The organism is Euzebya sp. (assembly GCF_964222135.1).
Taxonomy (GTDB): Bacteria; Actinomycetota; Nitriliruptoria; order Euzebyales; family Euzebyaceae; genus Euzebya.
In genome coordinates this window covers 1-56,681 of record NZ_CAXQBR010000013.1, presented here as the reverse complement: position 1 = coordinate 56,681, position 56,681 = coordinate 1, and the positions used below count along the sequence as shown (strand labels likewise).

51 protein-coding genes (1 of these 51 running past the window's edge) are annotated in these 56,681 nt (G+C 73.1%); 22 read left to right on the top strand and 29 right to left on the bottom strand.

Features of this window, described 5'->3' with window-relative positions:
• The 4 genes from ACEQ2X_RS03825 to ACEQ2X_RS03810 form a co-directional block, all read left to right on the top strand.
• A protein-coding gene (locus tag ACEQ2X_RS03825) for a glycosyltransferase family 2 protein (protein WP_372530538.1) crosses the window boundary here: on the top strand, window positions 1-473 show its 3' portion. It extends 286 nt beyond the left edge of the window; 473 of the gene's 759 nt are visible here — the last part of the coding sequence; the start codon falls outside the window, past its left edge; it ends in the stop codon at window positions 471-473.
• Window positions 470-826, top strand: coding sequence for a DUF2304 domain-containing protein (locus tag ACEQ2X_RS03820; RefSeq protein WP_370324448.1), 357 nt, complete (start codon window positions 470-472; stop codon window positions 824-826). The genes ACEQ2X_RS03825 and ACEQ2X_RS03820 overlap by 4 nt, the downstream gene beginning before the upstream one ends.
• Before the next feature lie 105 nt (window positions 827-931).
• Complete coding sequence (locus tag ACEQ2X_RS03815; RefSeq protein ID WP_370324447.1) at window positions 932-1,915, top strand: ATP-binding cassette domain-containing protein; 984 nt, start codon at window positions 932-934, stop codon at window positions 1,913-1,915.
• Window positions 1,912-2,715, top strand: a complete 804-nt coding sequence (locus ACEQ2X_RS03810) for an ABC transporter permease (RefSeq protein WP_370324446.1) — start codon at window positions 1,912-1,914, stop codon at window positions 2,713-2,715. Before ACEQ2X_RS03815 ends, ACEQ2X_RS03810 begins: the two co-directional genes overlap by 4 nt.
• Before the next feature lie 21 nt (window positions 2,716-2,736).
• Here ACEQ2X_RS03810 and ACEQ2X_RS03805 read toward each other — a convergent pair whose 3' ends face one another.
• Window positions 2,737-4,731, bottom strand: coding sequence for a M13 family metallopeptidase (locus ACEQ2X_RS03805; protein ID WP_370324445.1), 1,995 nt, complete (start codon window positions 4,729-4,731; stop codon window positions 2,737-2,739).
• A 116-nt stretch (window positions 4,732-4,847) separates the two neighbouring features.
• On the opposite strand from ACEQ2X_RS03805, the gene pfkA reads away from it, so the two are divergent.
• The gene (gene pfkA, locus ACEQ2X_RS03800; protein ID WP_370324444.1) at window positions 4,848-5,843 is read left to right on the top strand and encodes a 6-phosphofructokinase; all 996 of its coding nucleotides are present in this window, start codon (window positions 4,848-4,850) and stop codon (window positions 5,841-5,843) included.
• 16 nt (window positions 5,844-5,859) lie between these two features.
• Here the strand turns inward: pfkA and ACEQ2X_RS03795 are convergent, their stop codons facing one another.
• From ACEQ2X_RS03795 to ACEQ2X_RS03780, 4 genes are all read right to left on the bottom strand, one after another.
• Complete coding sequence (locus tag ACEQ2X_RS03795; protein WP_370324443.1) at window positions 5,860-7,011, bottom strand: NAD(P)/FAD-dependent oxidoreductase; 1,152 nt, start codon at window positions 7,009-7,011, stop codon at window positions 5,860-5,862.
• Window positions 7,012-7,037: 26 nt separating this feature from the next.
• Window positions 7,038-9,641 (bottom strand): leucine--tRNA ligase, encoded by a 2,604-nt coding sequence (gene leuS, locus ACEQ2X_RS03790; protein ID WP_370324442.1) that lies wholly within the window; start codon window positions 9,639-9,641, stop codon window positions 7,038-7,040.
• A 374-nt stretch (window positions 9,642-10,015) separates the two neighbouring features.
• On the bottom strand, window positions 10,016-10,669 hold the full coding sequence (locus ACEQ2X_RS03785) for a DUF6882 domain-containing protein (protein ID WP_370324441.1): 654 nt from the start codon (window positions 10,667-10,669) through the stop codon (window positions 10,016-10,018).
• Between the two features lie 2 nt (window positions 10,670-10,671).
• On the bottom strand, window positions 10,672-12,138 hold the full coding sequence (locus ACEQ2X_RS03780) for a GuaB1 family IMP dehydrogenase-related protein (RefSeq protein ID WP_370324440.1): 1,467 nt from the start codon (window positions 12,136-12,138) through the stop codon (window positions 10,672-10,674).
• Window positions 12,139-12,291: 153 nt separating this feature from the next.
• Between ACEQ2X_RS03780 and ACEQ2X_RS03775 the strand changes: the two genes are divergently transcribed.
• The 5 genes from ACEQ2X_RS03775 to ACEQ2X_RS03755 all read left to right on the top strand — a co-directional run bounded on the left by ACEQ2X_RS03775 (window position 12,292) and on the right by ACEQ2X_RS03755 (window position 17,243).
• Window positions 12,292-12,639: a carboxymuconolactone decarboxylase family protein gene (locus tag ACEQ2X_RS03775; protein ID WP_370324464.1), complete on the top strand. Its 348-nt coding sequence runs from the start codon at window positions 12,292-12,294 to the stop codon at window positions 12,637-12,639.
• A gap of 64 nt (window positions 12,640-12,703) precedes the next feature.
• A complete protein-coding gene (locus tag ACEQ2X_RS03770; protein ID WP_370324439.1) occupies window positions 12,704-13,348 on the top strand; it encodes a hypothetical protein in 645 nt (214 codons plus the stop codon).
• A 40-nt stretch (window positions 13,349-13,388) separates the two neighbouring features.
• Complete coding sequence (locus tag ACEQ2X_RS03765) at window positions 13,389-15,389, top strand: prolyl oligopeptidase family serine peptidase (RefSeq protein ID WP_370324438.1); 2,001 nt, start codon at window positions 13,389-13,391, stop codon at window positions 15,387-15,389.
• A gap of 31 nt (window positions 15,390-15,420) precedes the next feature.
• On the top strand, window positions 15,421-16,410 hold the full coding sequence (locus ACEQ2X_RS03760; RefSeq protein ID WP_370324437.1) for an ATP-binding cassette domain-containing protein: 990 nt from the start codon (window positions 15,421-15,423) through the stop codon (window positions 16,408-16,410).
• On the top strand, window positions 16,407-17,243 hold the full coding sequence (locus ACEQ2X_RS03755; protein WP_370324436.1) for an ABC transporter permease: 837 nt from the start codon (window positions 16,407-16,409) through the stop codon (window positions 17,241-17,243). Before ACEQ2X_RS03760 ends, ACEQ2X_RS03755 begins: the two co-directional genes overlap by 4 nt.
• A 23-nt stretch (window positions 17,244-17,266) precedes the next feature.
• Here ACEQ2X_RS03755 and ACEQ2X_RS03750 read toward each other — a convergent pair whose 3' ends face one another.
• Together ACEQ2X_RS03750 and ACEQ2X_RS03745 are read right to left on the bottom strand one after the other, a co-directional pair.
• Window positions 17,267-17,677, bottom strand: coding sequence for a nuclear transport factor 2 family protein (locus ACEQ2X_RS03750; protein ID WP_370324435.1), 411 nt, complete (start codon window positions 17,675-17,677; stop codon window positions 17,267-17,269).
• 45 nt (window positions 17,678-17,722) lie between these two features.
• The gene (locus tag ACEQ2X_RS03745; RefSeq protein ID WP_370324434.1) at window positions 17,723-18,358 is read right to left on the bottom strand and encodes a hypothetical protein; all 636 of its coding nucleotides are present in this window, start codon (window positions 18,356-18,358) and stop codon (window positions 17,723-17,725) included.
• A 39-nt stretch (window positions 18,359-18,397) separates the two neighbouring features.
• Here ACEQ2X_RS03745 and ACEQ2X_RS03740 point away from each other — a divergent pair, with 39 nt between their 5' ends.
• Together ACEQ2X_RS03740 and ACEQ2X_RS03735 are read left to right on the top strand one after the other, a co-directional pair.
• Entirely contained in the window at window positions 18,398-19,993 is a 1,596-nt protein-coding gene (locus tag ACEQ2X_RS03740) for an acyl-CoA carboxylase subunit beta (RefSeq protein ID WP_370324433.1), read from the top strand.
• A gap of 19 nt (window positions 19,994-20,012) precedes the next feature.
• A complete protein-coding gene (locus tag ACEQ2X_RS03735) occupies window positions 20,013-22,019 on the top strand; it encodes a biotin carboxylase N-terminal domain-containing protein (RefSeq protein WP_370324432.1) in 2,007 nt (668 codons plus the stop codon).
• A 4-nt stretch (window positions 22,020-22,023) separates the two neighbouring features.
• On the opposite strand, the gene ACEQ2X_RS03730 is transcribed toward ACEQ2X_RS03735, so the two are convergent.
• Genes ACEQ2X_RS03730 through ACEQ2X_RS03715 form a run of 4 tightly spaced genes read right to left on the bottom strand, consistent with a single transcriptional unit; the run spans window position 22,024 to window position 25,560 of the window.
• Window positions 22,024-23,175 carry a glycosyltransferase family 4 protein gene (locus ACEQ2X_RS03730; protein WP_370324431.1) on the bottom strand — a complete coding sequence of 384 codons (1,152 nt, stop codon included), beginning with the start codon at window positions 23,173-23,175 and terminating at the stop codon, window positions 22,024-22,026.
• Complete coding sequence (locus tag ACEQ2X_RS03725; protein WP_370324430.1) at window positions 23,172-24,392, bottom strand: M48 family metalloprotease; 1,221 nt, start codon at window positions 24,390-24,392, stop codon at window positions 23,172-23,174. The genes ACEQ2X_RS03730 and ACEQ2X_RS03725 overlap by 4 nt, the downstream gene beginning before the upstream one ends.
• Window positions 24,389-25,258, bottom strand: coding sequence for a septation protein SepH (gene sepH / locus ACEQ2X_RS03720; RefSeq protein ID WP_370324429.1), 870 nt, complete (start codon window positions 25,256-25,258; stop codon window positions 24,389-24,391). The genes ACEQ2X_RS03725 and sepH overlap by 4 nt, the downstream gene beginning before the upstream one ends.
• Before the next feature lie 47 nt (window positions 25,259-25,305).
• On the bottom strand, window positions 25,306-25,560 hold the full coding sequence (locus ACEQ2X_RS03715; protein WP_370324428.1) for a hypothetical protein: 255 nt from the start codon (window positions 25,558-25,560) through the stop codon (window positions 25,306-25,308).
• Window positions 25,561-25,632: 72 nt separating this feature from the next.
• Here ACEQ2X_RS03715 and ACEQ2X_RS03710 point away from each other — a divergent pair, with 72 nt between their 5' ends.
• Window positions 25,633-27,030: a deoxyribodipyrimidine photo-lyase gene (locus ACEQ2X_RS03710; RefSeq protein ID WP_370324427.1), complete on the top strand. Its 1,398-nt coding sequence runs from the start codon at window positions 25,633-25,635 to the stop codon at window positions 27,028-27,030.
• 13 nt (window positions 27,031-27,043) lie between these two features.
• Here ACEQ2X_RS03710 and ACEQ2X_RS03705 read toward each other — a convergent pair whose 3' ends face one another.
• The 3 genes from ACEQ2X_RS03705 to ACEQ2X_RS03695 are packed head-to-tail and all read right to left on the bottom strand — an operon-like array spanning window position 27,044 to window position 29,539.
• On the bottom strand, window positions 27,044-27,913 hold the full coding sequence (locus ACEQ2X_RS03705) for a diguanylate cyclase domain-containing protein (protein ID WP_370324426.1): 870 nt from the start codon (window positions 27,911-27,913) through the stop codon (window positions 27,044-27,046).
• A complete protein-coding gene (locus tag ACEQ2X_RS03700) occupies window positions 27,910-29,004 on the bottom strand; it encodes a response regulator (protein WP_370324425.1) in 1,095 nt (364 codons plus the stop codon). The genes ACEQ2X_RS03705 and ACEQ2X_RS03700 overlap by 4 nt, the downstream gene beginning before the upstream one ends.
• Window positions 29,005-29,014: 10 nt before the next feature.
• Window positions 29,015-29,539 (bottom strand): DUF309 domain-containing protein, encoded by a 525-nt coding sequence (locus ACEQ2X_RS03695; protein WP_370324424.1) that lies wholly within the window; start codon window positions 29,537-29,539, stop codon window positions 29,015-29,017.
• A 78-nt stretch (window positions 29,540-29,617) separates the two neighbouring features.
• Here ACEQ2X_RS03695 and ACEQ2X_RS03690 point away from each other — a divergent pair, with 78 nt between their 5' ends.
• The gene (locus ACEQ2X_RS03690) at window positions 29,618-31,327 is read left to right on the top strand and encodes a DEDD exonuclease domain-containing protein (RefSeq protein WP_370324423.1); all 1,710 of its coding nucleotides are present in this window, start codon (window positions 29,618-29,620) and stop codon (window positions 31,325-31,327) included.
• A 79-nt stretch (window positions 31,328-31,406) separates the two neighbouring features.
• Here ACEQ2X_RS03690 and ACEQ2X_RS03685 read toward each other — a convergent pair whose 3' ends face one another.
• From ACEQ2X_RS03685 to ACEQ2X_RS03665, 5 genes are all read right to left on the bottom strand, one after another.
• Window positions 31,407-32,474 carry an ABC transporter ATP-binding protein gene (locus tag ACEQ2X_RS03685; RefSeq protein WP_370324463.1) on the bottom strand — a complete coding sequence of 356 codons (1,068 nt, stop codon included), beginning with the start codon at window positions 32,472-32,474 and terminating at the stop codon, window positions 31,407-31,409.
• A gap of 11 nt (window positions 32,475-32,485) precedes the next feature.
• Window positions 32,486-33,550: an ABC transporter ATP-binding protein gene (locus ACEQ2X_RS03680; RefSeq protein WP_370324422.1), complete on the bottom strand. Its 1,065-nt coding sequence runs from the start codon at window positions 33,548-33,550 to the stop codon at window positions 32,486-32,488.
• A 3-nt stretch (window positions 33,551-33,553) separates the two neighbouring features.
• Entirely contained in the window at window positions 33,554-34,609 is a 1,056-nt protein-coding gene (locus ACEQ2X_RS03675; RefSeq protein WP_370324421.1) for an ABC transporter permease, read from the bottom strand.
• Complete coding sequence (locus ACEQ2X_RS03670) at window positions 34,602-35,561, bottom strand: ABC transporter permease (protein WP_370324420.1); 960 nt, start codon at window positions 35,559-35,561, stop codon at window positions 34,602-34,604. The genes ACEQ2X_RS03675 and ACEQ2X_RS03670 overlap by 8 nt, the downstream gene beginning before the upstream one ends.
• An 83-nt stretch (window positions 35,562-35,644) precedes the next feature.
• On the bottom strand, window positions 35,645-37,411 hold the full coding sequence (locus ACEQ2X_RS03665; protein WP_370324419.1) for an ABC transporter substrate-binding protein: 1,767 nt from the start codon (window positions 37,409-37,411) through the stop codon (window positions 35,645-35,647).
• Between the two features lie 206 nt (window positions 37,412-37,617).
• Between ACEQ2X_RS03665 and ACEQ2X_RS03660 the strand changes: the two genes are divergently transcribed.
• Together ACEQ2X_RS03660 and ACEQ2X_RS03655 are read left to right on the top strand one after the other, a co-directional pair.
• The gene (locus tag ACEQ2X_RS03660) at window positions 37,618-37,911 is read left to right on the top strand and encodes an Lrp/AsnC family transcriptional regulator (protein WP_370324418.1); all 294 of its coding nucleotides are present in this window, start codon (window positions 37,618-37,620) and stop codon (window positions 37,909-37,911) included.
• Window positions 37,912-38,183: 272 nt separating this feature from the next.
• A complete protein-coding gene (locus ACEQ2X_RS03655) occupies window positions 38,184-39,074 on the top strand; it encodes an endonuclease domain-containing protein (protein WP_370324417.1) in 891 nt (296 codons plus the stop codon).
• Between the two features lie 207 nt (window positions 39,075-39,281).
• On the opposite strand, the gene trpD is transcribed toward ACEQ2X_RS03655, so the two are convergent.
• From trpD to ACEQ2X_RS03635, 4 genes are read right to left on the bottom strand one after another with little or no spacing between them, the layout of a single operon-like run.
• A complete protein-coding gene (gene trpD / locus ACEQ2X_RS03650) occupies window positions 39,282-40,304 on the bottom strand; it encodes an anthranilate phosphoribosyltransferase (RefSeq protein WP_370324416.1) in 1,023 nt (340 codons plus the stop codon).
• A 3-nt stretch (window positions 40,305-40,307) separates the two neighbouring features.
• Window positions 40,308-40,868 (bottom strand): response regulator, encoded by a 561-nt coding sequence (locus ACEQ2X_RS03645; RefSeq protein ID WP_370324415.1) that lies wholly within the window; start codon window positions 40,866-40,868, stop codon window positions 40,308-40,310.
• Window positions 40,869-40,914: 46 nt separating this feature from the next.
• Window positions 40,915-41,931 (bottom strand): 2-oxoacid:ferredoxin oxidoreductase subunit beta, encoded by a 1,017-nt coding sequence (locus tag ACEQ2X_RS03640; RefSeq protein ID WP_370324414.1) that lies wholly within the window; start codon window positions 41,929-41,931, stop codon window positions 40,915-40,917.
• Window positions 41,928-43,823: a 2-oxoacid:acceptor oxidoreductase subunit alpha gene (locus tag ACEQ2X_RS03635; protein WP_370324413.1), complete on the bottom strand. Its 1,896-nt coding sequence runs from the start codon at window positions 43,821-43,823 to the stop codon at window positions 41,928-41,930. Before ACEQ2X_RS03635 ends, ACEQ2X_RS03640 begins: the two co-directional genes overlap by 4 nt.
• A gap of 125 nt (window positions 43,824-43,948) precedes the next feature.
• Here ACEQ2X_RS03635 and ACEQ2X_RS03630 point away from each other — a divergent pair, with 125 nt between their 5' ends.
• Window positions 43,949-45,103, top strand: a complete 1,155-nt coding sequence (locus tag ACEQ2X_RS03630; RefSeq protein ID WP_370324412.1) for a cysteine desulfurase family protein — start codon at window positions 43,949-43,951, stop codon at window positions 45,101-45,103.
• A gap of 15 nt (window positions 45,104-45,118) precedes the next feature.
• Here the strand turns inward: ACEQ2X_RS03630 and ACEQ2X_RS03625 are convergent, their stop codons facing one another.
• Window positions 45,119-45,916, bottom strand: a complete 798-nt coding sequence (locus ACEQ2X_RS03625; RefSeq protein WP_370324411.1) for an endonuclease/exonuclease/phosphatase family protein — start codon at window positions 45,914-45,916, stop codon at window positions 45,119-45,121.
• Window positions 45,917-46,075: 159 nt separating this feature from the next.
• On the opposite strand from ACEQ2X_RS03625, the gene ACEQ2X_RS03620 reads away from it, so the two are divergent.
• On the top strand, window positions 46,076-46,306 hold the full coding sequence (locus tag ACEQ2X_RS03620) for a sulfurtransferase TusA family protein (protein WP_370324410.1): 231 nt from the start codon (window positions 46,076-46,078) through the stop codon (window positions 46,304-46,306).
• A gap of 24 nt (window positions 46,307-46,330) precedes the next feature.
• Here the strand turns inward: ACEQ2X_RS03620 and ACEQ2X_RS03615 are convergent, their stop codons facing one another.
• From ACEQ2X_RS03615 to ACEQ2X_RS03605, 3 genes are read right to left on the bottom strand one after another with little or no spacing between them, the layout of a single operon-like run.
• A complete protein-coding gene (locus ACEQ2X_RS03615; RefSeq protein WP_370324409.1) occupies window positions 46,331-46,705 on the bottom strand; it encodes a HesB/IscA family protein in 375 nt (124 codons plus the stop codon).
• A 38-nt stretch (window positions 46,706-46,743) separates the two neighbouring features.
• Window positions 46,744-47,220, bottom strand: a complete 477-nt coding sequence (locus tag ACEQ2X_RS03610) for a YbaK/EbsC family protein (protein WP_370324408.1) — start codon at window positions 47,218-47,220, stop codon at window positions 46,744-46,746.
• Between the two features lie 20 nt (window positions 47,221-47,240).
• Entirely contained in the window at window positions 47,241-48,329 is a 1,089-nt protein-coding gene (locus ACEQ2X_RS03605; protein WP_370324407.1) for a glycerate kinase, read from the bottom strand.
• A gap of 129 nt (window positions 48,330-48,458) precedes the next feature.
• Here ACEQ2X_RS03605 and nadA point away from each other — a divergent pair, with 129 nt between their 5' ends.
• Window positions 48,459-49,640 (top strand): quinolinate synthase NadA, encoded by a 1,182-nt coding sequence (gene nadA, locus ACEQ2X_RS03600; RefSeq protein WP_370324406.1) that lies wholly within the window; start codon window positions 48,459-48,461, stop codon window positions 49,638-49,640.
• 211 nt (window positions 49,641-49,851) lie between these two features.
• Here nadA and ACEQ2X_RS03595 read toward each other — a convergent pair whose 3' ends face one another.
• On the bottom strand, window positions 49,852-50,877 hold the full coding sequence (locus tag ACEQ2X_RS03595; protein ID WP_370324405.1) for a succinylglutamate desuccinylase/aspartoacylase family protein: 1,026 nt from the start codon (window positions 50,875-50,877) through the stop codon (window positions 49,852-49,854).
• A gap of 15 nt (window positions 50,878-50,892) precedes the next feature.
• On the bottom strand, window positions 50,893-51,999 hold the full coding sequence (gene gcvT, locus ACEQ2X_RS03590) for a glycine cleavage system aminomethyltransferase GcvT (RefSeq protein ID WP_370324404.1): 1,107 nt from the start codon (window positions 51,997-51,999) through the stop codon (window positions 50,893-50,895).
• Window positions 52,000-52,126: 127 nt separating this feature from the next.
• On the opposite strand from gcvT, the gene lpdA reads away from it, so the two are divergent.
• The 3 genes from lpdA to ACEQ2X_RS03575 form a co-directional block, all read left to right on the top strand.
• Window positions 52,127-53,527, top strand: a complete 1,401-nt coding sequence (gene lpdA, locus ACEQ2X_RS03585; protein WP_370324403.1) for a dihydrolipoyl dehydrogenase — start codon at window positions 52,127-52,129, stop codon at window positions 53,525-53,527.
• 88 nt (window positions 53,528-53,615) lie between these two features.
• On the top strand, window positions 53,616-55,454 hold the full coding sequence (sucB, locus tag ACEQ2X_RS03580; protein WP_370324402.1) for a 2-oxoglutarate dehydrogenase, E2 component, dihydrolipoamide succinyltransferase: 1,839 nt from the start codon (window positions 53,616-53,618) through the stop codon (window positions 55,452-55,454).
• Between the two features lie 31 nt (window positions 55,455-55,485).
• Window positions 55,486-56,681: diguanylate cyclase (locus ACEQ2X_RS03575; RefSeq protein WP_370324401.1), on the top strand; the 1,196-nt coding region annotated here is incomplete at its 3' end.

The following is a 56,681-nucleotide window of genomic DNA, read 5'->3' as shown; positions in this document are numbered from 1 at the left end:
TGCTCGCGGGCCTCGACCACGCCGACCTCGTCATCGGCGCGCGGTTCGCCGGTCGCGGCGCCTACGCCGTGCGCGGCCCGCGCCGCTGGGCGATGGCCGTCCTGGCCCGAGCCGCCGGGCGCATCGTCGGTGCCCCCCTGACCGACGTCACCTCCGGCTTCCGGGCCTTCGGCCCGCGCGCGGTGGCGCTGCTCGCCGACGCGATGCCGGCGGAGTACCTGGGTGACACCGTCGACGCGCTGGTGCTCGCCGGCCGCGCCGGCCTGGTCGTGGCCCAGGAGCCGGTCGCGATGCGGCCGCGCCAGGGCGGCACGCCGTCGCAGTCGCCGTTGCGCGCCGCGGTGTACCTCGGCCGGGCGGTCATGGCCCTGCTCGTCGAGGTGCTCCGGACCGACGTCCCGGCGCCTCCCCGCCCGGTGGTCGAGGGCGGGTCAGGAGTCGAGCGGGAACCGGTGGGGGCGTCCCCGCGGTGACCCTCCGCCTCGTCACCTCGGTGGTGGGGGTGGTGATCCTGCTGGCCGCCGTCGAGCTGCTGCGCCGGCGCCGCCTGCGGGAGAAGTACGCCGTCCTGTGGCTGCTCGTCGCCGTCGGCCAGCTCGCCCTCGCGATCTTCCCGCCGCTGCTCGACCTGGTCGCCGGCTGGCTCGGCGTCGCCGACCCGCCGAACCTCCTCGCGTTCGGCGGCATCGTGTTCCTGCTCGGCGTGTGCGCGCACCTGTCGTGGGAGTCGAGCCAGCTCGAGGAGGAGACCCGCACCCTCGCCGAGGAGATCGCCATCCTCCGCGAGGAGGTCGAGTCGCTGCGGCGCGACCGCACCTCCGGCTGAGCGATGAGTTGACCGGCACCGTCTCGTCGGTCGACGGACGCCGGCGTGTCACACCGGCGCAGTACTGTCGCTCGCGTTGCGGTCCGATGAGAAGGGACACCCCCCATGACGGAGATGATCCAGGCCGAGGGCCTGGTCAAGCGCTACGGCGAGGTCGAGGCGTTGAAGGGCCTCGACCTGGTCGTCCCCGCGGGCAGCGTCCTCGGGGTGCTCGGGCCGAACGGCGCCGGCAAGACCACTGCCGTGCGGATCCTGTCGACCCTGCTGACCCCGGACGCCGGCCGTGCGACGGTCGCCGGCGTCGACGTCTTCGCCGACCCCGCCGGGGTGCGCGAGAAGATCGGCTTGTCCGGGCAGTCGGCCGCGGTCGACGAGTACCTGACCGGCTTCGAGAACCTCGAGATGGTCGGCCAGCTGTACGGCATGCCGCGATCCGAGGCGCGCAGCCGCGCGACGGAGCTCCTCGACCAGTTCACGCTGTCCGACGCCGGCGGCCGGCCGATCAAGACCTACTCCGGGGGGATGCGCCGACGCCTCGACCTGGCCTGCGCGCTGGTGGCGCGCCCCCCGGTGCTGTTCCTCGACGAGCCGACCACCGGGCTCGACCCGCGCAGCCGCACCGACCTGTGGGACGTCATCCGCGACCTCGTCGGCAGCGGGGCGACGCTGCTCCTCACCACCCAGTACCTGGAGGAGGCCGACCGGCTGGCCGACGACATCGTGGTCATGGACCACGGCCGCATCATCGCCCAGGGCGACGCGGACCAGTTGAAGGCGCAGGTCGGCGGTGAGCGGGTCGAGGTCGTCCTCTCCCACGCCCGCGACATCGACGCCGCCCGCGACCTGCTGGGCCGCCTGTCGGTGGGCGAGGTCACCGTGGAGGCGCAGACCCGCCGGCTCACCGCCCCGGTCGCCGGGGGCACCGCCGCGCTCCGCGACGCGCTGACCCGCTTCGACGAGGCCGGCATCGAGGTCCTCGACTTCGGCCTGCGGCGCCCGACCCTCGACGACGTGTTCCTGACCCTCACCGGCCGCCCGGCCGAGGAGGACCCCCGCCCCGACGCCACGACCGAGGAGGTCCCCGCGTGAGCACCCTCAGCCGCGCCGTGCGGGACTCGACCGTCGTCGCCCGCCGCAACCTCATCAAGATCAAGCGGGTGCCGGACCTGCTGGTCTTCACCCTCCTCAGCCCGATCATGTTCGTGCTGCTGTTCGTCTACGTGTTCGGGTCGGCGATCCCGATCGAGGGCGTCGACTACGCGCAGTTCCTGATGGCCGGGATCTTCGCCCAGACGGTCGTGTTCGGCGCGACGATCACCGGCGCAGGGCTGGCCGAGGACATGCAGAAGGGCATCATCGACCGGTTCCGCTCGCTGCCGATGTCCCGGCAGGCGGTCCTGGCCGGCCGCACCGCGAGCGACGTGGTCAACAACGTCCTCGTGCTGATCGTCATGTCGATCACCGGCCTGGCCGTCGGCTGGCGCATCACCTCGTCACCCCTCGACGCGATCGTCGCCTACGCGCTGCTGCTGCTGTTCGCGTACGCGATCAGCTGGATGATGGCCTACATCGGCCTGCTGGTCCCCTCCCCCGAGGTCGTCAACAACGCGTCGTTCCTCGCCATCTTCCCGCTCACGTTCATCGCCGAGACGTTCGTCCCCACCGACGGGTTCCCCGTCGCGCTGCGGACCTTCGCCCGGTGGAACCCCGTGTCGGCGGTCACCCAGGCCGCGCGCGAGGGGTTCGGCAACACCGGCGGGGTGCCCGCACCGGACACCTGGTCGATGCAGAACCCCGAGATCTACACCCTCATCTGGGTCGTGATCATCATCGTGGTGTTCGCGCCGCTCGCGTCCCGGCAGTACCAGCGCACGACCGAGCGGGGCTGATCCCGCCCGGCCGTCGTCCCCTCACCAGATCCGCACCCGCTCGTCGGGGTCCAGCCACAGGCCGTCGCCCGGACCGGTCCCGAAGGCCTCGTGGAAGCCGTCGACGTTCCGGACGACGTTGGCCCGGAACTCCGGCGGCGAGTGCGGGTCGATGGTGAGGCGCCGGATCGCCTCCTCGGTCCGCGCCAGCACCCGCCACACCTGCGCCCAGCCGACGAAGAACCGCTGGTCGCCGGTCAACCCGTCGACCTGCGGGGAGGACCCGCCGAGCTCGTCGGCGACGTACAGCTGCCAGGCGTGGAAGGCGACGGCCACGCCGCCGAGGTCGCCGATGTTCTCCCCCACCGTCAGGCCGCCGTCGACGGTGTGGGCGTCGTCGAGGTCCCGTGGGCTGAACACGTCGTACTGCTCGGTGAGCGCCTGCACCTTCGCGTCGAAGGCCTGGCGGTCGACGTCGGTCCACCAGTTGACCAGCGCGCCGGTCCCGTCGTACCTCGACCCCTGGTCGTCGAAGCCGTGGCCGATCTCGTGGCCGATGACCGCGCCGATGGCGCCGTAGTTGTAGGCGGGGTCGCGGTCGGGGTCGAAGAACGGCGGCTGCAGCAACGCGGCGGGGAACACGATCTCGTTCATCGCCGGGTTGTAGTAGGCGTTGACCGTCTGCGGGGTCATGAACCACTCGTCGCGGTCCACCGGCCCGGCGAGCTTGGCGAGTTCCCGGTCGCTCTCGACGGCGTGGGCGCGGCGGATGTTGCCGAGCAGGTCGTCCGGCCGGATCTCGAGGGCCGAGTAGTCCTTCCACCGGACCGGCTTTCCGATCTTCGGGGTGAACGCCGCCAGCTTCTCGAGCGCCCGGGAGCGGGTGTCGGCCGCCATCCAGTCGAGGTCGGTGATGCGCTGGCGGTACGCCTCGACCAGGTGGTCGATCAGCACCGCCATCTGCTCCTGCGCCCGCGGCGGGTAGTGGCGCTCGACGTACAGCTGGCCGACCAGCTCGCCGAGCAGCCCCTCCACCAGCGCGACCCCGCGCTTCCACCGGGGCCGCAGCTGCGGGGCGCCGGTCAGGGTCCGGCCGTAGAAGTCGAAGGAGGCGTCGACCAGGTCGCTCGACAGGTAGCCGGCCATCGACCGGATGACCCGCCAGGTCAGCCACTCCTTCCACACCTCGAGCGGCTCGTCGACGAGCAGGCCGGCGACGGCCTCGACCACGTCGGGCTGGCCGACGACGACCTCGTCCCAGTGGTGTGGGTCGGCGCCCATCCCCTCCAGCCAGGTCGTGGCGGTCGGCAGCGCGGCGCGCAGCTGCGCGGCGGTCGTGAGGTTGTAGGTGGCGACTGCGTCGCGGGTGGCCGTGCGGTCCCAGTGGGCGGCCGCCAGCCGGGTCTCGAAGGCCATGATCCGCTGGGCGACCGCGTCGGCGTGGGCGGTGGTCGGCACCGCCTCGGCGAGCTCCAGCATCCGGGCGACGTGGGGGACGTAGGCCTCGCGGATCGCGGCGTGCTCGTCGGCGCGGTAGTAGGACTCGTCCGGCAGCCCCAGCCCGCTCTGGGCGATGTGGATCAGGTAGCGGTTCGGGTCGGTCTTGTCGATCCAGACGCCGGCCCCGAGCACCCCGCCGATGCCCTCGCGCGCCAGCTCGCCCTGCAGGCGCATCAGGCCCTCGACGTCGGCGACGGCGTCGATGCGGGCGAGGACCGGCGCGAGGGGTGCCACGCCCGCGGCCTCGACGGCGGCCTCGTCCATGAAGCTTGTGTACAGGTCGCCGATCTTCTGCGCGGCGCTGGCCGCGTCCGACCCCTCGGGCGCGTCGCTCGCGGCGGCCTCGGCGATGATCGCCCGGACGTCCTCCTCGGACTTGTCCCGGAGGATCTCGAAGGAGCCGTACGTCGCCTTGTCCTCCGGGATCGCCGCGGCGGCGATCCAGCGCCCGTTGACGTACCCGAACAGGTCGTCCTGGGGGCGGACGGCCGGATCGAGGTCCTCTGCGATCGGGCGGGGCTGGTCGACGGTGGTCACCGGTGCGGTCCTCCTGGGGGTGGTCTGGCGCCCCACTCTGACATGCGCGCCTGGACATGTGCCCGCGCTAGCCTGCCGGGCTCGTCACGTCCGACCTCCCGCCACGGAGACCTGCGATGCCCGACCTGAAGCGCCCTGCTGCCCTGAACCGCCTGGCCGTCCTGACCAGCGGCGGCGACAGCCCCGGCATGAACGCCGCGCTGCGCGCCGTCGTCCGCGCGGCCGACGCCGCGCAGATGAGCTGCGTGGGGATCGCAGACGGGTACAAGGGCATGATCGACGGCAGGCTGAAGCCCCTCGACGCCCGTGACGTCTCCGGCATCCTGCAGCTCGGCGGCACCGTCCTGGGGACGGCCCGCTCGACGCGGTTCCGCACCCCGGAGGGGCGGGAGATCGCGGCGAAGAACCTCCGCAACGCCGGCGTCGACGCGGTCGTGGTCATCGGGGGGGACGGGTCGATGCAGGGCGCGAAGCTCCTCAGCGAGGAGCACGGCTTCGCGGTGGTGGGCATCCCCGGCACGATCGACAACGACCTGTCCGGGACCGACTTCACCCTGGGGTTCGACACCGCGGTCAACACCGCCGTCGACGCGATGGACAAGATCCGCGACACCGCGGCCAGCCACAACCGGCTGTTCTTCATCGAGGTGATGGGCCGCCACGCCGGATGGATCGCCCTGTACTCGGGACTCGCCGGCGGCGCGACCGCCGTGCTGGTGCCCGAGAGCAGCTGGGAGGAGGACTCGATCCGCGCGAAGGTCCTCGAGTCCTTCGCGCTCGGCAAGCGCTTCTGCATCGTCGTGGTGGCCGAGGGCGGCGAGGAGGGCGGCGCCTTCGGGGTGGCCCGCCGGGTGACCCACGAGACCGACCTCGACTACCGGGTCTCGACGCTCGGGCACATGCAGCGCGGCGGCGCGCCCACGATGCGCGACCGGGTGCTCGGGGCGCGCCTCGGGGACGCAGCCGTGGCGGCCCTGCTGGACGGCGAGGACCAGATCATGGTCGGCGAGCGCCGCCTCGAGATCGTCCGCACGCCCTTCGAGGAGACCTGGACCACCGACGACCGCGACTTCGCCGGGCTGCTCGGCCTGATGGACCGCCTGGCGCGGTAGCGGGGCCGGTCGCGGGTCAGGGCCGGTCGCGGGTGGACGCCGCGCCGATCGACCGGGTCAGCGCCCACACCAGCCGCGGGGTCAGCACCCCCTCCCCCAGGCCGATCTCGGCGATGTCGTCGTAGACGGCCGGGTCCTGGGCCGCCGCCATCGCGACCGACATGGCGGCGGGCAGGTCGAGCAGCCGTGCCAGCGCGGCGGTGGTCGCGAAGTGCCGCCCGAACCGGCGGCGGATCATCCGGCGGTACAGCGGGCCGGGGGCGTCGGGGGCCAGGGCCAGCGCGGTCGCCGCCATCCGCCCCGACGCGACCGCGTAGAAGATCCCCTCCCCCGTCAAGGGGTTGATCAGCCCGGCGGCGTCGCCGACGAGCAGCACGCGGCCGTGGTCGGGCCGCGGACGGCCGGTCGACAGGGGCAGTGGGTGGACGGCCAGGCTGCCGGGTTCGAGCGGTCCGGCGGCGGCCGCGCGGGTCCCCTCCTCGAGGGTTCGTCGCACCCTGCCGTCGAGGCGGTCCCGGGCGGCGTCGACCCGCATCCCGAAGCCGACGTTGGCCCGTCCGTCCCCGAGGGGGAAGGACCAGGCGTAGGCCGGCCAGCCGGTGCCGGCCACGTCGATGCGCTGGTGGCTCTGCCCGGGCTCGGCGGGGGCGTACGCCCGCGCGGCGACGGCGCGGTGGCGGTCGGCCGCCGGGGGGACGCCGAGGCGGCGGCGGACCACCGACGTCGCGCCGTCCGCGGCGATCAGGTGCGGGGCGGCGAACCGGCCGTCGACGACAACCCGGTCGACGTCGACGGTCAGGTCGCGGACGCGGTGGTGGACCAGCTCGACGCCTGCCGCGACGGCGTGGTCGACCAGCCGGGCGTCGAAGGTCGTGCGGGGGATCACCCGGTTCGCCCGCCGACCCGTCCCCCTGGCCCGCTCCCCGGTGGGGGTCGTGAGCTCGAGGGTGTCCACCGGCGGGGCGTCGCCCTCGACTCCGGTCACGCCGATGCGGGCCAGCTCGGCGAAGGCGTGCCAGGCGATCGCGTCGCCGCACGCCTTGTCCCGCGGGAACGCCGCCCGGTCGATCATCACCACCCGCCACCCGGGCCGGAGCCGCCGGGCGGTGATCGCGGCGGTGGCGCCGGCAGGCCCCGCGCCCACGACCACCAGGTCAGCCCGCTCCACCCGCTCCTCCGGGCGCGAAGTCGCCGTCAGCCGACGACGAAGTTGACCAGGCGGCCGGGGACCACGATCTCCTTGCGGATCGCCTTGCCCTCGAGGTGGTCGGCGACGGCCGCCTTCGCGGCGGCCTTGACGTCGTCGTCCGAGGCGCCGGTCGGCACGTCGACGGTCCCGCGCAGCTTGCCCTGGACCTGCACGGCGATGGTGGTGGTGTCCTCGACCAGGGCGTCGGCGTCCCACTTGGGCCACGGCTCGTAGGCGAGGGTCTGGGAGTGCCCCAGGCGGGACCACAGCTCCTCGGCGAGGTGCGGGGCGTACGGGGAGAGGATCAGCAGGAACGCCTCGGCGTCCTCGCGCGCGGGAGGCTGGCCGCCGCAGGCGTTGACCAGCTCCATCATCTTCGCGATCGGGGTGTTGACCTTGAGGGTCTCGATGCCCTCCGTCGTCTCCTTGATCGCGGTGTGCAGCGCCCGGCGGACCTCGCGAGGCGTCTCGTCAGGGAGGTCGCGGAGCGCGCCGGTGTCGGTGTCGACGAACAGCCGCCACGTGCGTGACAGGAAGCGGTGGATGCCCTCGCACCCCGAGGTGTTCCACACCTTGGTCTGCTCGAGGGGACCCATGAACATCTCGTAGAGCCGCAGGGTGTCGGCGCCGAAGCGCTCGATGATGTCGATCGGGTCGACGGAGTTGTTGAGGCTCTTGCCCATCTTCCCCGAGCGCTGCTCGACCGGGACCCCGTCGCGGGTGAAGTACTCGGTCACCACCTCGGTCTGGGAGTGGGCCGACGTCATCGTGACCGCCGCCTCGGGTCGGTGCTCGACGGTGTCGGGGTGGTGGTAGCGGCCGCCGCTCTCCCGGTAGGAGTTGGCCAGGATCATCCCCTGGTTCGCCAGGCGCATGAACGGCTCGGCGGTCGGGACCATCCCGATGTCGTAGAGCACCTTGTGCCAGAAGCGGGCGTACAGCAGGTGCAGGACGGCGTGCTCCACCCCGCCGATGTACAGGTCGACCGCCCCCCAGTAGTCGATGCGCTCCTGGCTGAAGGGCACCTCGGTGTTGTCCGGGTCGACGTAGCGCAGGTAGTACCAGCACGAACCGGCCCACTGCGGCATCGTGTTCGTCTCGCGGATCGCGGGGCGGCCGTCGGGCGCCGTCGTGTGCAGCCAGTCCGTCGCCCGGGCGAGGGGCGGCTCACCGGTCGCGGTCGGCTTGTACTCGTCGACGTGGGGCAGCTCGACGGGCAGGTCGTCGGGCGGCACCGGCACGATCTCGCCGGTCGGGTTCCCCTCGTCGTCGACGATGTGGAGGATCGGGAACGGCTCGCCCCAGTACCGCTGCCGGCTGAACAGCCAGTCGCGCAGCTTGAAGTTGACCTTCCGCTCGCCGTGGCCCTCCGCCTCCAGCCAGTCGATGATCGCGGTCTTGAACGCCGCGACCGACAGGCCGTCGAACTGCCCGGAGTTGATCGCGGTCCCCTCCCCCGCGTACGCCTGCTCCTGGACGTCGATGCCCTCGGGGGTCGTGTAGGTGGGGACGATCGGCAGGTCGAAGGCCCGCGCGAACGCGTGGTCGCGCTCGTCGTGGGCGGGCACGGCCATGATCGCGCCGGTGCCGTAGCTGGCCAGCACGTAGTCCGCGACCCACACCGGGATCGCCTCGCCGTTGACGGGGTTGATCGCGTGCCCACCGGTGAAGACGCCCGTCTTGTCCCGCTCGGCGCCCAGCTGGCGGTCGAGCTCGGACTTCGACGCGGCCTTCTCGACGTACGCCTCGACCTCCGCGCGGCGGTCGTCGGTGGTGACCTCGGCGACCAGGGGGTGCTCGGGCGCCAGGACGCAGTAGGTCGCGCCGAACAACGTGTCGGGCCGGGTGGTGTAGACGACGAAGCTGCCGTCCCCTTCCGCCAGCCGGAAGGTGACCTCGGCCCCTTCGGAGCGGCCGATCCACTGGCGCTGCATCTCGAGCACCCCGTCGGGCCAGTCGAGCGGGCCGCCGTCGGGCCCGCCGGTGTCGAGGTCGTCGAGCAGCCGCTGGGCGTACGCGGTGATCTTCAGCATCCACTGCCGCATGTTCCGGCGCTCGACGGGGTCGCCGGTCTCGACGTACCGGCCGTCGACGACCTCCTCGTTGCTCAGGACCGTGCCCTGGGCCTCGCACCACCAGACCGGGACCTCCTCGAGGTAGGCCAGGCCCTGCTCGTAGAGCTTCAGGAAGATCCACTGGGTCCAGCGGTAGTAGTCGGCGTGGCTGGTGACGACCTCGCGGGACCAGTCGTAGCTGAAGCCCAGGCGGTGCAGCTGGGTCCGGAAGTACTCGATCCGCTCGTCGGTGATCACGCCCGGGTGGGTGCCGTCGCGCTGCGCGGCGCGCTCTGCGGGCAGGCCGAAGCTGTCGAACCCGATCGGGCTGAGGACGCTGTACCCGGTCATCCGCTTGTACCGGGCGACGATGTCGAGCGCGGTGTAGCTCTCCGGGTGCCCGACGTGGAGTCCGCTGCCGGAGGGGTAGGGGAACATCACGAGCCCGTAGTACGGCGGCTTCTCGGGGTCCTCGACCGCCGTGAACGTCTCGTGCTCCGCCCAGTAGGCCTGCCACCGCGGCTCGATGGCCGTGGGGTCGTACTGGTGGCTCATCGTCCTCGCTGCTCCTGTCGCGCCGGTCCTGCGAGCGCCCACGGTAGACGCTCGCGCTCGTGGGGCCGGCCGGGGGTCGGTGCGATCCGGAGGGTCGATGCCCCGAGGTGGCCGGGTCCCCCGAGGTGGCCGGTCCCCCCGAGGTGGCCGGTCCCCCCGGAGGGGCCTGTCATGTTCGTTGCGCAGAACGAGACGAAGGCGACAGACCTCGCCCCCGGAGCAGGACCACCCCCGGAGGCCTGTCATGTTCGTTGCGGCCCACGAGACAAAGGCGACAGACCCACCGCGACCGCGGGACCCTGCCGCCGCGGGACACCCCACGCGACCGCGGGCCCCACGCCGGAGCGGGACCCACGCCGGTGCGGGACCCCCTCCTACAGGTGGCTGACGCTGACGTCGTCGATGCGCCCGTCACGGGTGAAGGTGACGTTGACCAGGGAGGTCCCGATGGTGGCGACGACCATCTCGTCGAGGCCCGTCACGGCCACCTGGGCATCGGCGAACAGCGCCATCGCCGCCGCCCGGTGGTCCATCGGCGCCATCGCGATGCCGGTGGTCAGGGCCTGGACGACCTGGTGGGCGTCCGGCGGCGGCAGCTCGACGTCGCCGAGCAGCAGGTAGACCGCCCCCCCGGGCACCGGCGCGCGGTACAGCGCGTCCGCCCGGCACCACCCGCGCGCGATCGCCGCGAGCAGGAACGGCTCCACCTCGTCGGTGTGCCAGACCGGCTCGGACAGCTCCATGACGTCGTGCTCGGCGCCGTAGGCCCTCAGCGCCTCCGCGCAGCGCGTGACCGCCTCCGGCGCGATCCCGCTGGTCGCCCACGCCCAGGTGAAGGTGTGCGCGGCGTCGTCGACCGTCCCGACGACCTGCAGGTCGAACGTGCGGTCCCCGAAGGTGGCCGTGTGCGCGTCGAGGTCGACGTCAGGCACCTCCCCCTCGAGCAGCTTGGCGAGGAGCTGCTGGCGCAGCAGGGTCGCCGGCACGTGCTCGGCGGCGAGGTCGAGGACGAGGGGGAGCTCGGCCACGCCTACCCCCAGCTCCGCTCGAGGGGCTTGCCCTCGGTGAACCCCGCCACCGACTGCAGGCCCAGGACCGCACGGTCGGCGAAGGCCGTGAGATCCGCGGCGCCGGCGTAGGTGCAGGCGCTGCGGATGCCGGCGACGATCTGGTCGACGAGGTCCTCGATGCCCGGCCGGTCGGGGTCGAGGTACATGTGCCCCGAGCTGATCCCCTCCTCGAAGAGCGCCTTGCGGGCCCGGGTGAACGGGTCGTCGTCCCGGGTGCGGCGCTGCACCGCCCGGGAGGAGGCCATCCCGAAGCTGACCTTGTACGCCCGGCCGTCGGCGTCGAGCTGCAGGTCGCCGGGCGACTCGTGGGTGCCGGCGAACCAGGACCCGACCATCACCTGGCTGGCGCCGGCCGCGAGGGCGAGGGCGACGTCCCGCGGGTGGCGGACCCCCCCGTCGGCCCAGACGTGCCCGCCGACGGCGCGCGCCGCGTCGGCGCAGGCGATGACGGCGGACAGCTGGGGGCGCCCGACCCCGGTCATCATTCGCGTGGTGCACATCGCGCCTGGCCCCACGCCGACCTTGACGATGTCGGCGCCGGCGTCGAGCAGCTCCCGGGTCCCCACCGCCGTGACGACGTTGCCGGCGACGACCGGGACGGCGGGGTCGAGCGCCCGGACGGCCCGGAGGGCAGCGAGCATCCGCTCCTGGTGCCCGTGGGCGGTGTCGACGACCAGCACGTCGACGCCTGCCCCGAGGATCTGCGCCGCCGTCGCGGCCACACCGCCCCGCGAACCTCCCGGTCCGACGTCCCCGTTGATGCCGATGGCCGCGCCCACGACCAGGCGCCCGTCGGCGTCGACGGCGGGCTGGTACAGCGTCGAGCGCAGCGCACCCATCCGGGTCACCAGGCCGACCAGCCGGTCGTCGTCGTCGACCACCGGCGCGAGGCGGCGGCGCGCCTCGTGGAGGTGCATGAACGCCGTGCGGGGTGACTCGCCGGCGCGGAGGACGAGCAGCTCGGTGCTCATCACCTCCCCGACCTGGGTGAACCGGTCGACGTTCTCGAGGTCGGCGGGCGTGACCACCCCGATCGGGTGGTCGTCGGCCACGACCACCGCGGCGCCGTGCGCCCGCTTGTGGATCAGCTGCTCGGCGTCCCCGACCGTGTCGCCGGCCGTCAGCGTGATCGGCGTCTCGTACACCGGGTCGGCGGCCTTCACCGAGGCGACCGCGCTGGCGACGATTTCCGGCGGGATGTCCTGGGGGATGATCGCGATCCCGCCCCGCCGGGCGAGGGTCTCCGCCATCCGCCGGCCCGACACGGCGGTCATGTTGGAGGCGACCAGGGGGAGGGTCGTCGGGCAGCCGTCGACAGGGGTCAGTTCGACGTCGAGGCGGGACTCGACCGCGGACCTGGCCGGCACCAGGAAGGCGTCGTCGTAGGTCAGGTCGCGATCGGGTCGGTGGCCGTCGAGGAATCGCACGTCAGCACAGGCTAGTCGTGCGCGCAGCGGGTCGGAGGTCCCGGCCGGCGCGGGTCGATCGGCACCGCAGGCCCTGCGACCCGGCGCCTACCGTCGGCAGGTCCGAACCCTCCCGAACCCCAGAGGTGGCCCGCCAGGGAGTACCGCGAGTACCTGCACGACCTGCGCCAGCCCACCCGTGCGCTGCGCGAGGCCATCCCGGAGGTGTGGCAGGGATTCGCCGACCTGCACCGCGCCGCGGTCGCCGACGGCGCGCTCAGCGCGGCGGTCAAGGAGCTGATGGCGCTCGCGATCAGCGTCGCGACGGGCTGCGACGGCTGCATCGGCTACCACACCCAGGGCGCGGTCCGGGCGGGCGCGACCAGGGAGCAGGCGGCCGAGGCCATCGGGGTGGCGCTGCTGATGACCGGCGGGCCGGCCTCGACCCACGGCCCCCACGCCCTCGAGGCCTTCGACGAGTTCGCGGCAGCCGCGGAGGCCCGCGCCGCCGGCGGCAGCTGACACGGGGGTCAAGGCCGGCGCGGACCTGCCGATCCTCCTCCCGAGACCCGTCCGAGGAGGGGATGTGAACCGCTGCCCGCAGTGCGACGTGCCGGTCGGCAACCAGTCGAACCGCTGCGCGATGGGCCACGTCCAGCCACCGCCGGCGCGACCGGCCTACCTCGAGCGGCCGGCCCCGAGCGCCCCGCTGCACGTGGCCCTGGTCCCCACCTCCGCCCCGCCGACCGGGGCGGCCCGGAGGGGCGCGCTGGGCCTGATCGCCGCCCTCGCCGCCGTCCTGATGATGTTCTGGATCGCCCGTCCCGCCGGCCCGGTGTCCGTGCACACCCAGGGACCCGGCACATCCGTCGTCACCGCGGACGCGAACCCGGTCGCCGGTGACGGCCGCGACGCCCTGCGGGACGTCGGCGCTCCGCCGTCCGGACCGCCCGGGCAGCTCGAGCTGTCCGCCGGCCTGCCCGATGGCGCCGCCGACGCGGTCCTCGAGCTGTCCGAAGAGGTGGTCGCCGCCCTCGCCGAGGGGGCGACCCGCACGCGGGTGGCCACGCTGGTGGAGTCCTGGGTCGCCACCGCCCCGACCGACGTCGCGTCCGTCGACGCCGAGGGCCTGTGCCTCGCCGTCGAGGTCGCCGACGGTGAGATCTGGCACATCCCCGACCTGTCGGCCGACCCCGGCCTGGTCGAGGGACCCTGCCCCCTCGAGGGCTGACGCGCGCAGGTCCCGCGCGGGGCGATAGCGTGCGATGCCGATGCGCCGCACCACCCCCACGACCGCGCCATACGGCACCTGGCCCTCCCCGCTGTCAGCCGACGCCCTCGCCGGATCCGCGATCGCCTTCGCCGACCTCGTCGTCGACGGCGACGACGTCCTGTGGATCCAGCAGGAGGCCCGCCTGCAGGGCCGCGGCGCGGTCATGCGACACTCCCCCGGCGGCGGCGTCACCCAGCTCACCCCCGACGACTTCAACGCCCGCACCCGGGTGCACGAGTACGGCGGCGGGGCGCTCGCCGCGGGGCACGGCGTCGTCCTGGCCTGCAGCTGGGCCGACCAGCGGGTCCACCGGATCGTCCACGGCCGGACCGAGCCGGTCACGCCGGCCCCCGCCACCCCCGCCGGGATCCGCTGGCAGGCCATGCGCATCCTCCCCGGCGGTGGCGCGTTCGTGGCGGTCCGCGAGACCCACGGGCCGGACCGGCCGCGGTCGAACCCGAACGTCCACGGGGCGGAGGAGGCCGTGAACGAGCTGGTCCGCGTCGACCTCGCCACGGGCAGCGTGACCGTCCTCGACACCGGGTCGGACTTCGTCGGCGGACCCTGGCTCAGCCCGTCGGGTCGGCGCATCGCCTGGCTCCGGTGGGACCACCCGCACATGCCCTGGGACACCGCCGCCCTCTGGGTGGCGGACCTGGCCGACGACGGGCTGCGCGACGCCACCCACGTCGCCGGCGGCGACAGCGCGGTCTCCGAGGCGCGGTGGCTGGACGACCAGCGGCTCGCGTTCACCGACGACGCGTCCGGCTGGTGGAACGTCCACCTGTGGGACGGCGAGCGGGTGACCCGCCTCCACGACGAGCCCGTCGACGCCGGCACACCCCGCTGGCAGCCCGGCACCGACCGGATCGCCCCGCTCGGCGGGCGGCTGTACGTCGCGGTCATCGATGCCGGCCTGATGCACGTGCGCGACCTCGGCGAGCCGCCCGAGACCTCGCCCACCGCCACCCCGGCCAGCAGCACGCCGATCGACCTCGACGGCATCGCCAGCATCCAGTGCCTCGACGTCGCCGGCGACCGGCTCGTCGCCATCGCGGGCGGGCCGGCCACGCCGAACGCCGTGATCGCGATCGACCCGACGGCGCGGACCACCGCACCCCTCAGCACCGTCCAGGACGACCCCGCCGCCGCGATCGGGGCGACCCCCCGGCCGATCAGCTTCCCGACCCCCGACGGGGCGACCGCGCACGCCCTGCACTACCCGCCGACGAGCCGCACCCACGTCGGTCCACCCGACGAGGCCCCGCCGCTGGTGGTGCTCAGCCACGGCGGCCCGACCGGCGGGGCGCGGGCGGCGCTCAACCCGACAGCCCAGTACTGGGCGTCGCGGGGGTTCGCCGTCGTCGACGTCAACTACCGCGGGTCGGCGGGCTACGGCCGCGCGTTCCGCGATGCGCTGAAGGGGAGCTGGGGCATCCACGACGTCACCGACTGCGTGGCCGCGGCCACCCACCTGGTCGCCGAGGGGCACGCCGACGGCGACCGGCTCATCATCGAGGGCGGCTCGGCCGGCGGGTACACGACGCTCATGGCGCTGTGCACGACCGACGTCTTCGCCGCCGGCGGCAACTCCTTCGGCGTGTCGGACCTGCGGGCGCTGGCGACCGACACCCACAAGTTCGAGTCCCGCTACCTCGACTCCCTCATCGGGCCGTGGCCCGAGGAGGAGGCACGCTACGTCGAGCGCTCCCCCATCACCCACGTCGACCGTCTGACCACGCCCACGATCGTGCTGCAGGGGGACGAGGACGCCGTCGTTCCCCCGTCGCAGTCCGAGGTGATCGTCGACGCGCTGCGCCGGCGCGGCCTGCCGCACGCGTACCTGCTGTTCGCCGGTGAGCAGCACGGCTTCCGGCAGGCGGCCAACATCGCCCGGGCGTTCGAGGCGCGCCTGGCCTTCTACGGGCGGGTGCTCGGCTTCGACCCGGCCGACGACATCGACCTCCCGGAGTTCGTGCCGGGGACGGCGTCCGGCTGACGAACCGACCGGCGTGGGTAGTGTCCTCCGGGTGCGAGAGGACACCGCGGCCGGCGGCTCCGGCGACGCGCCCGCCATCGCGGTGGAGGGGGTCAGCAAGGTCTTCGGCTCGACCCGGGCCCTCGACGACATCGACCTGACCGTCCGGGCCGGCGGTGTCGTCGGCCTCCTCGGCCCGAACGGAGCCGGCAAGACGACGCTGGTCCGGGTCCTCGCGACGCTGCTCCGGCCCTCGAGCGGCCGCGCCAGGATCTTTGGCACCGACGTGGTCGACGACCCGCAGCGGGTCCGCCAGCAGATCTCCCTCACCGGCCAGTACGCCGCGGTGGACGAGCTGCTCACCGGCCGGGAGAACCTGCTGATGTTCGCCGAGCTGCTGCAGCTGACCGGCCCCTCGGCCCGGGCCAGGGCCGACGAGCTGCTGGAGCGGTTCAGCCTGTCCGACGCCGCGGACCGACGGGCGTCCACGTACTCCGGCGGCATGCGACGTCGGCTCGACCTGGCCTCGAGCGTCATCCTGCCCCCGCGGCTCCTGTTCCTCGACGAGCCCACCACCGGGCTCGACCCGCGGACCCGGAACGAGATGTGGGACGTCATCCGGGAGCTGGTCGCCGAGGGCACGACGCTGCTGTTGACGACGCAGTACCTCGAGGAGGCCGACCAGCTGGCTGACCGCATCGTGGTGATCGACCACGGGCGCATCATCGCCGACGGCACCGGGGACGAGCTGAAGGCGGCGGCCGGCGGCATCACCGTCGAGATCCTCCTGCGCGACCGCACCGACCTCGACCCGGCCTGCACCGCGCTGAAGGACGTCGGCCTGGACCCCGAGCCGGTGCTGGCCGCCACCGTCGACCTCGAGGTGCCGACGGACTCCGACAGCGGCCTCGCGACCGTCCAGATCGTCGCGAAGGCGCTCGAGGCCGCCGGGATCGCGGTCAGCGACCTCGGACTGCGCCGCGCCTCCCTCGACGAGGTGTTCCTCCAGCTCACCGACCGCCGACCCGAGGAGGGGGCGTGACCACGACCGACCAGGGGGTCCTGTCGACCGCGTCGATCGAGCAGCGCCACCGCACCGGCGTGCTCGCCGCGCTGGCCGACGGGTGGACCATCGGCAAGCGGAACCTGAAGCACTTCACGCGGCTCCCGCGGCTGCTGGTCTTCTCGACGATCCAGCCGGTCATGTTCGTGCTGCTGTTCGGCTACGTCTTCGACGGCATCGCCCAGGGCGACCTGCCGGAGGGCTACCCGAACTACCTGGCGTTCGTCCTCCCGGGCATCTTCATCCAGTCGACGGTGTTCCGGATGACCCAGACGGCGGTCGGGCTGGCCGAGGACCTCGAGAGAGGGGTGATCGACCGCTTCCGGTCCCTGCCGATGTCCCGCTCCGGGGTGCTCGTCGGCCGGACGATCGCCGACCTCGTCCGCAGCATGGCCGTGATCCTGCTCATGGTGGTCTTCGGGGTGGTCGTCGGGTTCAGGTTCCAGAACGGGCCGCTGGCCGCGCTCGGCTCCATCGCAGTCGTCGCGCTGATCGGCTACGCCCTCAGCTGGGTGTTCGTCTTCGTCGCGCTCAACGTGCCGGGGGCGGAGTCCGCCCAGTCCGCCGCGTTCGTGGCGGCGTTCCCGCTGTCGTTCGTGTCGAGCGTGTTCGTCCCCACCGAGTCCATCTCACTCGGGTGGCTGGCCGCGATCGCGCGCAACTCCCCGATCACCGCGGCAGCCGACGCCGCTCGCGGCCTGGCGGTCGCCGGACCGATCCTGCAGCCGACCCTCCAGGTGCTGGCGTGGACCGCCGGGCTGCTGGCGCTGTTCATCCCGCTCAGCGTGGCGAGGTTCCGCCGGGTCGAGTGACCGGCGATCGGGTCGGACGTGCGTCAGGCCCGGACGGCGGTCAGGTCCGGGATCCGGGCGCCGGCGAACTCCTCGACGGTGATGCGGCTGATCCGACCGCCGGTGAGGGTGAGGGTGTCCCGGCCGTGGACCTCCACCCCGCCGCTCGAGCGGACCCAGTGGCCCACGGCGGTGCCCTCGTCGACGACGGCGTGGCGGATCACCTGCATCGTCGCACCGGGGGCGATCCCGCCCCACAGCCGCCGGAACACCTCGGCGATGTGGACCGCGCCGGTGACCGACAGCGCCTTGCCGTCGATGATCTCGACGTACTCGGCGTCCTCGGTCAGCAGCTGGGTGATCTCGGACGGATCGAGCGGACCACGCCGCCGGCACTGCATGAAGCGGCGGACGACCGGTTCGGTGGCGGAGTCGGTGGCGGCGGGAGCTCCCATGCGCGTGACACTACCTCACGCTGAGTGAGTGATCCATCACCGGCTTCAGACATCACCACCAGTGATCGGTACGTTTCGCTCCGCATCCGAAGGCACCCCGACGACCGCCCGGAGGCCGACGGCCACGCGCCGTCGGACCGCGCCCTGCGGGTCGGTGCGCAGGGCCGGGTGGTTGAGGCCCTCGACGAGGACGACGACCGCCACGGCCGTGGCCCCGCCGTCCTCGACGGCCACCATCCCCGCGCGGTCGACACGCCGGAGGAACGTGGCGAGGACCGTGGTGGCCCGGGAGTGGCGGCTGCGGTAGACCCCGCGGATCGGTTCGGATGCCCGCAGGCGGGCCAGGGCCGCAGCGATGACCGGCCCCGACTCGGCGTAGCCGTCGGCCACCCGGTCCACCACCTCGTCCAGCACGGCGGCGACACCGACGTCCAGCACGCGCGCGGGGTCGAGGGCGGCCTCGACCCCGTCGATCAGGTCGTCGAGGCGGCGGGCGAACGCGGCCGCCAGCGCGTCGTCGCGATCGCTGAAGTAGCGGTAGAAGGTGCCCGTGGCCACCCGGGCCTCCGCCGCTACGGCCGCCGAGCCCGGATCGGCGCCCGCACCCAGCAGCCGCTCGACCGCGTCGAGGAGCGCCGCGCGGGTCCGGCCGGCCTTCGCTGACAGATCCGTCACTTCCATGTGGTCATAAGTGAACCATGCTGCGCTATCGTGCGCTGCATGGACGTGCTCGGCACCCGCATCGATCCCCGCAGCGACGCGTACCGCGAGAACGCCGACGGGATGGCGGCCCTCCTGGCCACCCTCGACGAGCTCACCGCGGAGGCCAACGCGGGCGGGGGCGATCGGTACGTCGAGCGCCACCGCCGCCGCGGTCGCCTCCTCCCCCGGGAGCGCATCGAGCTCCTCGTCGACCGCGACTCCGCCCTGCTCGAGCTGTCGGTCCTCACCGCCAACGGCACCGAGTACGCCGTCGGCGGGTCCGGCGTGTCCGCCATCGGCGTCGTCAACGGGGTCGAGTGCGCGATCAGCGCATCAGACCCCACCGTCAAGGGCGGCGCGGTCAACCCCTACGGGCTCCGCAAGTCCCTCCGACTCATGGAGATCGCTCGGGAGAACCGCCTGCCCCTGATCAACCTGACCGAGTCCGCCGGCGCGGACCTGCCCCGCCAGGCGGAGATCTTCGTGCCGGGCGGCGAGTCGTTCAAGAACCTCACCCAGCTGTCGAAGGCCGGGATCCCCACGATCGCGCTGGTCTTCGGCCCCTCGACCGCCGGCGGGGCGTACGTGCCCGGCATGAGCGACTACTCGGTCATGGTCGAGGGCCAGGCCCGGGTGTACCTCGGCGGTCCGCCGCTCGTGAAGATGGCCACCGGGGAGGACGCCGAGGAGGAGCCCCTCGGCGGTGCCGCGATGCACTCGACGACCAGCGGCGTCAGCGACTACCTGGCGGCCGACGAGCTGGACGCGATCCGCATCGGCCGTCAGATCGTGGGGCACCTCAACTGGCGCAAGCGGGGGCCCGAGCCGCGAGGCCCCGGCGACCCGCCGGTGCACGACCCCGAGGAGCTGATCGGCATCGGCTCGACCGACGTCAAGGTCCCCTTCGACGTCACCGAGGTCATCGCCCGGGTGGTCGACGGGTCGCGGTTCGAGGCGTTCAAGCCCCGCTACGGCCCGCAACTGATCTGCGGCTGGGCGGAGATCCACGGCTACCCCGTCGGGATCCTCGGCAACAACGGGATCCTCTTCGGCCCGGAGGCGCAGAAGGGGTCGCAGTTCATCCAGCTGTGCAACCAGACCGACACCCCGCTCGTCTTCCTGCAGAACATCACCGGGTTCATGGTCGGGACCGCCTACGAGCAGGGCGGGATCATCAAGGACGGCGCCAAGCTCATCAACGCGGTCGCGAACTCCGAGGTCCCCCACCTCACGGTCATGATCGGCGCGTCCTACGGGGCGGGGAACTACGGCATGTGCGGGCGGGCGTACGATCCCCGGTTCCTCTTCACCTGGCCGAACCACCGCATCGCGGTCATGGGCCCCGCGCAGCTGGCGGGGGTGATGCGGATCGTCATGGAGCAGCGCATGGCCGCCCAGGGCCAGGAGGTCGATCCCGCGGTCGCCGACCAGATGACCCAGGCGTTCCAGGACGAGATCGAGTCGCAGTCCACCGCCCTGTACGCGACCGCGCGGCTGTGGGACGACGGGATCATCGATCCGCGCGAGACCCGCACGGTGTTGGGGATCGCGCTGTCCGCCGCCCACTCCGCCCCCGTCGCCGGCGCCCGCGGCTACGGCGTGTTCCGCCACTGACGGCCACCAGGAGCCCCCGATGATCACCCGCCTGCTGATCGCCAACCGCGGCGAGATCGCCTGCCGCATCGCCCGGACCGCACGGGCGATGGGCATCGAGGTCGTCGCCGTCCACGGCCGCCCCGACGCCGACGCCGCCCACGTCGCCGCCGCCGACGTCGCGGTGCCCCTCGACGGCACCACCGCCGCGGAGACCTACCTCGACATCGACGCGCTGCTGGCCGCCGCCCGCACCGCGGGCGCCGACGCGGTCCACCCCGGCTACGGGTTCCTCGCCGAGAACGCCGCCTTCGCCCGAGCGGTCATCGACGCCGGCCTGACCTGGGTCGGTCCCTCCCCCGAGGCGATCGCCGCGATGGGCGACAAGCTGGCCGCCAAGCGGATCATGGCCGACGCGGGGGTCCCCACCCTCCCCTCCACCACCGACCCGGCCGACGCCGCGGACATCGGCTTCCCGGTGATCGTCAAGGCCGCCGCCGGCGGGGGCGGCAAGGGCATGCGGGTGGTCACCGACCCCGCCGACCTGGACGAGGCCGTGGCCGCCGCCAGGCGGGAGGCCGCCGGGGCGTTCGGCGACGACACGGTCTTCGTCGAGCGCTACCTGGAGCGGCCGCGCCACATCGAGGTGCAGGTCCTCGCCGACACCCACGGGCGGGTCGTGCACCTCGGCGAGCGGGAGTGCTCGATCCAGCGCCGCCACCAGAAGGTCATCGAGGAGGCGCCCTCCCCCGTCGTGGACGCCGCCGCCCGCGAGCGGTTGGGCCGTGCGGCCGTGGCCGCCGCGGAGGCCATCGGCTACGTCGGCGCCGGGACGGTGGAGTTCGTGGCCGTCGAGGCCGCCGACGGGCTCGAGTTCTCGTTCCTCGAGGTCAACACCCGCCTGCAGGTCGAGCACCCGGTCACCGAGGCGGTGTGGCGCGTCGGCGACGACCCCGCGCCGCTCGACCTGGTCCGGCTGCAGCTCCTCGTGGCCGACGGCGCGCCGCTGCCGTTCGACCAGGCCGACCTGCACCTCGACGGGTGGGCGGTCGAGGCGCGGCTGTACGCCGAGGACCCGGCGGCGGGGTTCCTGCCGGCGACCGGCACCGTCGAGCTGCTCGCACCGGCGAACCTGCCGAGCACCCGCTGGGACAGCGGCGTCCGCACCGGCGACGTCATCAGCCCGCACTTCGACCCGATGATCGCGAAGGTCATCGCGCACGGGCCCACCCGGACCGAGGCGGTGCGGCTGGCCGCCACCGAGCTGGCGCGCACCCGCCTGCACGGGGTCACGACCAACCGCGACGCGCTGGTCGCGGTGCTGCGCCACCCCGCCTTCGTCGCCGGCGACCTGCACACGGGCTTCCTCGACGCCCACCTGACCCCGGAGGCGCTGGCACCCGCCCCCTCCCCCGAGGCCGTGACCGCGCACGTCGCCGCGGCGGCGCTGGCGGGCCTGCACCGCCGCCGCCGCGCCGCCCGCGTCCCGCGCCACGTCCCCGCGGGGGGGCGCCACAACCCGGCCGACCCCCAGCGCACCGCGTGCCGCCACCGCGGATCCGAGATCGCCGCCACCCACCGCCCGACGGGTGGGGAGGGGTGGGCGGTCGCCGTCGACGACGTCACCCACCCCGTGGTCCTGCACGGCATCGCCGGGGACGACGCCGTGGTGGTCGAGCTGACCGTCGACGGCCGTCGGCTGCGCTGCGCCGTCGACCGGGTGGACGGCGGTCCGGGCGAGGAGGCGATCTGGCTGGTCGACTCACCCCTCGGCGCGACGCGGCTGGTCGAGGTGCCCCGCTTCCCCACCGCCGTCGCCGCGGCCGTCGAGGGCGGCCTGGTCGCGCCCATGCCCGGCGCGGTGATCGCCGTGCACGTCGGGGAGGGCGACGAGGTCGTCGAGGGCCAGCCGCTCGTGGTGCTCGAGGCGATGAAGATGGAGCACCGCATCACCGCACCCGAGCCTGGGACGGTCGCCGAGGTCGGCGTGGCGGTCGGCGACCAGGTCGAGGCCGGCGCGGTCCTGGTCGTGATCGAGGCCGGCTAGCCGGTCAGCGGACGCGCTGGCCGGCGGCGGCGTCGAGCGCGGCCCGCAGGCGCTCGCCGATGACCGCCCAGTCCCAGGTCGCCTCGACGTGCGCGCGGGCGTCCCGGCCCATGTGGCGTGCGCGCTCCCGATCGCCGAGGATGGCCACGACCGCCTCGAGGACGTCACGGTCGTCGGTGCCGTCCACCACCGCACCGGTCCTGCCGTCGAGGACGGTCTCCGGCGCCCCGCCGCTGTCACCGACGACGACCGGCACGCCGCACGCCTGCGCCTCGAGGAACACGAGGCCGAGCCCCTCGACGTCCATGCCGCCGAGGCGGGTGCGGCACGGCATCGCGAACACGTCGCCGGTCCGGTAGTGGGCGGGCAGCTCGTCCCAGGCCACCTCGCCGGCCAGCGTCACGGCGTCACCCAGGTCGCGCTCGCGGACCGCGGCGGCCAGCTCGTCGCCCAGCGGGCCTGTGCCGACGACCAGCAGGTGCGCGTCGGGCACCCGCCGGCGGACCTCCGGCCAGATCCGGACCAGCACGTCCTGGCCCTTGCGCCGCACCAGCCGGCTGATGCAGACGACGACCGGCGTGTCGGCGTCCAGTCCGTAGCGCGCCCGGGCATCGGGTCCGTCGGGGGTGAACACCGCGGTGTCGACCCCGCCCGGCAGCCGGTGGACGTCCGTGAGCCGGTCGACGACGGGGGCGAGCTGGGCGGCGGTGTAGTCGCTGAGCAGCGTCATCGCCGTGCACCCGCGCGCCAGCCGCCGGATCAGCGGCGCGAACCCGTAGCGGACCATGCCGGCTTCGCGGCCGTGGCTGATGCCGAGGGTGGGCACGTCCAGGCGAGCCGCGAGCTCCGCCAGGGGCCAGGCCGACCCGAAGACCACCACGTCGGCGCGGTGCGCGGTGACCGCCCGGCGGACGGTCCGCAGCAGGCCGGGGGTGGGCAGGAGCGGCCGGCGGTGGACGCGGTCGATCCCGTGCGCCGCCCGGGCGTCGTGGGCCGCGTCCCCCTCCCACGGCGAGGCCAGCACGTGGACGGTCTCGGGCGGCAGCGTCCCGACGAGGTGGGACACCATCTGCTCGATCCCGCCCGAGCGCGGCGGGAAGTCGTTGGTGACCCACAGCGTCCGGGGGACGGGCTGGTCGAGGTCGTCGGAGGTCATGGCGCCTGTCCGCTCGCGGCCCGGGCGATCCGCGAGGCGATCGGGGGGTGGGAGTGGAACAGCCCCACGGCCCAGGGGGGCGGGGCCGGGTCCGAGAGGTTACGGCGCGCCAGACCGCGCAGCATGGACCCGTAGTCGCCGGGGTCCTCGAGCAGCGCCAGGGCCGCAGCGTCCGCGGCGGCCTCCGCGCGGCGCGACGACCACCGCTCGACGGGCCCGAACACGACGGCCAGGACCACGACGAGCCCGATCGCGGTGACCGCCCCGCGGGTGCTGACCCGGCCGTCGGCGCCGGTCAGGCGCCCGGCCACCACCCGGTCCACCGCCCACGCCGTCAGCACCGCCACGGCGACGAGGGAGACCGCTGCCCGCTCCACGTCGTGGTGCAGGTCGTGACCCAGTTCGTGGGCGACGATGGCGAGGACCTCACCCTCCGGCGCTTCGTCGATCAGCGTGTCGTACAGGACGATCCGCCGGGTCGCGGCGATCCCGGAGACGTAGGCGTTCGACGCGGTCGTGCGGCGGCTCGCGTCGGCGACCAGCACGTCCGCGTCCCCTCCCCCACCGGTGCGCTCGACCAGCTCGTCGATGCCGTCGCGCAGCCCTCCCGGCTCGAGGGGTCGGAGGTCGAACAGGAGCGGCTCGAACAGCAGCGGGCTGAGCACCACGAGCACCGCCCCGACGACGCCGCCCGCCACACCGGCGATCGGCACCCAGGCGGTCGGCCACCGCTCCCGCACCCAGGCGGCTCCGGCGACCGCGAGCGCGACGCCGATCCAGTAGGGCACCGACTCGACCAGCCAGTCACGCGCCCAGCCGGCGAGCTCCTGGGTGGAGAGGCCGACGTCGACGGCCCGTCGCCAGGCCCACAGCCGCAGCGGCACCCGGACGAGGTCCGTGGCGGCCCACAGCGCCGCGGCAGCCAGGCCGACGCGGAGCAGTCGCAGCCGTCCCGCGACGACCCCGGCACCGCGACGGCGGGCCACCCACCACACGACCGCGATGGCCGTGCCGGCGCGGAGCAGGGCGGCGGCCACGGCGACCCACCGCAGCGGCGTCCGGTGGTCGAGCGCCGCCTGCAGCGCTGCCGGGTCGAGGAACGTCGACGGGTCGACCGGGGCGACCGGGGGTGCGGTCGCGCGGGTCACCTCCACCGCGACCAGCACGGCCAGGGCCACACCCGCGGCGACCGCGGCGACCGGCGGAGGCCGCGTCACGCCCGTCGGCTGGCCGGCGGGGTCGGTGGCTCCCACCTGAGGGGCGGGCGCGCGGGCGGTGGCGTCGGGGCTGCCCGCGGCGGCGGGGGTGGGTCATCCTCGGGTTGGCCGTGGTGCAGCCGGCCCGGCGAGGGGTGGGTGACCGGCGTCGTCCAGCCGAGCTCGAGCGCGAGGTCGTCCCGCGGCGTCACCCGTCCGGTCCCGATGTCGTAGCGCCACGTGGCCCGACGGGTGCCGTCCCCGTCGGCGTAGCGCAGCGTGACCGTCCAGTACGGCCGCCCCTCGGGTCGGGCGGCGGTCCACTGCACCGACTCGTCGTCGGCGTCGACGTCGCGCTCGAGGAGGTTCGTCCGCACGGCGTCGCCGATCAGGTCGTCGGACATGCCGAACCCGGGCCGCTCCTGGCGGCCGCCCCGGACCGACGTGATCACCTTGCGCTGCTCCGCGGCGATCGGCTGGTTCCAGCGGAGCACCCAGTCGAGGGACACGCCGGCCTGGTCGGCGACGGTCTCCGGCGGTTTGCCGGCGCGGAGCATCCGCTGGATCTCCGACGGCGTCAGGCGGGAGCGCTCGGAGTCGGCGACCGGCGGAGGCGCCGGCGGGGGGGCCGCCGCCACCCGGCCGAGCGCGACCAGCGCCGCCGCGACCGAGGGCGCGTCAGGTGCCGGTCCCCGCCCGTCACCGCCGTCCAGCACGCCGTCGAGCAGCGCGCGCCGGTCGTCGTCGCCGGTCGTCTCGAGCAGCTCGACGAGCGTGGCGACCAGCCCGCTCGACACCGGCACCCTGAAGCGCTCCCCGGTGTCGGGTCGGGCCAGCACCAGCGCAGAGAGGTCCGCGGTGTAGCCGACGAGCTCCAGTGGCTGCATCTCCGGCACAGGCTACCGGCGTCGCTCCGCAGCCGGTGTCGGCGGGGTCAGCGTCCGTCGTCCACGCCGGCGAGCGGCGACGGCTCGGTGGTGATCCGGTCGCTCGAGCCGCACCACCGGCATGTGATCGACTCCACGTCCTGGCGGAGCACGTCGGACTCCTCGACCTGCCCGACGCCGGACACCGAGACGTGCCAGTAGCGGTGGACCCGCTCGGTGACGACGACGTCGAACCGGGTGAGGTTGCCGCACCCCTCGCACTTCAGGCGGGTGCCGGGGGTCAAGCCGACGGGATCGGTCATGGGTTCAGCTGCTCCTGGCGATGGGTATGCACGGCGTCCCGCCCGCTCACGAGACCCATCGAAGGTAGCCGCGTGCGCACCGACGTCATGTGGTTCCGGCGCGACCTGCGCCTGGCCGACAACCCGGCGCTCACCGCCGCCGCGACCGCCGAGCACCTGGTCTGCGCGTTCGTCCTCGACGAGCGGATCCTCCGGTCGCCGCGGATGTCGGCGGCCCGGGTGACCTACCTGCGCCAGGCCCTCGTCGACCTCGACGACCGGCTGGCCGCCGCCGGGAACCGGCTCGTCGTGCTCGAGGGGGACCCCGCGACGACCCTGGTGGACCTCGCCCGCGCCGTCGGCGCCGCGGCGGTCCACGCCACGACCGACCACACCCCCTTCGCCACGGCCCGCGACGAGGCGGTCCGGACCGCCCTCGAGGCCGTCGAGGTGCCGCTCGAGTCGCACGACGGGACGGCCATCGTGCGGCCGGCGACGGTCCTGACGGGATCCGGCTCGCCCTACCAGGTGTTCACGCCGTTCCACCGGGCGTGGAAGGACGCCCGCCACGACGATCCGCTGCCAGTCCCGGCCCTGCCACCGGCTCCCGACGGCGTCCCGGACGGGGTCGACGCCACCGACCACCCGCTCCTGGCGGCCGACCCCCTGGACGAGCCCTGGCCCGACGGCGGCGAGGGCCCCGCCCGCGATCGGCTCGACGCGTGGCTGGCCGACGGGGTCGACGACTACGACGACCAGCGCGACGTCCTGGCCGCGAACGGCACGAGCCGCCTGTCCGCGGACCTCCACCTCGGCTGCCTCTCCGCCCGCGAGGCCTGGAGCCGGCTGGACCGCCGCCGCACCGGGCAGTCCACCTTCGCGACCGAGCTCGCGTGGCGAGACTTCTACCTCCACGTCATGGCCGCGTGGCCGGAGGCCGCGCGCACGGCGTTCCGCCCGGAGTACCGGGACCTGCCGTGGCACGACGACCCCGAGGGCCTGCAAGCGTGGACGGAGGGCCAGACCGGCTACCCCGTCGTCGACGCCGCGATGCGCCAACTGCGCCGGATGGGCTGGATGCACAACCGGGCGCGCATGATCGTCGCGTCGTTCCTGTGCAAGGACCTGCTCATCGACTGGCGGGAGGGTGAGGCGCACTTCCTCGCCCACCTCGTCGACGGCGACATCGCGAACAACAACGGCGGCTGGCAGTGGGCCGCCGGCACGGGCACCGACGCCCAGCCGTTCTTCCGGATCTTCAACCCGGTGAGCCAGGGACGGCGGTTCGACCCCGACGGTGACTACGTCCGCACCTACGTCCCCGAGCTCCGCGACGTCCCCGCGCCGGCGATCCACAGCCCGTGGACGCTGTCGAAGGACGACCAGGACCGCTACGGCGTCGTGATCGGCCAGGACTACCCCGCGCCGATCGTCGACCACGCCGAGGCCCGGGACCGCGCGCTGGCCTGGTACGAGTCGAACCGCCGCTGAGCGGTGCGGACGCTCAGCGGCGGAGCCAGCCGCTGGCCTCCACCGACGGCTGCTGGGAGCGGCGGAGGAGCTCCGCCGGCGTGGTCGTGCCGTCCGCGGAGGCGAAGGAGAGCTGGGCGGGGAGCGACGCCGGCGACCCGTCGGGCAGGGCGACCGGGTCGGCCAGGGACTCCTCCAGGCGGGCGGCGAGGTGCCGGACGCTGCGGTCCACCGACAGGTCCTCGCAGACGACGACGAAGGCCGACGGGCCGACGCGGGCGATCAGGTCCGAATCGCGGGCGACGTCCTGCAGGCGATCAGCCACGGCCCGCACCGCCGCGTCGGCGACGTCGTCGCCGCGCGACGCGTCGAGGTCGGCGACCCCCTCGAGGTCCACGAAGATCACGCCGATCCGGGTGCCGCGCCGGTCGGCGCGGTTGAGGGACGCGGGCAGGAGCTCATCGAGGGCCAACCGGTTCAACAGCCCGGTCGCCGGGTCGTAGAGGGCGCGGTGCACGAGGGCCGGCTCCGCCCGCTTGCGGGCGACCGCCCCCCTGATCGTGCGGCGCACGGCGACCGGGTCCAGGTGTCCCCGGACCAGGTGGCCGTCCGCCCCGGCGGCCAGGGCCGCCACGGTCGCCGCGTCGTCCGCCGGATCACCGACCACGACGACGGCGAGCCGGGCGTCGGCGCGGTGCACGGCCTCGACCAGGTCGGCGGGGGACGCGTCGATCGCGTCGAGGTCGACGACGACGCAGTCGTGCCGCTGCTGGGCGACCGCGGCGAGCGCCGCTGGGAGGTCGCCGACCGGCGCGACGGTGATGCCGTCGTCGTCGCCGGTGAGCTGCGCGGCGTGGCGGGCGTCGATCCCGACGGCGAGCACGCTGGTGGGTGGTCGGGTCACGGCTGACCACCGCCCTGGACGCGGCTGCGCGGGAACCGCATGGCGATCCGGAGCCCCCCGTCGGCGGTGGTCGACAGCCAGGTCGAGCCGTCGTGCTCGATGACCGTCGACGCGACCGCCCGGAGCCCGTGGCCGTGGCCGCCGGTGGGCTGCAGCGCGTCCGGGTCGAGCGGCGCCCCCCGGGCGACGAGGTCGGCGTCGACGCGGGTGCCGTTGTCCTCCACCACGACGTCCCACGAGCCGTCCTCGTGGGACTCCCCCACGATCCGGATGCGCAGCGGGCGGACGTCGACGTGGTGGATGGCGTTCGCGATCAGGTTGGTGAAGACCCGGCGGAGGGTCGCGCGGTGCCCCACCACGGTGGGGAGGTGCAGCACGGTGACGTCGGCGTCGGCCTGCTCGAGCTCGTTGGTCAGGAGCTCGACGGCCCAGCGGGCGGTGGCGGTCAGGTCCACCGGCACGTCACCGCTGACCGACTCGGCGTCGACCAACAGGTCGCTGGTCATCGTCGTCAGCCGCCGGGTGGCGGCGGTGATCCGGTCGGCGAACGCGGCGACGCGGGACTCCGGCGCGCCCCTGCCCTGCTCCTCGACCTTGATCAGCTCGGCGAACCCGCGGATGGTCGCGAGCGGGGTGCGGATGTCGTGGGCCACGGCGCGCGCGTACTGGCTGAGCCGCAGTTGGGCGCGGGTCAGCGCGATCGCGTGCTCGTGGCGCTCGCGGGCGTAGCGCAGCGAGCGGTCGAGGGCCGCCGCATCGACGTCGTCCTTCGACAGGAAGTCCTGCGCGCCGTGGCGCAGGGCGTCGGCGCCGAAGTCGGTCTCGCGGTGCCCGGTCAGGACCACGACCGGCACGTTGTGGGCCTCCCGGAGGCGGCGCAGCCCCTCGAGCCGGTCGGTGTCGGGCAGCCCGAGGTCGAGCAGCACCGCGTGGACCTCGGTGTGCCCGAGGATCGCGAGCCCCGCGGACAACGTCGTCGCGTGCAGCACCACCCACCCGTCCACCAGTGCGAGGTGGCTGTGGATCAGGACCGCGTCGCTCGGCGAGTCCTCGATCAGCAGCACCGTCGAGGCCGGGGTGGTGGCCGTCATCGACGGGAGTCTAGTCGGCGCCGGCGGTGCCCCCGGCCACGGGCAGGCGGGGGAAGGAGAGGTCCGGGGAGGGTGCCGTCGTCGCCAGGTCGGCGAGGAACCGGCGACCGTCTGCCGCCGCCCGATCGACGTCGATGCCGTGCCGGGCGGGTCCGAACGGCTCGAGGGCGTCGATGCCGCGCTGCAGCAGCGTCGTGGCGCCCGCGGCGTTCCCCCGCTGGGTGTGGGTGTAGCCGACGGCGAGCTGGGCCAGCCCCTTGAAGAACGGGCGGTCGGCGTCCTCGGTGACCGGCCCCTTCCAGGCCCACTCGAAGAACTCGTGGGCCTCGAAGAACCGCTCGGCGTCGAAGAGCTCCCGGGCGGTCCGGACGGCCTGGTCGACGCTGGTGCAGACCACCTCCGGATCGACGCGGTCGGGCATCTCGTCGACGGCGTCCCGGGGCAGCGGTGCTCCGAAGCGGTCGCGGGGCCGGGCGTTCTCGGGGCGGCCCTCTGCGTTGCGGTCGCGGTCGTGGATCGTGACGTCGGCATCCATGGTGTGGACATACCTACCCGTCCGCGCACGACGACGACCACTTGTCCGGGCGAACGCCCGTTCGGTATCGTCGAACGCGTGTTCCAGCCGACGCTCTCCGACCTGGGTCAGCCCCTGGCCGACACCACGTTCGTCGTCGTCGACCTCGAGACGACCGGCGGGTCGCCCGAACGCGACCGCATCACCGAGATCGGCGCGGTGAAGATCCTCGGCGGCGAGCTGCAGGGCGAGCTCGCGTCGCTCGTCGACCCGGGCCGTGCGGTCCCGACCGAGATCACCGTGCTGACGGGCATCAGCGACCGCATGGTGGAGGGTCGACCGCCGGTCTCCGCCGTCCTGCCGTCGTTCCTCGAGTTCGCGCGAGGCGCGGCGCTGGTCGCCCACAACGCCCGCTTCGACGTCGGCTTCCTCAACGCCGAGCTGTCCCGACTGGGCTACCCGCGCTTGGACCACCCCGTGGTCTGCACCGCCCAGCTCGCCCGGCGGCTGGTCGACGACGAGGTCCGCAACCGCCGGCTCGGCACCCTGGCCCGCCACTTCCGCTCCGGCACCGTCCCGGTCCACCGGGCCCTGGCGGACGCCCGCGCCACCGTCGACGTGTTCCACGGCCTGCTCGAGCGCGCCGGCACGTTCGGCGTCGTCACGCTCGAGGACCTGATCGCCTTCAGCCGGGTCCGGAACATGCCGGTGTTCACCTCCCGGCGCCAGATGGCGGACGACCTGCCGAGCACCCCGGGCGTGTACCGGTTCACGTCGGCGTCCGGCGAGGTGCTGTACGTCGGCAAGGCCACCGACCTCCGCGCGCGGGTGCGCCAGTACTTCGGCACCGACACCCGGCGGCGCGTCCGACAGCTGGTGGAGGAGTCCGCCCGCGTGGACCACACCACCACGCCGACCGCGGTCGAGGCGGAGATCATCGAGGCCCGCGAGATCCGCGCCGCCCGGCCCCGGTTCAACCGTCGCGGCAAGCGGGTCGCCACGCCGGTGTGGCTGGCCCTGACGACGGACGCGTACCCGCGGCTCTCGGTCGTCCGCACCGCACCTCGCGGCGACCGGGTGGCCCTCGGGCCCCTCCCCTCCCGCCAGGTCGCCGACGACATCGCCGACGCCGTCTGCGACGCGCTGCCCATCCGGCGCTGCACCACGCGGATGGCGGCGGACACGCGCTTCGGCGCCTGCGCGCTCGCGGAGATGGGGCGTTGCCTCGCTCCCTGCGTCGGCGGCGTCGACCCCGACGGCTACGCGGTGACCGCCGACGCGGTGGCGGCGGTCCTCGGCGGCGACGTGACCCCGGCGCTCGAGGCGCTGCGACGCCGCATGGCCGCGCGGGCGGCCGATGGCCGCTTCGAGGAGGCCGCGCAGGCCCGCGACCGCCTCGACGTGCTCACGGGCTGGGTGACGCGCAGCCGGCGGGACCTCGCGCTGCGGACGGCGGGGACCGTCGCGGCGTCGCGCCCGGTCGTCGGGGGGCGGCGGGAGGTGCTGGTCCAGCGGGCCGGCTGGCTCCTCGGCACCGCGGTCACCGACCCCGGCGACGTCGGGGCCGCGGTGGCGGACCTGGCAGCGCGCCCGTCACCGGAGGGCACCGCCCCGCCGGACGAGCTCGCGATCCTCCAGCGCTGGCTGGCGGGGGCCGCGGTGCGGGTCGAGCAGGCCGACGAGGGGCTGGCCTGGCCCGTCGCCGGCGGCGCCGACCTCGAGCGCACCCGCCGGCAGCTCACGGCCGCGAAGGCGCGCACCGGACGGCCAGCTCCCCACCTGGCCGCCAAGCGGCTCGTGCGGGGGTGACGTCGCCCCATCGCACGATCGGGGCCTGCCTCGCCTCACGGCGAGGTGCGGCGCGATCCTCGCCCGGGGCCGGCGGGGCTCAGTACTCCTGGGCCGGCGCGTCGGGGTCGGACACCGAGCCGAGGACGTGCTCCATCTTCTCGGCGAAGTGGCACGCCGACGGGTGGCCGTGGCCGAACCGGTCGAGCAGGTCCGGCTCCTCCTCGGCGCACTTCTCCTCCGCCTTCCAGCAGCGGGTCCGGAAGTTGCAGCCGCTGGGCGGGTTGGCGGGGTTGGGCACGTCGCCCTGCAGGACGATCCGCTCGCGCTTCTCGCTGACGTTCGGGTCCGGCACCGGGACGGCGCTGAGGAGCGCCTGGGTGTAGGGGTGCGTCGGCTCCTCGTAGATCTGGAACTCGTCGCCGATCTCGACGATCTTGCCGAGGTACATCACCGCGACGCGGTCGCAGATGTGGCGGACCACCGACAGGTCGTGGGCGATGAAGATGTAGGACAGGCCGAACTCGTCCTGGATGTCCTCGAGCAGGTTGACGACCTGGGCCTGGACCGACACGTCGAGGGCGCTGACCGGCTCGTCGAGGATGATCACGTCCGGGTTCAGCGCGAGGGCCCGCGCGACGCCGATGCGCTGGCGCTGCCCGCCGGAGAACTGGTGCGGGTACCGGTTCTCGTAGTCGGGGTTCAGCCCGACGCGGTCGAGCAGCTCGCGGACCTTCTTCCGCTTGCCCTTGGTGTCCTTCGCCCCCTCCACCTTGTGGATCTCGTAGGCCTCGCCGACGATGTCGCCGACGGTCATGCGGGGGTTCAGGGACGCGTAGGGGTCCTGGAAGATGATCTGCATGCGGCGGCGGAGGCGGCGCAGCTCGGTCTTCGACAGCTCGAAGATGTTCTGGTCCTCGAACCAGGCCTCGCCGGCGGTCGGTTCCTCCAGCCGCAGCAGGGTCCGGGACAGCGTCGACTTGCCGCACCCGGACTCCCCCACCAGGCCGAGGGTCTCACCGCGCCGCAGCTCGAAGTTGACCCCGTCGACGGCGCGGACGTGGCCGATGGTCTTCTTGAAGACGATGCCCTGGCGGATCGGGTAGTGCTTCACCACGTCGACCGCCCGGATGACGGTGTCGGTCGCCGCCGCCGGGGGCTGGGTCATCGGTTGCGCGCTCACGTCTGGTACAGCTCCTCGGCGTAGTGGCAGGCGCTGAACCGGCCGGGGGCCAGCTCGCGGAAGGCGGGCATCTCCACGTCGCAGTGGCCCTGCCGGAACATCGGGCAGCGCGGGTGGAACGGGCACGCCGGCGGGATGTGCGCGAGGTCCGGCGGCTGCCCGACGATGGGGTCGAGCCGCTGGCCGGACCGGTCCGCGCGCGGGATGGAGTTCATCAACCCGGCCGTGTACGGGTGCAGCGGCTGGGCGTACAGCTCCTTCGCCGTGGCCTTCTCGACCTCCCTGCCGGCGTACATCACCACCACCCGGTCGGCGACGTCGGCGACGACGCCGAGGTCGTGGGTGATGAGGATGAGCCCCATCTTGTAGCGCTCCTGCAGCTCGGCGAGCAGCCCCATGACCTGGGCCTGGACCGTCACGTCGAGCGCGGTCGTGGGCTCGTCGGCGATCAGCACGTCGGGGTCGAGCGCCAGGGACATGGCGATCATCACGCGCTGGCGCATGCCGCCGGAGAACTCGTGGGGGTAGGCGTCGAAGCGGTCGCGAGCCGTGGGGATGCCGACGAGGTCGAGCAGCTCGATCGTCCGCTCCCGCGCCTCCTTCTTCTTCATGCCCTGGTGGACCTTGAACATCTCCGAGATCTGCCAGCCCACCGTGTACACGGGGTTCAGGGCCGTCAGGGCGTCCTGGAAGATCATCGCGATGCGGTTGCCGCGGATGGCCCGCCGTTCCCGCTCGGGGAGGGTCAGCAGGTCCACGCCGCGGAACTTGACCGTGCCGTTGGTGACGAACCCGGGCGGGCTGTCGAGGATGCCCATCACGGCCTGCGCGCTGACGGACTTCCCCGACCCGGACTCGCCGAGGATCGCGACGGTCTCACCCGCGTTCAGCTCGTAGGACAGCTCGTTGACGGCGTTCACGACACCGCGGTCGGTGCGGAACTCGACGCTCAGCTTGTCGACGGCGAGGAGGGGCGCGGTGGGGTCGACGGGACGCCCGCCGATCTCTGACCCCTCCCACTTGCTCGCGTCGGTGAAGCGGTCGGATGTGGTGGTGCTCATGGGTCAGCGGAGCCTCGGGTCGAGTGCGTCGCGGAGCGCGTCGCCCATCAGGATGAAGCTGAAGACGGTCAGGGAGATGAAGATGCCCGGGAACAGCAGCAGGTGCGGGGCCTGCAGCAGGCGGCTCTGGGCTTCGGACACCATCAGCCCCCAGGAGATCGCCGGCAGCTGCAGCCCGACGCCGAGGAACGACAGGGTCGCCTCCGCCGAGATGATCACGCCGATGAAGATCGTCGCGTAGACGATCACCGGGGCGAGGGAGTTCGGGAGGATGTGCCGGGTGATGATGCGGATGTCGCCTGAGCCGAGCGCCCGGGCGGCGAGGACGTACTCGCGCTCCTTCTCGCTGATCACCTGGGACCTGACGATGCGCATCATCGTCGGCCAGCCGAACGCGATCAGCACCCCGGCGACCTCGGGGATCCCGCGGTTCGGGAGGATGTTGAGGAACGCGATGCCCGCGAGCGTCACCGGGATCGCGAAGAAGATGTCGGTGATGCGCGACGTCACCGCGTCGAAGCCCTTGCCGAGGTACCCGGCGAGGGACCCGAGGGCCAGCGCGATCACGATCGCGCCGACGGTCACCGACACGCCGATCGCGATCGAGTTCCGCGCGCCGTAGATGATGCGGGTGACCTGGTCGCGGCCCTGGACGTCGAAGCCGAAGGGGTGCTCGGAGCTGGGCGACTCGGCGCTGCGGCCGAGCTCGGCGTACTCGGGGTCCTGCCAGCACGCCTCGCCGGTGGTCCGGCTGGTGCCGGCGCAGTCCTCGCCGCCGATCCAGAAGGTGAACGCCTGGGGGATGATCGCCATCAGGACGAAGATGGCGATCAGGATCGCCGAGGCGATGAAGATCGGGTCGCGGCGCAGCTGGCGCCACGCATCGCCCCACAGGCTGGAGCGGTCGCCCACCTCCGTCGCCTCGGGCAGCGGCTGGGCGGTGATCGCCTCGCCCGGCTTGGTGGGGTGCTGGTCGATGAGCGCGCTCGCGTGCTCGGCGTCGCCGGCCTGGGTCGTGGGGCCCGCGCCCTCGGAGTCCTCTCGACGGGTCTCACTCATAGCGGATCCTCGGGTCCAGGTAGGCGTAGGCGATGTCGACCAGGAGGTTCGCGACCACGTAGATGATCACCAGCGCGGTGATGATGCCGACCACGACGGTGCCCTCCTGCTGGATCACGCCGTCGTAGGCCGTCCGCCCGATGCCCGGGAAGTTGAAGATGGTCTCGGTCACGATGGCGCCGCCGAGCAGCGTCCCGAAGTCGATGCCGAGGTACGTCACGACCGGGATCAGGCTGTTCCGCAACGTGTGGCGGATCGTCACCCGACCGTTCGGCAACCCCTTGGCGCGGGCCGTCCGCACGAAGTCGGCGCGCTTGTTCTCGATCAGCTGGGTCCGCGTCAACCGGGCGACGTAGGCCAGGCTGAGGGAGCCGAGGACGATCGCGGGCAGCAGGTAGGTGAACCACCCGTCGGCCGGTGAGTACGAGATCGGGAACCAGCCGAGCTGCACGCCCAGCACGAGTTGGGCGACGTAGCCGATCACGAAGATCGGGATCGAGATCACCGTGATCGTCGACACCCGCACGAGGTTGTCGATGAAGGACCCCTTGCGGAGCCCGGCGAGCACCCCCGCGATGATGCCGAGGACGATCTCGAAGAGGAACGCCCCCACCGCCAGGCGGAGGGTCAGGGGGAACGCCTGGGCCATGATGTCGCTGACCGGCCGACCTCGGAAGTTCGTCCCGAAGTTCCCCTGCAGGATCCCGTTGTAGCTCTCGGTGTCGTCGTCCTGCATGAACCCCATGTACTTCGCGTACTGGACGAAGAAGGGGTCGTCGAGGTCGTACTGGTCCCGCAGTTCAGCCTGGACGTTCTCCGGGAGCGGCCGCTCCCCCGCGAGCGCCCGGATCGGGTCGCCCGGGATCAGGAACACCAGCGTGAAGATCAGGAGCGTGGCCCCGAAGAAGACCGGGATGAACTGCAGCAGGCGCCGGATGATGTATCGCCCCACGGATCACCTCCTCGTGATCGGTACCGCGACAGCGGGGTGGGGTCCCAGACTAAGGGACCCCACCCCGGTCGTGGAGCGATGTGCTAGCTGGAGACGCTCACGTCAGCCAGACCGATGTGCGTGAACGCATCGATGGTGACGTTGTCGACGTTCTCCGAGTGCGCGCCCTGCACGAGGCCGAACCACATCGGGATGATGGGCATGTCCTCGATGATGAGGTCCTCGGCCTGGTTCCAGAGCTCGATGGCCTCCTCGGTGGACTCAGCGGCCAGACCCTCCTGGATCAGGCTGTCGACCTCGGGGTTCGAGTAGCCGGTGTTGTTGGAGGAACCGCCGGTCCCGTGGATCGGGGCCAGGTAGTTGACGGGCAGCGGGAAGTCCATGACCCAGCCGAGGCGGAACGGACCGGTGATCTCCTGGTTGTCCAGGCGACCCAGGTAGTCCGCGAACTGCAGGGACTCGAACTGGATGTCCTCGATGCCGAGGTTCTGGCGCAGCTGGTTCGCCACCGCCTCCATCCACTCCTCGTGGCCGGCGCCGGAGTTGAACCACAGCGTCAGGGTGCCGTCGTAGCCGCCGGCCTCCTCGAACAGCTGGGCCGCGGCCTCCGGGTCGTAGGTGCAGGCCTCGGCGCAGGCGCCCTCGCGGTAGCCGTCGACCACGGGGGTGACCATGGCGTCGGCCGGGGTGAAGGTGTCGTTGAAGATCGCCGAGATGATCGCCGGGCGGTCGATCGCCATCGAGAAGGCCTTGCGCAGGTCCGGGTTCTCGAACGCCGGGTCGTAGGTCGGGAAGCCGATGTAGGTGAACGACGAGGACGGGCGCTCGATGAAGCGGTCACCGAACTGGTCCGCGACCGAGCCGAGCTGCTCCGGCGGGACGGAGTCCATGATGTCGAGGTTGCCGGCCAGCAGGTCGTTGTAGGCCGTGTTGATCTCGGCGTAGATCTGGAACTCCACGCCACCGTTCTGGGCCGGCTCGCCGCCGTAGTCCTCGAAGCGGGTGGTGCTGATCGCGACGTCGTGCTCCCACGGGCCGTTCAGCATGTACGGGCCGTTGCCGATGGGCTGCTCGTTGAAGGACTCGGGGTCCTCGAGGAGCGACGGGTGGGCCGGGTAGAAGGCGGTGTAGCCGAGGACGGTCGGGAAGCCGGAGAACGGCGCGCCGAGGGTGACCTCGAGGGTCGTGTCGTCGACCACGTTCAGGCCGCTCATCTCCTCAGCCGCGGGCTCGGAGACGATGTTGCCCTCGTCGTCGGTCTCGCCCTGCAGGTCCTCGAAGCCCTCGATGTTGAGGACGTCGGGGCCGAAGAAGTAGCTGTTGCCCTGGGCGTTGGTGGACAGGGCGCCGAAGTTCCAGGCGTCCGCGAAGGACTGCGCGGTGACGGGCTCGCCGTCGTGGAAGGTCCAGCCCTCCTTCAGCGTGATCGTCCAGACCTGGTTGTCGTCGGAGGTGATGTCCGCGGCCATCGCGCGGGGGGAGTCCTCACCCCACTGGGCCTCGTTGGTCTCGGAGTCGTAGGTCACCAGCGGCGAGTAGATCGCGTGGAGGACCTCGGAGCCGCAGGTCTCGTTGGTGTTCTGCGGGATCAGGGACTCGGGCTCGCAGATGTAGACGCTGAGGGTGCCCTCGCCACCGCCGGTCGAGGCGGCCTCTTCCTCGGTGCCCTCCGGCGCGGCCTCCTCCTCGTCGGTGGGCTCGTCGGCGGCCTCCTCGTCCTCGGCGGCGCCCGCGTCCTCCTCGGTCGCGTCGACCTCCGTGTCGTCACCCTCCTCCCCACCTGAGCACGCTGCGGCGAAGAGCATCAGCGCGGCCATGAGGGCCAGCAGCTGGAGCAGACGTCTGTTCATTCCGTGTTCTCTCCCTTGAGTTCGACGGGTCCTGCGGGCTGGGAAGGCCCCCTCCTACAGCGATCGTTGGTGTAGAAGTACGGGGAAGACTAGCGCCGGATGGCTATGAGGTGAATCCTTTGTGCGCACACCGCGCGGTCGCAGGGGGTGATCGCCTGGTTGCGGACGGACCATCTGTCCACGGCACGGGGGGATATGGTGCCGGTGTGATCACCTCCATCGTCCTGCTGCACGTCGATGTGGCGCGGATCCCCGAAACCGCGACCACGTTGGCCAACATCGACCGTGTGACGGAGGTCTACTCCGTGACCGGTGACTGGGAGCTCGTCGCCATGGTCCGCGTCCGGACCCACGACGAGATCGCCGACGTCGTCACCAACGAGATCGCGAAGGTCGAGGGCGTGACCGGCACCCACACGATGATCGCCTTCCGCGCCTACGCGTCGGAGGACCTCGAGCGGCTGTGGGGGGTGGGCTTCGAGGACGCGGAGGGGTTGTAGGGGCGGCGGGGCGGCGGGGCGGCGGCGCCGGGGGGCGGCGGGCGGCGGCGGGCGGCGGCGAAGTTCGGCGCGATCGGGGTCTTCTTCGCCTGACGGCGAAGTTCGGCGCGATCCTGGAAGCAGGGCGGCGCCGGGCGTCGGCGAGGTTGGGCGCGATCGGGGCCTCCTTCGCCTGACGGCGAAGTTCGGCGCGATCGTTGGGCGGACGCGCCGGGACGTCCGCTGTGGATAACTGAACCGTCTCCGTCGGCGCGTGCGGTGTGCTGTGCGCCATGCACCACCTGCACGGCGTCGTCACCGCCCTCGAGCTCCATCGCAACGGCATCACGAAGGACGTGCTGCCGAACCGCCCTGAGTACGAGGGCGTGGGCAAGGGGACCTACGCCCTACCCGGAGCCCGGCGCGACTTCTGGTTCCAGTCCGCGGTCGCGCTCACCATCGCAGGTGACGATGCGATGCTGACCGGTGAGGCAGCCCTGTACGCGCTCGGGGTCCTGCCCAGGCCCCCTGGTCACATCGAGGTGGCTGTCCCGGAGGGCAAGGGGAGCCGCAAGGAGCGGGACTTCGAGGTGCGTCGATCGAGCCACATGCCCGAGCACGCCGTGGTGCGACACCGGATCCGGTGCGTCCCCGTCGACTACGCCCTCTGCGACTACAGCTACAAGAACCCCGACGGCGCGGTGGCCCACGCAATCAGCCGCGCCCTGGCCGGCCGGCTCACGACCCTCGCGGCGATCACGGCCACAGCGGATGAGCGGGGCAAGTTCCCCGGGTCTGCGCGCCTGCGCCGGGTCCTGGCGGACTTCGGCGGCAACGCCTCGCACTCGAAGCGAGAACGCAACCTCCGGCGTGCGCTCCGACAGCTGGACGTCCCCATCCACCCCGAGCCGTACCCCATCCGCGACCGGACCGGGCGCATCATCGCCCAGGCGGACATCGCGATCCTCGAGGTCAAGTTGGACGTCGAGGTGGACGGTCCCCACCACCTCGATCCCGACCAGCAGGCCAAGGACCGCAGGCGTGACCGCGCCGTCAAGCCCGAGGAGTGGTCGACGGTGCGCTACCTCATCTACGACATCGACGAGGACGTCCAGGCCGTCGCCCGGGAGATCGCGGACATGTACCACGCGATGCTGGCGGCGCTGCGACGCAAGGGGGCGTGACCCCGTTCCCAGGATCGCGCCGAACTTCGCCGTCAGGCGAAGGAGGCCCCGATCGCGCCCAACCTCGGCGTCACCCGGCGCCCGCCGCCCCGGACCGCAGCCAGGATCGCGCCGAACTGCGCCGTCAGGCGAAGGAGGCCCCGATCGCGCCCAACCTCGGCGCCACCCGTCACCCGTCGCCCTTCGCCCCGGACCGCAGCGACGACCTCAGCCCAGCGACTTGCTCAGCGCGACCCAGTCGTCGCGGACCGCCAGCGCCCGGCCGGAGTCGAGGGACTCCGCCGCCGCCGCGAGCGCCTCGTCCCAGCCATCGGCCACGTCCGCCGCCCGGAGCGCCGCCGCCGCGCCCAGCACGACGATGTCCCGCGGTGGGCCCTCGACCCCTCGCAGCACGTCCTCGGCGATGCGCATGTTCTCCTCGAGCCCGCCGCCGCGCAGCGAGTCCACCGTCGCGCTGGCCACCCCGTGCGCGGCCGGGTCGAACTCGCTGCGGCGCACCTCGCCGTCACGGACCTCCCAGACCGTCGACGGTCCGGTGGTGGTCAGCTCGTCCAGCCCGTCGGATCCGTGGAAGACCAGCGCGTGGCGGGTGCCGAGGCGGGCCAGGACGTCGGCCATCTTCTCGGCCACCGCCAGGTCGGACACGCCGATCGTCTGGTGCTGCGCCCCGGCCGGGTTGGTCAGCGGCCCGAGGAAGTTGAAGACCGTCGGCACGCCGAGCTCCCGCCGGGCCGGGATCACGTGACGCATGGACGGGTGGTAGCGCGGCGCGAAGCAGAACCCGATCCCGACCTCGGTGATGCAGCGCGCCACCGCGTCCGGCGGCAGGTCGATGACGACCCCCCACCCCTCGAGCAGGTCCGCCGACCCGCACCGCCCGCTCGCGGCCCGGTTGCCGTGCTTGGCCACCGACGCACCCGCGCCCGCGGCCACGAGCGCCGCGACGGTCGAGACGTTGAACGTCCCCGCCCGGTCCCCTCCCGTCCCGCAGGTGTCGACCACGGGCCCGCCGACCTCGACCGGCAGCGCGAAGCGGCGCATGGAGCGCACGAGCCCGGCGATCTCCTCCGCCGTCTCGCCCTTCATCCGCAGGGCCATCAGCAGCCCCGCCACCTGCGCCGTGGTCGCGTCCCCCCGCATGATGAGGGCCATGACCGACGAGGTGGTCGCGTCGTCGAGGTCCTCTCCGCGCAGCAGCGTCGCGAGGACCTCCGGCAGGTGGACCTCCACCGCCTAGTCGCCCATCGGGGTGACGCCGAGCCCCGGTTCGGCCTCCGACCCCGTCCGCCCGGCGGGCAACTCGGCCGCGCCGCCCTCGTCGGGGCGTCCAGCGGCGCCGGTCCGTGCCGCGACCGCGGCCGAGGGACCGGGGTCGAGCAGGCTCGGCTTGGGCTCGCCGCCGATGCCGGGCAGCGCCGGGACGGGCTCGCCCGCGACGACGGCCTCGAGCGCCTCTCGCAGGTCGAACGGGTCGGCCGGCTTCAGCACGTAGGCGTCCGCCTGGGCCCAGTTCGCGAGCCAGGAGTCCTGCGGCCGGGCGATCAGCAGGACGACCGGCGGCATCTCGCGTCCCATCTGCCAGCGGGCCTTGACCTCGCGGCACAGGAACAGCCCGCCGGCAGGGTGGGTGTCGTTGTCCGCGACGACGACGTCGTAGGCCTCCCCCTCGTCGAGCAGCGCCAAGGCGCGCTTGGGCATGGAGACGTGGAACACCGACGAGTCGTCCCACCCCTCCACCGCGGTCGTGACCTGGGCGGCGACGGACGAGTGGTCGGCGACGAGGAGGATCTTCATGGGGGCCCGATCATGCCACGGCGTACCGCGTCCCGAGCACCGCCGGTCAGCTCACCTGCCAGGTCTCGTTGCCCGCCAGCAGGGTGGCGAGGTCACCGGCGCCGCGCCGCTCCACGGCGGCGTCGACCTGGGCCTGGACCTGCTCGTCGTAGACCGGGCGCTCGACCTGGCGGAAGACGCCGATCGGCGTCGGCGCCTTCGGCGAGTGCGCGATGCGGCTGAGCATGAACGCGAAGGAGGGGTCCTCGCGGTGCGCGTCGTGGACGAGGATGTTCTCCTCCCCCACGTCGGCGACGTCGACGATCTCCGGACGGGCGTGCGGCGACATCGCGATCCCCCGCTCGAGGTCGGGGCCGAAGCGGATCGGCTGGCCGTGCTCGAGGCGGATCTGGTTGGCCTCCGGGTCGTCCTTCAGCGCGTCGAACGCCCCGTCGTTGAAGATGTTGCAGTTCTGGTAGACCTCGATGAACGAGGTGCCCCGGTGGGCGGCCGCCGCCTCGATCATGTCGCGCAGGTGGTCGCGCTCGGTGTCGATGGAGCGGGCCACGAACGACGCCTCGGCCCCCAGCGCGACCGACACGGGGTTGAAGGGGTGGTCGAGGGACCCGAACGGGGTGGACTTGGTGATCTTCCCGGTCTCCGACGTCGGGGAGTACTGGCCCTTGGTCAGCCCGTAGATCTGGTTGTTGAAGAGGATGATCGTCATGTCCACGTTGCGGCGCAGGGCGTGGATCAGGTGGTTGCCGCCGATCGACAGCCCGTCGCCGTCGCCGGTGATGACGAAGACCTTCAGCTGCGGGTTGGCCACCGCGACGCCCGTCGCGATCGCCGGCGCGCGCCCGTGGATGGAGTGGAAGCCGTAGGTGTTCATGTAGTACGGGAACCGGCTGGAGCAGCCGATCCCGGACACGAACACGATGTCCTCGCGACGGGCGCCGAGGTCCGGCATGGTCGCCTGGACGTTGGCGAGGATCGAGTAGTCCCCGCAGCCCGGGCACCACCGCACCTCCTGGTCGGAGGTGAAGTCCTTCTTCTTGTACTGGGGGAGCTCTGCAGTCGTCATCGTCCCGACACCTCGTCGACGTGGGCGGTCAGCTCGTCAGCCAGCTCCTGGGTGGTGAACGGCAGGCCGCGCACGCGGTTGTAGCCGCGCGCGTCGACCAGGAACCGGTCGCGCAGCAGCACCGACAGCTGGCCGGTGTTCATCTCGGGGACGACCACCCGCTGGTAGCGCCCCATCACCTCCGCGGTGTTGGCGGGGAACGGGTTGAGGTGGCGGAAGTGCACCCGCGCGACCTTCCCGCCCGCCGCGCGGACCTTCCGGACCGCCTGGCGGATCGGCCCGTAGGTCGACCCCCACCCGGCCACCAGCACGTCGGCGTCGGCGTCGCCATCGACGGCGAGCTCCGGTATGTCCGTCGCGATCCCGTCCACCTTCTGCTTGCGCAGCATCGTCATGTGGTGGTGGTTGTCGGGGTCGTAGGAGATGTTGCCGGTCCCGTCGGCCTTCTCGAGCCCGCCGATGCGGTGCTCGAGGCCCGGCGTGCCGGGGATCGCCCACGGCCTGGCCAAGGTGGCCGGGTCGCGGAGGAACGGCATGAACTCACCGTCGGCGTTCGGCCCGGTGGCGAAGGCGACCAGGTCGCGGAGGTCGGGGAGGGACTCGACGTCGGGGACCCGCCAGGGCTCGGCCCCGTTGGCCAGGTAGCCGTCGGACAGCAGGATCACCGGCGTGCGGTACTTGAGGGCGATGCGCGCCGCTTCGATCGCCGCGAAGAAGCAGTCGCCGGGGGTGGCGGCGGCGACGATCGGGACCGAGGAGTCCCCGTTGCGGCCGTACATGGCCTGCAGCAGGTCGGACTGCTCGGTCTTCGTCGGCAGCCCCGTCGACGGACCGCCGCGCTGGATGTTGATGACGATGAGCGGCAGCTCGACGGAGAGGGCCAGCCCGATCGCCTCGGTCTTCAGCGCGATGCCCGGACCGGACGTCACCGTCGCCGCGAGCGACCCGGCGAACGCCGCGCCGAGGGACGCGCCGATGCCGGCGATCTCGTCCTCGGCCTGCACCGTCTTGACGCCGAAGTGCTTGTGCCGGCTGAGCTCGTGCAGCACGTCAGACGCCGGGGTGATCGGGTACCCGCCCAGGAAGAACGGCAGCCCGGCCTGGTGCCCGGCGGCGACCAGGCCGTACGCCAGCGCGGTGTTGCCGGTGATCTGGCGGTACGTCCCCGGCGGCAGCTTGGCCGGCGGGATCTCGTAGCGGTGGCTGAAGATCTCGGTCGTCTCGCCGAACGCCCAACCGGCCCGGAACGCCGCGATGTTCGCCTCGGCGACGTCCGGGGACTTCGCGAACTTGGCGCGGAGCCAGTCCTCGGTGCCCTTCGTCGGCCGGCTGAACATGAAGCTCATCAGGCCGAGGGCGAACATGTTCTTCGAGCGCTGCTTCTCCTTCGAGGCGAGGTCGAAGTCCTCCAGCGCGCCAACGGTCATCGTCGTGATGGGCACCTGGAAGACGCGGTAGCCCTCGAGGGAGCCGTCCTCGAGCGGGTTCTCGTCGTAGTCCGCCTTCTTCAGGTTCCCGCGGGTGAACGCGTCGGTGTTGACGATGAGCGTGCCGCCGCGGACCAGGTCGTCGAGGTTGGTCTTCAGCGCGGCCGGGTTCATCGCCACCAGCACGTCCGGGGCGTCGCCCGGCGTCAGGATGTCGTGGTCGGCGAAGTGCAGCTGGAACCCCGACACGCCGGGCAGCGACCCGGCGGGGGCCCGGATCTCCGCGGGGAAGTCCGGCAGCGTCGCGAGGTCGTTGTACGCCTCCGCCGTGGCCGACGTGAACCGCGAGCCGGTCAGCTGCATGCCGTCGCCGGAGTCGCCCGCGAACCGGATGGTGACCGTGTCGAGCCGCTCGACGGTCTTCCCGCCGGACTGGTGCGGGACGGTCGTGGTGGTGTCTGACACCGTTGTGGCCCTCCTGGGGCGGCGGCCTGGTCGACCCTCTCGGCGTGCCCCTCTCTGGGAGGCTGCAGACGCCCCGTTGGCATGGTAGTGCCCACCACCCCGCCGTTCATGGAAGTGGATCCCCCGTGTACTTGGATGTCGCATCAGCCGCCCCCTGGCACCCACGCGCCCTCGCCGCCCACGCCCAGGTGGCCGAGGCCCTGCCCGGCGACCCGACGCGCCTGCACTCGAACGGACGGGCGGCGAGCGACCTGCTCGAGCGTGCCCGCGGTGCGGTCGCCGAGGAGCTCGGCGGACGACCCGACGGGGTGGTGTTCACCGGGTCGGGCACCGAGGCGATCCACCTGGCCGTGCGGGGCACCGCCGCGGCCAACCGCACCCGTCCCCGTCGCATCGTCTCGACGGCCGTCGAGCACTCGGCGGTCCTCGCCGCCGCCGACGCCGCTGCGTCCCTCCACGACCACGAGCACGTCGTCGTCGGCGTCGACCTCGACGGCCGGGTCCACACCGACGAGCTGGCGTCGGTCCTGGCCGACGGCGGCGCGGCGCTCGTCAACGTGCAGCACGCCAACCACGAGGTCGGCACCATCCAGCCCCTCGACACCGTCGCCGAGCTGTGCCGCACCGCCGACGCGCTCCTCCACGTCGATGCCTGCCAGACCGCGGGGCGCCTCCCGGTGTCCCTCGCCGACCTCGGTGCGGACTACTTGACGACCAGCGCCGCGAAGTTCGGCGGCGGGCGGGGCGTCGGGGCGCTGCTCACCTCGCCCCGGGCCCGCTTCGCCGCCCAGCTGACCGGCGACGAGCGGGAGCGCCGCCGCCGCTCGGGACTGCAGGACCTGCCGGGGATCGCGGCGATGGCCGAGACGCTCGCGACCCTGCGGGCGCGCAGCGCGAACGGCGAGGCCGCCCAGCAGGCCGCAGCGACCGACGCGGTGCGCCGCCACCTCCGCCGCCGCCTCCCGGAGGCCGTCGCGGACCTGGCCGTGCACGGCCCGACCGAGGGCACCCTCCCCCACGTCCTGGCCGTCAGCGCCCTGTACGTCGAGGGGCAGGCGCTGGTGACCGCCCTCGACGCCGAGGGGTTCGAGGTGCACAGCGGGTCCTCGTGCGCGGCGACGAGCGGCGAGCCCTCCCACGTGCTGGTCGCGATGCGGGCGCTGACCCACGGCCACGTCCGGCTGAGCTTCGACGGGCGCGTCACCACCGCCGACGCGGACTCCTTCGTCGAGGTGCTCGCCCGTGTGGTGGAGGGGCTGCGGACGCGCGCCGGCATGTGACGCCCCTCCCCCGGGTCAGTCGCTGAGGTCGGCGACGACCCCGAAGTGGTCGCTCGGCCACGTCCCGTCGACCGGATCGTCCCCGAAGATCTCGACGGATTCGACCTGCCCCCTCCCGCCGTAGCTGATCGGGAAGCCGACCAGCACGTAGTCGATGCGACGGTCCGGCTCGAACGACGCGTGGGTCAACGGGTTGCGGGAGCTCCAGGTCGCCCCGTCACCGCGACCCCGGACCCGCCAGGCGTCGAGGAGGGCGAGGGGGACGCCGAGGTCGGCGTGGCCGGTCAGCATCCGCACCTCGTCGCTGATCGGCTCGGCGTTCAGGTCGCCGGTCAGGACCTGCGGGCGGACGAGGTCGTCCCGGCGCCACTCGTGCATCATCCGGGCGACGGCGCGGACCTGGGCCTGGCGGACGCCGGACTGGTGGCCGAGGAAGTTGAGGTGGGTCGTGAAGACCTGGACCGGCCCGTCGGGGTGGGCGATCTCGACCGCGAGGACGGTGCGGAACTCCTCGTAGTCGGGGTGCGGGGGCAGCGGCCGCGTCTCCTGGCGGGTGATCGGCCAGCGCGAGACGATCGCGTTGCCGAAGGTGAACCCCTCGCTGACCACCCGGTGGGCGTCGGCGTGGGCCTCGAGCCCGAGGTGCGCCGCCAGCTCCGCGGCCTGGGAGCGCTCGCCCTCCGGTTCGGTCCACACCTCCTGCAGGCACAGCACGTCGGCGTCGACCGGGGCCAGCGCCGTCGCGATGGCCTCGGACCGCACCTCGTAGTCGTCGCCGAAGCGGTGCCAGACGTTCCAGGTGGCGACCCTCACGACAGGGCCTCCGGGGTGGGCAGGGCGACGCGCTGCGGGGACGGTACCGGCTGCTCGCGCAGGGGGGGTGCCATGGGCCCGATCCTAGGTGTCGAGCCGGACCTCGCCGAGGTCGCCACGACCCCTTCCTCGGACGGGGTCCCGGCTACCCTGTCGCGCGTGGAGACCGAGACGGTGATCGACTCGCGCGGGCGACCCTGCCCGCTGCCCGTGATCGACCTCGCGAAGGCCGTCGAGCTGCTCGCGGTCGGCACCGAGGCGGTCCTGCTGGCCGACGACCCGGGTGCCGACACCGACGTGCCCGCCTGGTGTCGCATGCGCGGCCAGGAACTGGTCGAGGTCACCCGTGCGGACGGGCACACGCGCTACCGCGTGCGCCGGATCCGTTGACGGCGCACGCCGGTCGGGACGCGCCTAGTGGAAGGAGTCCCCGCAGGCGCAGGAGGACTGGGCGTTCGGGTTGTCGATGCTGAAGCCGGCGCCCTGGAGGCTGTCGACCCAGTCGATCGTCGTGCCGCGCAGGTACGGGCTGGACATCTTGTCGACGCGGACCGGAACGCCCTTGACGTCGGCGACGACGTCGTTGTCGAGCTGGCGGTCGTCGAAGTACAGCGCGTAGCGCATGCCCGCGCACCCGCCGGGCTGCACGGCGATCCGCAGGGAGATGGCGTCGGAGTCCTCCTCCCGAGACATCAGCTCGCGGACCTTGTCCGCGGCGGAGTCCGTGAGGGCGATGGGACCCTCGACGGTGGGGGCGTCGGTGGTCGGGGCTGCGGTGGTGTCGCTCATAGCACGTCGCAGTGTACCGACGGCACCACCCCCGGGCATCAGGCGGCGACGTCGGCGACGGTCGCCCCGGTGGCCCTGACCAGCTCGTCCGGGGTGAGCGGGAAGACGCTGTCGGGCGTGCCGGCGGCGGCCCACACCGTGTCGAACGCGAGCAGGTCGCGGTCGGCGAGGATGGTCAGCTCCGAGGGGTGGCCGAACGGCGCGGTGCCGCCGATCGCGTAGCCGGTCGCCGCGCGGACCTCGTCGGCGTCGGCGCGGCGCACCCCGCTCGCGCCGGCGGCGGCCGCCGCCTTGTCGTAGTCCACCCGGTTGACGCCGGAGGTGAGGACCAGCAGCGGTCCGTCGTCGCCCATCAGCACGATGCTCTTCGCGAGGGCCCCGACCTCGCAGCCGATGGCCGCGGCGGCGTCGGCGGCGGTCCGAGTCCCCTCGGGGAACCGGCTGATCGCGATGTCGAGGCCGCGCTCGGCGGCAGCCGCCACGACGCGGGCGGAGGCGGGCTTCAGGTCATCCATCGGCGCGGAGCATACGGGGCTCAGCCGGCGATCCTGCGGGCGGCCCGGCTGGCGGCGGCCACCGCGCTCTCGTACGGGCGGGTCAGCCCCTCGGGTCCGAGGTCCTCGACGACGTCGAAGCCCCGCCCCGCGTCGTCGGCGATGACCCCGGCGACGGCGACCGTGCGGGCACCGGCGACGGCTGCCCGCCGGCGGATCTCGTCGGGCCCCTTGCCGCCGAGGGTCTGGGCGTCGAGCTTCCCCTCCCCGGTGACGACCACGTCGGCGTGGGCGGGGTCGAGGCCGATCAGGTCGCCGATCACCGCCGCGCCGCTGCGCACCTCGGCGGACAGGAACGCCATGAGCGCGAACCCGAGCCCGCCGGCCGCACCGGCGCCCGGGCGGTCGCGCCACGGACCTCCCGGCAGCGTCCGCTCGACCACGTCAGCCCAGCCGGCCAGGGCCGCCTCCAGCTCGGCGACCGCATCGGCGTCGGCGCCCTTCTGCGGGCCGAAGACCGCGGCGGCGCCCGCGGGGCCGAGGAGCGGGTTGGTGACATCGCTCGCCACCACGACGGGCGGCGTGCCGTCCAGGTCGAGGGGGGCGACCCGCACGACCTCGGCCACCCATCGTCCCCCGACCTTGACCGCGTTGCCGTCCGCCCGTCGCAGGCCGTGGCCCCCGAGGGCCGCGACCATCCCCGCCCCGCCGTCGACGGTCGCCGACCCGCCCAACCCGACCACGACGCGGGAGGGGGCGGTGGCCAGCACCGCGGCGAGGAGCTGGCCCACGCCGTAGGTGGTCGTGCGCAGCGGATCCCGGTCCCCATCGTCCAGGACCGACAGCCCGCACGCCTGGGCGACCTCGATCACGGCCGTGCCGTCGGGCAGCGAGACCCACCGGGCGTCGGTCGCGATGCCGCGCGCGTCGGCCACCTCGACGGTCTGCACGGCCGCGTCGGGCCGGGCGTGGGCCAGGACGTCGGTCGTCCCCTCCCCCCCATCGGCGAGGGGGACCTGCACGATCTGGTCGGAAGGTCGGACGGCACGCCACCCCTCCGCGATCGCGGTCGCCGCCTCCACGGCCGTGAGGGTGCCGGCGAACTTGTCGGGGCAGATGAGGACGCGCACGCCCAGAGGCTACCGATGCCCCTGCTGCCGCCGCACCGCGCTGCGGGTATCCTTCCGGCCGTAGTAAGTGTCCGTTGAACACTAACCCCGGCGGACGTCGGGTGCCGGCCCCGCCGGCGAGGAGCCACCATGTCGAACTCGACGCTCGCCGAGGCCGCGGAGCGCACGCCGCTGCTGATCCTCGGCCGCGGAGCCGACCCCACCGCCGAGCGCGGGACCATCTGCCCCGGGGACGTCCCGCCGGCCTCCGACCCGACCCTCGTGGCCCGGGCCCGCGCGGCACGGGAGGCGCTTGGCGACTCCGCGTTCGTGCTCGGCCACCACTACCAGCGCGACGAGGTCATCCAGTTCGCCGACGCCCGCGGCGACAGCTTCAAGCTGGCCCAGGAGGCTGCCGCGAACGGCGCGCCGCACATCATCTTCTGCGGCGTGCACTTCATGGCCGAGACCGCCGACATCCTCACCGGCGACGAGGTGTCGGTGATCCTCCCCGACCTGGCCGCCGGCTGCTCGATGGCCGACATGGCCGAGATCGCCCAGGTCGAGGCCGCCTGGGAGGACCTGCGGGCGGCGGGCACCGGGCCGGGGACCACCGTCCCGATGACGTACATGAACTCGACGGCGGCGATCAAGAGCTTCACGGGGCAGCACGGCGGCGTGGTGTGCACCTCGTCGAACGCCGAGCGGGCCATGGAGTGGGCCTTCAGCCAGGGCGACCAGGTGCTCTTCCTCCCCGACGAGCACCTCGGGCGCAACACCGCGGTGCTGGACCTCGGGCTCGCCCTCGACGACTGCGTGGTCTACGACCCCCGCAAGCCCGGCGGCGGGCTGAGCGCCGACGAGCTGCGCCGCGCCAAGGTGGTCCTGTGGAAGGGGCACTGCAGCGTGCACGGCACGTTCACGCCCGCCCACGTCGCCCTCGCCCGCGCCAAGAACCCGGACGTCAAGCTGCTCGTGCACCCCGAGTGCCGGTACGAGGTCGTCACCCAGGCCGACGTGGTCGGCTCCACCAGCACGATCATCAAGGCGGTCCGGGAGGCGCCGCCTGGCACCGCGTGGGCAATCGGCACCGAGCTCAACCTCGTCGGCCGCCTGGCCCAGGAGCACCCCGAGCAGGACATCATGTTCCTGAACGACAACGTGTGCTTCTGCGCGACGATGAACCGCATCGACCTGCCGCACCTGGTGTGGGCGATGGAGGAGCTGGTGGAGGGGCGGGTCGTGAACCAGATCACGGTCGACCCCGAGACGCGCCACTGGGCTGCGGTCGCCCTAGATCGGATGCTCGCCCTCCCGGGCACGCCCGGCTGATCCGCGGTCGCCGTCGCACGGCCCCCGGACGTGGAACCGGCGGCGACGGTGTGGGCCGCGGGATCTTCAGAAGATCCGGATCTGCGTGCCGCACACCGTGCCGCCTGGCGTGCTCCTCCCTCGCTCCGGCACGAAACGTAGAGTTAACGGAACAGGCGGTCAAGGGGTTTCTTCCGGAGCCCGCCCGATGTGCTCGGCGAGGATCTGGCGCCTACCAGAAGGACTCGACGTCGACGTCCTCGTCGAAGCCCCCCTCGCCGCCGGGCACCGCGATGTGGACCACGGCGTCGCCGGGGTTGACGAGCGGGATGGTCGAGGCGCCGATCACCACGCCCTCGTACGGCGACTCCTTGGGGTTGCGGTCCCGGCCGAAGGGCGAGGAGACCGTCCACAGCGGCTGGCCCTCCGACACCCAGTCACCGAGGGAGACCTCGAGGGTGATGATCCCGCCGCGGTCGGCGCGGATCCAGTGGGTCTCGTCCGCCTCCATCGGCGTGAGGTCGGACTCGACATCGGGGTCGAGCAGCATGCCGAGGTGGCTCATCAGCCGCTTCACCCCGGCGACCCCGACGCCGATGGCGGTCTCCTCGAAGCGGAGCGCCTCCCCCGCCTCGTAGGTGAGCACCGGGATGCCCCGGCCGTGGCCGACGCTGCGGAGCGACCCGGACCGGTTCGGGGCGTCGATGAGGACCGGGGCGGCGAAGGCGCGGGCCAGGGCGAGGGTGCGCTCGTCGTCGAGCACCGCCCGGATCTGGGGCAGGTTCGCCCGTCCTGATGCGGCCGTGTGCAGGTCCACCCCGACGTCGCAGATGTCCAGCACCTCGGTGGTGATCGTGTGGGCCAGCCGGGCGGCCATCGATCCCTCCGTCGACCCGGGGAACGCGCGGTTCAGGTCGCGGCGGTCCGGCATGTAGCGGCTGTGGAGGGGCAGGCCGAGGACGTTGACGACCGGCACCAGGACGAGGGTCCCGGCGATCTCGTTCGGCTCGAGGGTGGCGAGCAGCTCCTTCACCACGCCGATGCCGTTCAGCTCGTCGCCGTGCACCGCCGCGGTCACGAACATCTTCGGGCCGGGCTCCTCGCCGTTGAGCACCGTCACCGGGATCGTCATGCGGTCCCCGATGTAGGACTCGCTGACGCTCAGGCGGAGGTCGACCCGGGCACCCGGCGGCACCTCCGCCCCGCCGATCCGCACGACGTGCGGTTCCGCTGCATCGAACTCGAGCGCCTCGGCCACGGCCAGCTCCCCGCCCTACCGGGTCCGGTTCTCGACGAACGGGGGGCGGACGACCTCGGCGTCGACCGGTCGTCCGCGGACGTCCACGGACACCGCCGTGCCGAGCTCGACGCCGTCCGCGACGTAGGCGAGGCCGATCCCGACCTCGTTCACGGGGCTGAAGCTGCCCGACGTCATCGTCCCGACCTCCTCGCCGTCCAAGAGGACCGCGTCGCCCGCTCGCGGTGGCCGCCGTCCCTCCGCCCGGATGCCGCGCAGCCGACGGGACGGTCCGGCCTCCTTCGCCGCGACGTACGCCTCCTCCCCCACGAAGCCGGTGCCCGGCTTGACCGCCCAGCCGAGCAGCGCCTCGACGGGCGTCGTCTCCACCGAGATGTCGTTGCCGTGCAGCGGGTAGCCCATCTCGAGGCGGAGGGTGTCGCGGCTGCCGAGCCCCGCCGGGGTCACGCCGGCGTCGGCGAGGGCGTCCCACAGCCGGCCGGCGTCGTCGGCGTCGACGAACACCTCGAAGCCGACCTCGCCGGTGTAGCCGGACCGGCTCAGCACGCCACCGCCCTCGAGGTCGACGCAGTCGAGGTAGGACAGGGACGTCGGCGTGCCGTCGAGGCCGGCACCGGCCAGGCCGGCGCTCAGCTCGCCGATGGACTCCGGACCCTGGACCGCGATGCAGCAGAGGTCGGCGACCTCGACGTCGCACTCCCCCCGCTCGCGGGCGAGGTCGAGGAGGCGGCCGGCGACCGCCGCGGTGTTGGCGGCGTTCGGGACGACGAGGATCCGGTCGGCGAGGCGGTAGACCAGCAGGTCGTCGATGAGCCCCGCCTCGACGTCGAGGCACAGGGAGTACTGCGAGCGCCCGTCCGCCAGGGCGGTCACGTCGTTGGTGAACGCGCGCTGGACGACGTCGTCCGCACCGTCGCCGCGCACCCAGATCGTGCCCAGGTGGGTCAGGTCGAACATGCCGGCGTGCTCGCGGACGGCGCTGTGCTCGGCGACGACGCTCCCGTAGTCGATGGGCATCTCCCAGCCCGCGAAGGCCGCGAGCCGCGCACCCGCCGCGACGTGGCGGTCGTGGAGGGGGGACCGGCGGAGGGACGTGGGCGCGGGATCGGAGGTGGTGCTCATCGCACGTCGCAGCGTATCCGCCGGGCCCGGCCGGCCCCGGTGGGACATGCAGCCGCCGCTAGGATCCGGGGTATCACGACCGTGTGTCCCACGACCGCCCGCTCGACCCAAGAGAGTTGTTGCACCCATGGCTGATTCCTTCGACGTCGTCGTCCTCGGCGGGGGTACCGGTGGGTACTCCTGCGCCCTGCGAGCCGCCTCGCTCGGGCTGAAGGTCGGGCTGGTCGAGAAGGCCAAGGTCGGTGGCACGTGCCTGCACTGGGGCTGCATCCCGACCAAGGCGTTCCTCCACGCGGCCGAGGTGGCCGAGTCGGCGAAGCACGGCCCGGACATCGGGCTCGACACGTCCTTCGGCGGCGTCGACATGCCGAAGGTCCTCGACTACAAGAACGGCATCGTCGAGGCGAACTGGAAGGGCCTGCAGGCGACGATGAAGGCCCGCGGCATCGAGACGATCAACGGCCGGGGGACCCTGACCGGGCCGAACACCCTGACCGTCGAGACCGAGGACGGCCAGCGCGACGTCGAGGCCACCAAGGCGATGGTGCTCGCCACCGGATCCACCCCGAAGGTGCTGCCGATCACCGAGGTCGACGGCGAGCTGATCATCACCTCCGACGAGGCGATGTACCTGGAGCAGGTCCCGAAGCGGGTCATCGTGCTGGGCGCGTCGGCGGTCGGGGTCGAGTTCGCGACCGTCTACCACGGCTACGGCGCGGAGGAGGTCACGATCATCGAGGCCCTCGACGCGGTCGTCCCCCGCGAGGACGTCGACACCCAGAAGGTCCTGGCCCGCGAGCTGAAGAAGCGCGGCATCAAGGCCATCACGGGTGAGAAGGTGGAGGACGTCAAGAAGGGGGACGGCGTCGTCACGGTCACGACCGACAAGGGCACGACCGTCGAGGCGGACCTGCTGATGGTCGCGATCGGCCGTGGGCCGGTCACCGCCGACATGGGGATGGAGACGACCGGCGTCACCCTCGATCGCGACTTCATCACCGTCGACGAGTACTGCCGCACCGGCGTCACGTTCGGGGACGGCGGCGTGGTCTACGCGATCGGTGACGTGATCCCGACCCTCGGCCTGGCGCACGCCTCGTTCATGGAGGGGATGCTCGTCGCCGAGCAGATCGCCGGTGAGCCGGTCACCCCCATCGACTACCGCGGCGTGCCGAAGGTCTACTACTGCCAGCCCGAGATCGGCGCGGTCGGCTACACCGAGCAGGAGCTGAAGGAGGAGGGGATCGAGTACGAGGTCGCGAAGTTCCCCTTCAGCCACAACGCCCGCGCCATGATGCAGGGCGGCGCCGGCCACGTGAAGGTGCTGGCGGCGAAGGGCGGCGGCAAGGTGCTCGGCGTCCACATCGTCGGCCTCCACGCGACCGACCTCATCGCCGAGGGCCAGATGATCTACAACTGGGAGGCGCTGCCGATGGACGTCGCGCAGTTCATCCACGCCCACCCGACGCTGTCCGAGGCCGTCGGCGAGGCGCACATGGCGCTCGCCGGCAAGGCGCTGCACGGCTAGTCGCACCCCGGCCGCGTACGTCGCGGCCCGACCGGCTATAACCCCGACCACGACGTCACACCCAGAGCGTTCAGAGAGGGCACTTGAGATGGCCACCGATGTCGAGCTCCCCCAGCTCGGAGAGTCCGTAACCGAAGGCACGATCACCGAGTGGCTCGTGGAGGTCGGTGACACCGTCGAGGCCGACCAGCCGCTCTTCGAGCTGTCGAGCGACAAGATCGACACCGAGGTCCCCGCGCCCGCGTCCGGCACGCTGATCGAGATCCTCGTGCAGGTCGACGAGACCGTCGAGGTCGGCACCGTCGTGGCCCGCATCGGCGAGCCGGACGAGGCCGATGGCGACGGCGGCGGGGGCTCGGACGACGGTGCGGACGAGGACGCCGAGCAGTCCGACGGGTCCGACGACGAGTCCGGCGACGAGGACGCGCAGCTCGACGAGGGCGTCGAGGCTGCGGAGTCCGAGGGCGCCCCCGCCGACATGACCAGCGACGAGGGTGACGAGGACGAGGACGCCGACGACGACGGCCAGGATGCCGGCGGCCAGGCCCAGGACGGCGGTGGCGACGGCGGCGGCGAGACCGTGGACGTCACCCTCCCCGAGCTCGGTGAGTCGGTGACCGAGGGCACGGTCACCGAGTGGCTCGTCGAGGTCGGCGACACCGTCGAGGCCGACCAGCCCCTCTTCGAGCTGTCGAGCGACAAGATCGACACCGAGGTCCCCTCCCCCGCGGCCGGCACGATCACCGAGATCCTGGTCGACGTCGACGAGACCGTCGAGGTCGGCACCGTGGTGGCCCGGATCGGCAGCGGCGCCGCCGGCGGTGGCGGCGGGGGCGGCGACGAGAGGTCCAGCCGCGAGGAGTCCGCCGACGAGCCGTCCTCGGGTGGGGACGAGCGCCCGTCCGACAGCCGGTCGGCCCAGACCGGCGAGGCGCCGGCCACCGCGCAGGGCTCCGACGCGCTCGCGTCGCCGCTCGTCCGCAAGCTGGCGAACGACAACGGCATCGACCTCGACAGCCTGGAGGGGTCCGGCCAGGGCGGCCGGATCACCCGCGAGGACGTCGAGGCCGCCATCGACGGGGGCGGCCAGCAGGCCGCCGAGCCCGAGAAGGCGCCGCAGAAGAGCTCGGCGTCCAAGCCGGGCGGGAAGCCGTCGAAGGGCTCCGACGAGCCCCGCGAACCGGCCCGCGCCCCCGGCGATCGCGAGCGGGTCGAGGACCTGTCCCGCATCCGCCAGCGGATCGCCGAGCGGATGCTCGAGTCCCAGAGCCAGACCGCTTCGCTGACCACGGTCCAGGAGGCCGACGTCACGGCGTTGATGGCCGCTCGCGCGCGCCACAAGGAGACCTTCGCCTCGCGCGAGGGCGTCTCCCTCTCGCCGTTCGCGATCGTGGCCCGCGCCGCGCTCATGGCCGTCCGCAACCACCCGATGGTCAACGCCTACGCCGACTGGGACAACGGCAAGCTGTACCTCCGGGACTACGTGAACCTCGGCATCGCCGTCGACACGCCGAAGGGGCTCCTCGTCCCGAACATCAAGGGCGCGGACGGCCTGACGGTCGGCGGGCTCGCCCGCGGCATCGTCGAGGCGGCCCAGAAGGCCCGCGGCGAGAACGGGCGGAAGCTCGACTTCGCCGACATCGAGGGCGGCACGTTCACGCTCACCAACACCGGCAGCCGAGGGGTCCTGATCGACACCCCGATCCTGAACTACCCCGAGGTGGCGATCCTCGGCATCGGCGCGATCAAGAAGCGCCCGGCCGTGGTGGAGGGGCCCGACGGCGGCGAGGCCATCGCGGTCCGCCAGCTGATGTACCTGTCGCTGACCTACGACCACCGGCTGCTCGACGGCGCGGACGCCGCGCGGTTCGTGACCGACGTCAAGGAGGTCCTCGAGACGACCGACTGGGACCAGGAGATCGGCTGAGCCCAGCAGCCCTGGTAGACACCACCCACACGTGCCCCACCGAGCCCTCGACGCAGTCCGGGCAGCGATCGATGCGGTCGATGACCTGACCGCACGCGACCTCGCGCCCGTCCTGACCGCGCTCGTGGACGGTGCGGGCGCGGTGGGCGCGGCCGTGGCGGACGTGGCCGACGGCCGTCTGGAGCCCCTGGCGCTCGCCGGGGAGGTGCCCCGCCAGCTCGAGCCGGCGATCACTCGCGCGCTCAGCGTCGGCACCGCGGCGCGGGAGGGGTCGCTGCTGGCCGTGCCCCTCCCCTGCCCGCAGGCGACCAACCTGGTGCTGGTGGCCGAGATGGGCGCCGACCGCGACCTCGAGGTCCTGGTCCGCGCCACCGGGCACCAGCTGACCCTCCGCCTCGAGCTGGTCGACGCCCGGCGACGCCTGGACGCCGCGGAGGCGCGGACCGAGACCCTCGCGCTCGCCACCCAGGCGCTGGGCCGCACCCTCGAGCTGCAGGAGGTCTTCACCGCGATCCTGAGCCAGCTCCGGCTGGTCGTGCCGTACTCGAGCGCGTCCGTCCAGCGCCTGGAGGGACGGCGGTTGCAGATCATCGGCGGGCACGGCTTCGACAACCTGGACGAGATCCTCACCCTCAGCTTCGACCTGCGCGCCGACGACAACCCCAACCGGCTGGTGATCGAGTCGCGCCAGCCGGTGATCCTCGCCGAAGCGCCCGAGGAGTACCCGGCGTTCCGTGAGAACCCGCACATGCCGGCGGGGATCCGCTCGTGGCTGGGGGTGCCCCTCGAGTTCGGCGACCGGATCCTCGGCATGCTGTCCATCGACTCGCGGGAGGGCGACTTCTACGACGACGGCCACGCCCGCATCGCCCAGGCCTTCGCCGCCCAGGCCGCCATCGCCATCGAGAACGCCCGCCTGTTCGGTGAGATGCGGCGGATGGCCACGCACGACTCGATGACGGGGCTGCCGAACCGCCGCCACCTCGACGACGTGGGCGCCCAGGCCGTCGAGCGCGCCCGTCGTGAGGGTCGGGCCGTGTCGCTGCTGCTGTTCGACCTCGACCGGTTCAAGGTCGTGAACGACAGCCACGGCCACGCGGTCGGCGACGAGGTGCTCTGCGAGATCGCCCGCCGCGCCCGCGCGCTCGTCCGCCCCCAGGACGTCCTCGCGCGCTTCGGGGGCGAGGAGTTCGTCGTCCTGCTGCCCGACACGGACGAGCCGACGGC

What these genes read in the sequence shown, in the direction of transcription:
- ACEQ2X_RS03815 (WP_370324447.1), top strand. Translation starts at nt 932, where the DNA reads ATGACGGAGATGATCCAGGCCGAGGGCCTGGTCAAGCGCTACGGCGAG.
- pfkA (WP_370324444.1), top strand. Translation starts at nt 4,848, where the DNA reads ATGCCCGACCTGAAGCGCCCTGCTGCCCTGAACCGCCTGGCCGTCCTG.
- leuS (WP_370324442.1), bottom strand. Translation starts at nt 9,641, where the DNA reads ATGAGCCACCAGTACGACCCCACGGCCATCGAGCCGCGGTGGCAGGCC.
- ACEQ2X_RS03765 (WP_370324438.1), top strand. Translation starts at nt 13,389, where the DNA reads ATGCGCCGCACCACCCCCACGACCGCGCCATACGGCACCTGGCCCTCC.
- ACEQ2X_RS03750 (WP_370324435.1), bottom strand. Translation starts at nt 17,677, where the DNA reads ATGGGAGCTCCCGCCGCCACCGACTCCGCCACCGAACCGGTCGTCCGC.
- ACEQ2X_RS03745 (WP_370324434.1), bottom strand. Translation starts at nt 18,358, where the DNA reads ATGGAAGTGACGGATCTGTCAGCGAAGGCCGGCCGGACCCGCGCGGCG.
- ACEQ2X_RS03740 (WP_370324433.1), top strand. Translation starts at nt 18,398, where the DNA reads ATGGACGTGCTCGGCACCCGCATCGATCCCCGCAGCGACGCGTACCGC.
- ACEQ2X_RS03735 (WP_370324432.1), top strand. Translation starts at nt 20,013, where the DNA reads ATGATCACCCGCCTGCTGATCGCCAACCGCGGCGAGATCGCCTGCCGC.
- ACEQ2X_RS03730 (WP_370324431.1), bottom strand. Translation starts at nt 23,175, where the DNA reads ATGACCTCCGACGACCTCGACCAGCCCGTCCCCCGGACGCTGTGGGTC.
- sepH (WP_370324429.1), bottom strand. Translation starts at nt 25,258, where the DNA reads ATGCAGCCACTGGAGCTCGTCGGCTACACCGCGGACCTCTCTGCGCTG.
- ACEQ2X_RS03715 (WP_370324428.1), bottom strand. Translation starts at nt 25,560, where the DNA reads ATGACCGATCCCGTCGGCTTGACCCCCGGCACCCGCCTGAAGTGCGAG.
- ACEQ2X_RS03700 (WP_370324425.1), bottom strand. Translation starts at nt 29,004, where the DNA reads ATGACGGCCACCACCCCGGCCTCGACGGTGCTGCTGATCGAGGACTCG.
- ACEQ2X_RS03695 (WP_370324424.1), bottom strand. Translation starts at nt 29,539, where the DNA reads ATGGATGCCGACGTCACGATCCACGACCGCGACCGCAACGCAGAGGGC.
- ACEQ2X_RS03685 (WP_370324463.1), bottom strand. Translation starts at nt 32,474, where the DNA reads ATGACCCAGCCCCCGGCGGCGGCGACCGACACCGTCATCCGGGCGGTC.
- ACEQ2X_RS03680 (WP_370324422.1), bottom strand. Translation starts at nt 33,550, where the DNA reads ATGAGCACCACCACATCCGACCGCTTCACCGACGCGAGCAAGTGGGAG.
- ACEQ2X_RS03675 (WP_370324421.1), bottom strand. Translation starts at nt 34,609, where the DNA reads ATGAGTGAGACCCGTCGAGAGGACTCCGAGGGCGCGGGCCCCACGACC.
- ACEQ2X_RS03665 (WP_370324419.1), bottom strand. Translation starts at nt 37,411, where the DNA reads ATGAACAGACGTCTGCTCCAGCTGCTGGCCCTCATGGCCGCGCTGATG.
- ACEQ2X_RS03655 (WP_370324417.1), top strand. Translation starts at nt 38,184, where the DNA reads ATGCACCACCTGCACGGCGTCGTCACCGCCCTCGAGCTCCATCGCAAC.
- ACEQ2X_RS03645 (WP_370324415.1), bottom strand. Translation starts at nt 40,868, where the DNA reads ATGAAGATCCTCCTCGTCGCCGACCACTCGTCCGTCGCCGCCCAGGTC.
- ACEQ2X_RS03640 (WP_370324414.1), bottom strand. Translation starts at nt 41,931, where the DNA reads ATGACGACTGCAGAGCTCCCCCAGTACAAGAAGAAGGACTTCACCTCC.
- ACEQ2X_RS03615 (WP_370324409.1), bottom strand. Translation starts at nt 46,705, where the DNA reads ATGAGCGACACCACCGCAGCCCCGACCACCGACGCCCCCACCGTCGAG.
- ACEQ2X_RS03610 (WP_370324408.1), bottom strand. Translation starts at nt 47,220, where the DNA reads ATGGATGACCTGAAGCCCGCCTCCGCCCGCGTCGTGGCGGCTGCCGCC.
- nadA (WP_370324406.1), top strand. Translation starts at nt 48,459, where the DNA reads ATGTCGAACTCGACGCTCGCCGAGGCCGCGGAGCGCACGCCGCTGCTG.
- gcvT (WP_370324404.1), bottom strand. Translation starts at nt 51,999, where the DNA reads ATGAGCACCACCTCCGATCCCGCGCCCACGTCCCTCCGCCGGTCCCCC.
- lpdA (WP_370324403.1), top strand. Translation starts at nt 52,127, where the DNA reads ATGGCTGATTCCTTCGACGTCGTCGTCCTCGGCGGGGGTACCGGTGGG.
- sucB (WP_370324402.1), top strand. Translation starts at nt 53,616, where the DNA reads ATGGCCACCGATGTCGAGCTCCCCCAGCTCGGAGAGTCCGTAACCGAA.